General features: G+C 58.0%; 52 protein-coding genes and 1 tRNA gene (1 of these 53 running past the window's edge). 34 read left to right on the top strand and 19 right to left on the bottom strand.

Annotation, left to right across the window (positions count from 1 at the left end):
* The 3 genes from GVL50_RS15370 to GVL50_RS15360 form a co-directional block, all read right to left on the bottom strand.
* Positions 1–540 carry the beginning of an alkaline phosphatase D family protein gene (locus GVL50_RS15370; RefSeq protein WP_159813987.1) on the bottom strand. Its footprint begins 1,380 nt before the window's first position, so the window shows 540 of its 1,920 coding nt (coding positions 1–540); it begins with the start codon at positions 538–540; its stop codon lies beyond the left edge, outside the window.
* 72 nt (positions 541–612) lie between these two features.
* Positions 613–1,344, bottom strand: a complete 732-nt coding sequence (locus tag GVL50_RS15365) for a hypothetical protein (RefSeq protein ID WP_159813986.1) — start codon at positions 1,342–1,344, stop codon at positions 613–615.
* Positions 1,345–1,474: 130 nt separating this feature from the next.
* Positions 1,475–1,828, bottom strand: a complete 354-nt coding sequence (locus GVL50_RS15360; RefSeq protein ID WP_159813984.1) for a hypothetical protein — start codon at positions 1,826–1,828, stop codon at positions 1,475–1,477.
* 199 nt (positions 1,829–2,027) lie between these two features.
* On the opposite strand from GVL50_RS15360, the gene GVL50_RS15355 reads away from it, so the two are divergent.
* Positions 2,028–2,396, top strand: coding sequence for a PH domain-containing protein (locus GVL50_RS15355; protein WP_159813982.1), 369 nt, complete (start codon positions 2,028–2,030; stop codon positions 2,394–2,396).
* Here the strand turns inward: GVL50_RS15355 and GVL50_RS15350 are convergent.
* The 6 genes from GVL50_RS15350 to GVL50_RS15325 all read right to left on the bottom strand — a co-directional run bounded on the left by GVL50_RS15350 (position 2,393) and on the right by GVL50_RS15325 (position 12,111).
* Complete coding sequence (locus GVL50_RS15350; protein WP_159813980.1) at positions 2,393–2,722, bottom strand: hypothetical protein; 330 nt, start codon at positions 2,720–2,722, stop codon at positions 2,393–2,395. The two genes, GVL50_RS15355 and GVL50_RS15350, sit on opposite strands and share 4 nt — an antisense overlap.
* Before the next feature lie 881 nt (positions 2,723–3,603).
* On the bottom strand, positions 3,604–5,058 hold the full coding sequence (locus tag GVL50_RS15345; protein ID WP_159813978.1) for a hypothetical protein: 1,455 nt from the start codon (positions 5,056–5,058) through the stop codon (positions 3,604–3,606).
* Positions 5,046–9,422 (bottom strand): NACHT domain-containing protein, encoded by a 4,377-nt coding sequence (locus GVL50_RS15340; protein WP_159813976.1) that lies wholly within the window; start codon positions 9,420–9,422, stop codon positions 5,046–5,048. The genes GVL50_RS15345 and GVL50_RS15340 overlap by 13 nt, the downstream gene beginning before the upstream one ends.
* Positions 9,423–9,807: 385 nt before the next feature.
* Positions 9,808–10,542 carry a hypothetical protein gene (locus tag GVL50_RS15335; protein WP_159813974.1) on the bottom strand — a complete coding sequence of 245 codons (735 nt, stop codon included), beginning with the start codon at positions 10,540–10,542 and terminating at the stop codon, positions 9,808–9,810.
* 85 nt (positions 10,543–10,627) lie between these two features.
* Complete coding sequence (locus GVL50_RS15330; RefSeq protein WP_159813972.1) at positions 10,628–11,860, bottom strand: integrase arm-type DNA-binding domain-containing protein; 1,233 nt, start codon at positions 11,858–11,860, stop codon at positions 10,628–10,630.
* 166 nt (positions 11,861–12,026) lie between these two features.
* A tRNA-Leu gene (locus tag GVL50_RS15325) sits at positions 12,027–12,111 on the bottom strand.
* A 108-nt stretch (positions 12,112–12,219) separates the two neighbouring features.
* On the opposite strand from GVL50_RS15325, the gene queA reads away from it, so the two are divergent.
* From queA to GVL50_RS15295, 6 genes are all read left to right on the top strand, one after another.
* Entirely contained in the window at positions 12,220–13,284 is a 1,065-nt protein-coding gene (gene queA, locus GVL50_RS15320; RefSeq protein WP_053123547.1) for a tRNA preQ1(34) S-adenosylmethionine ribosyltransferase-isomerase QueA, read from the top strand.
* A 14-nt stretch (positions 13,285–13,298) separates the two neighbouring features.
* Positions 13,299–14,414, top strand: coding sequence for a tRNA guanosine(34) transglycosylase Tgt (gene tgt / locus GVL50_RS15315; protein WP_164979451.1), 1,116 nt, complete (start codon positions 13,299–13,301; stop codon positions 14,412–14,414).
* Between the two features lie 43 nt (positions 14,415–14,457).
* Positions 14,458–14,796, top strand: coding sequence for a preprotein translocase subunit YajC (yajC, locus tag GVL50_RS15310; RefSeq protein ID WP_003227923.1), 339 nt, complete (start codon positions 14,458–14,460; stop codon positions 14,794–14,796).
* A 65-nt stretch (positions 14,797–14,861) separates the two neighbouring features.
* Positions 14,862–16,730, top strand: a complete 1,869-nt coding sequence (secD, locus tag GVL50_RS15305) for a protein translocase subunit SecD (RefSeq protein ID WP_159813970.1) — start codon at positions 14,862–14,864, stop codon at positions 16,728–16,730.
* Positions 16,731–16,739: 9 nt separating this feature from the next.
* Positions 16,740–17,654 carry a protein translocase subunit SecF gene (gene secF / locus GVL50_RS15300; protein WP_053123541.1) on the top strand — a complete coding sequence of 305 codons (915 nt, stop codon included), beginning with the start codon at positions 16,740–16,742 and terminating at the stop codon, positions 17,652–17,654.
* Between the two features lie 120 nt (positions 17,655–17,774).
* Entirely contained in the window at positions 17,775–18,323 is a 549-nt protein-coding gene (locus tag GVL50_RS15295) for a glycine zipper 2TM domain-containing protein (RefSeq protein WP_053123539.1), read from the top strand.
* A 227-nt stretch (positions 18,324–18,550) separates the two neighbouring features.
* On the opposite strand, the gene suhB is transcribed toward GVL50_RS15295, so the two are convergent.
* Positions 18,551–19,369, bottom strand: coding sequence for an inositol-phosphate phosphatase (gene suhB / locus GVL50_RS15290; protein ID WP_008084666.1), 819 nt, complete (start codon positions 19,367–19,369; stop codon positions 18,551–18,553).
* A 145-nt stretch (positions 19,370–19,514) separates the two neighbouring features.
* Here suhB and trmJ point away from each other — a divergent pair, with 145 nt between their 5' ends.
* The 21 genes from trmJ to GVL50_RS15185 all read left to right on the top strand — a co-directional run bounded on the left by trmJ (position 19,515) and on the right by GVL50_RS15185 (position 38,447).
* Positions 19,515–20,285: a tRNA (cytosine(32)/uridine(32)-2'-O)-methyltransferase TrmJ gene (gene trmJ / locus GVL50_RS15285; RefSeq protein ID WP_008084663.1), complete on the top strand. Its 771-nt coding sequence runs from the start codon at positions 19,515–19,517 to the stop codon at positions 20,283–20,285.
* A 3-nt stretch (positions 20,286–20,288) separates the two neighbouring features.
* Positions 20,289–21,065: a serine O-acetyltransferase gene (gene cysE / locus GVL50_RS15280; RefSeq protein ID WP_007916901.1), complete on the top strand. Its 777-nt coding sequence runs from the start codon at positions 20,289–20,291 to the stop codon at positions 21,063–21,065.
* Positions 21,066–21,310: 245 nt separating this feature from the next.
* Complete coding sequence (gene iscR, locus GVL50_RS15275; protein WP_003227911.1) at positions 21,311–21,802, top strand: Fe-S cluster assembly transcriptional regulator IscR; 492 nt, start codon at positions 21,311–21,313, stop codon at positions 21,800–21,802.
* A gap of 47 nt (positions 21,803–21,849) precedes the next feature.
* Positions 21,850–23,064 (top strand): IscS subfamily cysteine desulfurase, encoded by a 1,215-nt coding sequence (locus tag GVL50_RS15270; RefSeq protein ID WP_008084662.1) that lies wholly within the window; start codon positions 21,850–21,852, stop codon positions 23,062–23,064.
* Between the two features lie 101 nt (positions 23,065–23,165).
* Positions 23,166–23,552 carry a Fe-S cluster assembly scaffold IscU gene (gene iscU / locus GVL50_RS15265; protein WP_007916892.1) on the top strand — a complete coding sequence of 129 codons (387 nt, stop codon included), beginning with the start codon at positions 23,166–23,168 and terminating at the stop codon, positions 23,550–23,552.
* 34 nt (positions 23,553–23,586) lie between these two features.
* On the top strand, positions 23,587–23,910 hold the full coding sequence (gene iscA, locus GVL50_RS15260) for an iron-sulfur cluster assembly protein IscA (RefSeq protein WP_003227904.1): 324 nt from the start codon (positions 23,587–23,589) through the stop codon (positions 23,908–23,910).
* Positions 23,911–23,918: 8 nt separating this feature from the next.
* Positions 23,919–24,440, top strand: a complete 522-nt coding sequence (gene hscB, locus GVL50_RS15255; RefSeq protein ID WP_053123537.1) for a co-chaperone HscB — start codon at positions 23,919–23,921, stop codon at positions 24,438–24,440.
* Between the two features lie 51 nt (positions 24,441–24,491).
* The gene (gene hscA / locus GVL50_RS15250; protein WP_053123535.1) at positions 24,492–26,357 is read left to right on the top strand and encodes a Fe-S protein assembly chaperone HscA; all 1,866 of its coding nucleotides are present in this window, start codon (positions 24,492–24,494) and stop codon (positions 26,355–26,357) included.
* The gene (gene fdx, locus GVL50_RS15245) at positions 26,357–26,698 is read left to right on the top strand and encodes an ISC system 2Fe-2S type ferredoxin (protein WP_007916885.1); all 342 of its coding nucleotides are present in this window, start codon (positions 26,357–26,359) and stop codon (positions 26,696–26,698) included. The genes hscA and fdx overlap by 1 nt, the downstream gene beginning before the upstream one ends.
* Before the next feature lie 14 nt (positions 26,699–26,712).
* Positions 26,713–26,913, top strand: coding sequence for a Fe-S cluster assembly protein IscX (gene iscX, locus GVL50_RS15240; RefSeq protein ID WP_053123533.1), 201 nt, complete (start codon positions 26,713–26,715; stop codon positions 26,911–26,913).
* An 87-nt stretch (positions 26,914–27,000) separates the two neighbouring features.
* The gene (gene ndk / locus GVL50_RS15235; protein ID WP_007916882.1) at positions 27,001–27,426 is read left to right on the top strand and encodes a nucleoside-diphosphate kinase; all 426 of its coding nucleotides are present in this window, start codon (positions 27,001–27,003) and stop codon (positions 27,424–27,426) included.
* Between the two features lie 28 nt (positions 27,427–27,454).
* Positions 27,455–28,603 carry a 23S rRNA (adenine(2503)-C(2))-methyltransferase RlmN gene (rlmN, locus tag GVL50_RS15230; protein ID WP_158835925.1) on the top strand — a complete coding sequence of 383 codons (1,149 nt, stop codon included), beginning with the start codon at positions 27,455–27,457 and terminating at the stop codon, positions 28,601–28,603.
* A 12-nt stretch (positions 28,604–28,615) separates the two neighbouring features.
* The gene (pilW, locus tag GVL50_RS15225; RefSeq protein ID WP_053123531.1) at positions 28,616–29,374 is read left to right on the top strand and encodes a type IV pilus biogenesis/stability protein PilW; all 759 of its coding nucleotides are present in this window, start codon (positions 28,616–28,618) and stop codon (positions 29,372–29,374) included.
* A complete protein-coding gene (locus tag GVL50_RS15220) occupies positions 29,374–30,408 on the top strand; it encodes a RodZ family helix-turn-helix domain-containing protein (RefSeq protein ID WP_159813968.1) in 1,035 nt (344 codons plus the stop codon). Before pilW ends, GVL50_RS15220 begins: the two co-directional genes overlap by 1 nt.
* Before the next feature lie 3 nt (positions 30,409–30,411).
* On the top strand, positions 30,412–31,521 hold the full coding sequence (gene ispG / locus GVL50_RS15215; protein WP_008084646.1) for a flavodoxin-dependent (E)-4-hydroxy-3-methylbut-2-enyl-diphosphate synthase: 1,110 nt from the start codon (positions 30,412–30,414) through the stop codon (positions 31,519–31,521).
* 37 nt (positions 31,522–31,558) lie between these two features.
* Positions 31,559–32,848, top strand: coding sequence for a histidine--tRNA ligase (gene hisS, locus GVL50_RS15210; RefSeq protein ID WP_159813966.1), 1,290 nt, complete (start codon positions 31,559–31,561; stop codon positions 32,846–32,848).
* Positions 32,849–32,889: 41 nt separating this feature from the next.
* A complete protein-coding gene (locus GVL50_RS15205; RefSeq protein ID WP_053123524.1) occupies positions 32,890–33,531 on the top strand; it encodes a tetratricopeptide repeat protein in 642 nt (213 codons plus the stop codon).
* Positions 33,524–34,675: an outer membrane protein assembly factor BamB gene (bamB, locus tag GVL50_RS15200; RefSeq protein WP_053123522.1), complete on the top strand. Its 1,152-nt coding sequence runs from the start codon at positions 33,524–33,526 to the stop codon at positions 34,673–34,675. The genes GVL50_RS15205 and bamB overlap by 8 nt, the downstream gene beginning before the upstream one ends.
* 139 nt (positions 34,676–34,814) lie before the next feature.
* Positions 34,815–36,284, top strand: a complete 1,470-nt coding sequence (gene der, locus GVL50_RS15195; RefSeq protein ID WP_053123520.1) for a ribosome biogenesis GTPase Der — start codon at positions 34,815–34,817, stop codon at positions 36,282–36,284.
* A gap of 235 nt (positions 36,285–36,519) precedes the next feature.
* Positions 36,520–37,668: a pyridoxal phosphate-dependent aminotransferase gene (locus GVL50_RS15190; RefSeq protein ID WP_159813964.1), complete on the top strand. Its 1,149-nt coding sequence runs from the start codon at positions 36,520–36,522 to the stop codon at positions 37,666–37,668.
* Positions 37,656–38,447 (top strand): amidohydrolase, encoded by a 792-nt coding sequence (locus GVL50_RS15185; protein WP_159813962.1) that lies wholly within the window; start codon positions 37,656–37,658, stop codon positions 38,445–38,447. Before GVL50_RS15190 ends, GVL50_RS15185 begins: the two co-directional genes overlap by 13 nt.
* Before the next feature lie 177 nt (positions 38,448–38,624).
* Here GVL50_RS15185 and leuA read toward each other — a convergent pair whose 3' ends face one another.
* The 4 genes from leuA to GVL50_RS15165 form a co-directional block, all read right to left on the bottom strand.
* Positions 38,625–40,304 carry a 2-isopropylmalate synthase gene (gene leuA / locus GVL50_RS15180; protein WP_053123514.1) on the bottom strand — a complete coding sequence of 560 codons (1,680 nt, stop codon included), beginning with the start codon at positions 40,302–40,304 and terminating at the stop codon, positions 38,625–38,627.
* A 462-nt stretch (positions 40,305–40,766) separates the two neighbouring features.
* Positions 40,767–41,588, bottom strand: coding sequence for a peptidoglycan DD-metalloendopeptidase family protein (locus GVL50_RS15175; RefSeq protein ID WP_053123512.1), 822 nt, complete (start codon positions 41,586–41,588; stop codon positions 40,767–40,769).
* Positions 41,589–41,591: 3 nt separating this feature from the next.
* Positions 41,592–42,971 (bottom strand): exodeoxyribonuclease VII large subunit, encoded by a 1,380-nt coding sequence (gene xseA, locus GVL50_RS15170; RefSeq protein ID WP_008082520.1) that lies wholly within the window; start codon positions 42,969–42,971, stop codon positions 41,592–41,594.
* Positions 42,972–43,101: 130 nt separating this feature from the next.
* The gene (locus tag GVL50_RS15165; RefSeq protein ID WP_159813960.1) at positions 43,102–43,989 is read right to left on the bottom strand and encodes a LysR family transcriptional regulator; all 888 of its coding nucleotides are present in this window, start codon (positions 43,987–43,989) and stop codon (positions 43,102–43,104) included.
* A gap of 100 nt (positions 43,990–44,089) precedes the next feature.
* Between GVL50_RS15165 and GVL50_RS15160 the strand changes: the two genes are divergently transcribed.
* From GVL50_RS15160 to guaA, 4 genes are all read left to right on the top strand, one after another.
* Entirely contained in the window at positions 44,090–44,857 is a 768-nt protein-coding gene (locus tag GVL50_RS15160; RefSeq protein WP_159813958.1) for a sulfite exporter TauE/SafE family protein, read from the top strand.
* Between the two features lie 158 nt (positions 44,858–45,015).
* Positions 45,016–45,564 carry a sugar ABC transporter ATPase gene (locus GVL50_RS15155; RefSeq protein ID WP_053123506.1) on the top strand — a complete coding sequence of 183 codons (549 nt, stop codon included), beginning with the start codon at positions 45,016–45,018 and terminating at the stop codon, positions 45,562–45,564.
* A gap of 207 nt (positions 45,565–45,771) precedes the next feature.
* Positions 45,772–47,241 (top strand): IMP dehydrogenase, encoded by a 1,470-nt coding sequence (guaB, locus tag GVL50_RS15150; protein WP_159813956.1) that lies wholly within the window; start codon positions 45,772–45,774, stop codon positions 47,239–47,241.
* Between the two features lie 99 nt (positions 47,242–47,340).
* Positions 47,341–48,918: a glutamine-hydrolyzing GMP synthase gene (gene guaA / locus GVL50_RS15145; RefSeq protein WP_053123501.1), complete on the top strand. Its 1,578-nt coding sequence runs from the start codon at positions 47,341–47,343 to the stop codon at positions 48,916–48,918.
* A gap of 69 nt (positions 48,919–48,987) precedes the next feature.
* Here guaA and GVL50_RS15140 read toward each other — a convergent pair whose 3' ends face one another.
* On the bottom strand, positions 48,988–51,963 hold the full coding sequence (locus tag GVL50_RS15140; RefSeq protein WP_159813954.1) for a membrane-targeted effector domain-containing toxin: 2,976 nt from the start codon (positions 51,961–51,963) through the stop codon (positions 48,988–48,990).
* A gap of 254 nt (positions 51,964–52,217) precedes the next feature.
* On the opposite strand from GVL50_RS15140, the gene GVL50_RS15135 reads away from it, so the two are divergent.
* Both GVL50_RS15135 and tadA read left to right on the top strand, forming a co-directional pair.
* On the top strand, positions 52,218–53,594 hold the full coding sequence (locus GVL50_RS15135; protein ID WP_159813952.1) for a multicopper oxidase family protein: 1,377 nt from the start codon (positions 52,218–52,220) through the stop codon (positions 53,592–53,594).
* On the top strand, positions 53,594–54,094 hold the full coding sequence (gene tadA, locus GVL50_RS15130; RefSeq protein WP_053123497.1) for a tRNA adenosine(34) deaminase TadA: 501 nt from the start codon (positions 53,594–53,596) through the stop codon (positions 54,092–54,094). The genes GVL50_RS15135 and tadA overlap by 1 nt, the downstream gene beginning before the upstream one ends.
* Positions 54,095–54,464: 370 nt before the next feature.
* On the opposite strand, the gene cmoB is transcribed toward tadA, so the two are convergent.
* The 4 genes from cmoB to GVL50_RS15110 all read right to left on the bottom strand — a co-directional run bounded on the left by cmoB (position 54,465) and on the right by GVL50_RS15110 (position 57,429).
* Positions 54,465–55,421, bottom strand: a complete 957-nt coding sequence (gene cmoB / locus GVL50_RS15125; RefSeq protein ID WP_159813950.1) for a tRNA 5-methoxyuridine(34)/uridine 5-oxyacetic acid(34) synthase CmoB — start codon at positions 55,419–55,421, stop codon at positions 54,465–54,467.
* Positions 55,418–56,161: a carboxy-S-adenosyl-L-methionine synthase CmoA gene (cmoA, locus tag GVL50_RS15120; RefSeq protein WP_007916813.1), complete on the bottom strand. Its 744-nt coding sequence runs from the start codon at positions 56,159–56,161 to the stop codon at positions 55,418–55,420. The genes cmoB and cmoA overlap by 4 nt, the downstream gene beginning before the upstream one ends.
* Before the next feature lie 234 nt (positions 56,162–56,395).
* On the bottom strand, positions 56,396–57,034 hold the full coding sequence (locus tag GVL50_RS15115) for a lysoplasmalogenase (protein WP_178124192.1): 639 nt from the start codon (positions 57,032–57,034) through the stop codon (positions 56,396–56,398).
* A gap of 2 nt (positions 57,035–57,036) precedes the next feature.
* On the bottom strand, positions 57,037–57,429 hold the full coding sequence (locus GVL50_RS15110) for a protease inhibitor I42 family protein (protein WP_159813948.1): 393 nt from the start codon (positions 57,427–57,429) through the stop codon (positions 57,037–57,039).
* Positions 57,430–57,671: the final 242 nt, after the last annotated feature.

Here is a 57,671-nt window from a genome sequence, read left to right as displayed (position 1 = left end):
ATGAATCGCGCGCAGCATCGGCCCGGCGACGTCATCGGCGTAGACCTGATCGCCGCTCATCATCAACAGCGCCGGGCGTTGTTGCGGGTCTGTCTCGCTGGCCAGAAGCTCGTCGACGCAGAGCAAACCATCCGCCGCCGGGTGATGCGGTTTGCGGCAGGAGCCATGCAGCAACTGATCGATCCGCGAACGCACAATAAGGTTCGGACTTGTTGCGTTGCCATACAACAGATGCGGCGCCCAATCGGCGATGCCATGGGTGTCGTCAATCAGCAGGTCGTAGTCGACGAGGGTGTCGCAGGGCAGGGCGCTTTCCAGGGTGACATCGATGAGATGAACAAACGCCTGGCGGCCTACGGGAATGACGGTGCATTTCGCCGCATCGAGAGGAATCTCTCCTACACCTTGCAGGCGCAAGGTCAGAGACAGTTGGCGCGTGCCGACCAGCCACAACACCAGCCGAGTCGGTTCCAGCCGTCGCAGCAGCGGGCCGGCCAACACAGGTGGCAGCGGGGTCAGGTCATCAAGGGTTGCGGACATCCGGGGACAAAGCTCAAGGCGCACAGGTCGGCGATGATAGCGCAGCCGGCGCCTTGAACCCTTAAGTGAGGCTTAAGAGTTGGTTTTCTGTAGCTTCAGCGCCAACAACTGCCATTCACCGGACGACGCCTGTTCTTGCACCGAGCAGTCGAAACGGTAGGTGACATCGTCGCCGTTCATGTTGCGCGCGGTGACGCTGTTGCTGAAGGTGTACACCTGATTCTTGAAGCGCTGGGTGGTGATCGCCTTGCTGTCGGCAAAACGCGCCGAAGCCGGGAAGCGCAACGTGCTGGTCACCAGCGGACTGCACATGACATAGGCGAGCATCGACTTGTCGCTGTCAGCGTCATGCCCGAGTTTTTTGCTCAGGGCGGTCAGGGCTTTGCGTCCTTGTTCGTCACTTTGATCCAGTACGGTTTTTTCCGAGATCGACGTCGGCGCGCGGCTGGCGTAGTTCGGCAGCAGCGCAGAATCCGGCGGCGATGGCGTGTTGTCCGGTTCGATGGCGGCGAAGTTCGGCGCGTTTTCGAGCGGAGCAGGTGCCGCCGCTGATTCGGACTCAGGCAGTAAAGAAGTCGGCTCGACGTTCTGCGCGACGGTGTTTTCGACCGGCGCCTGTTCAGCGCTGTGCCTGGATGGCAGCAGCGACAGCGTGATCGACAGCACCACCAACCCGACAATGAAACCGCCCGCTGCGCCGACGATATTGCCGTAGAACAGATTCCAGCTGCCGCGGTTCTTCACTACCCAGCGCCACATGAAACCCCAGGCGGCGATGAACGCCAGAAAACGCAGAAACTCCATTCGATCCTTTCCTTAACCTGCAAAAAGCTTGAAGCAGCGCGTGTTGAGACAGCGCGCTGTTGATGGACGGCAAGATATCAAAATCGACGTCTGGCGCCACGAACACATTCACCAACTGCTCAAACGAACGCTACGTCAGGGCGAAAAACGCCAGTGTAGTGATGCCCGCCGCAGTGCCGCAGAGGGCAGCCAAAAGCTGACGAGCGATTGGAGGTTCAACTTGCGAGCGGCGCGCGACCCACATCCATACACCGATGAGCGCACCGGCAGTCGCCATCATTTCCATCAGGGTGCCGATAACGCCAGGCACCGGTGGCCGCGCTGAACCGAACAGTCCTGCACACAGTTGCGCACTGGTCAGGCCAACGATCAGCCCACTGATAGCGCCCAACACATTGGCAAGCAACAGATTCCAAGTCCCACGAACTTTGACCACCCACACCCACATCGCTGGCCAAACCACAAAGAACACCACCACATCCATCGTCTTTCTCTCCTGAAATCAGCGCGGGTCGAAGCGCTCGATGCCCCAACCGACAGTGGACGGCAAGATAGCAAAATAGTAGCGTCGCGCCACGCTGGTCATCCTGGTAAAGGCTTTCCGGACGATATTTTTTGTACTAGAAGTGCGTCACTGATACGAAGCATTACCAGGATGTTTACTCGAACAGAAGGATGGACAGATGATCGACTTCAACAACAAAGGCTTCTTCAAGCTCAAGCAAAACGATGAGTACGCGCAACGCGTGACCGAACTATTGCTCGATGGGGAAGAGGTCATCGACTCGTACAAGTCGATGCGCGATGGCGTGGTGTTTACCAACAAACGCATCATCGCCGTCAACGTTCAAGGCATCACCGGCAGCAAGAAAGACTTCACGTCGCTGCCGTATAAAAACATCGTCGCGTATTCCGTGGAAACGTCGGGAACGTTCGATCTGGACTCGGAGCTGGAGATTTACTTTTCGTCGCTGGGGAAAGTGAAATTCGAATTCACCGGGAAGACCTCGATGGTCGAGATTTCGAAGTACATCTCCCAGTACCTGTTCTAAAGAATGTCTTTGAGATAACCCTTCAGCGCGAGGAGCGGCGGATCAAGCTGCTCCAGCGACTGCGCCTGCCTGAGATCGGCTGACAACTTGTGCAACTCGCGCCCCAACGGTTTCTCGACACCGCCCAATGCATCCAGCGCCAGGCCGAGGCACTCATTCATCTTCAATTGAATAGTCTCGACATCGCCACGTTTCACCAACAACTCGAAAATATCCCGCTGGTAGTCACCCATGACCATGTCATCGCGCAGGATCGGGCTCAGGCCTTCTTCCTCGTACGCGAGTTTCAGGGAGAACAGGGCGACTGTTTCCAGTGACGTTTCCATGGTGATGATCCTTGGGGTTTTCGTCGGTCGAGAAGCTGAAGGTCAAAAGATCGCAGCCTGCGGCAGCTCCTACGGGGGCAGGGCTTTATTGCAGGCGAAAAAAAAGGCCTTGCTAAGCAAGACCTTTCTTAATTTTGGTGCCCGAGGGAGACTGTCGGGTTCCATATATTACGTGGCTTGCAGCTCGATTATACAGTCAGGGATACACGCTGGGATACACGGTGCCCGCTGCTGCGCTCTTTCAGTGGAGTAGCAGCCGTACTGTGATTATGTCCTATCCAGCCGCGATGCGGGTAGTGTGCAGTCTGACGGACGGTCGGTCTGTCCGCAGGCACTAATTCACGTGAGCAAAAAATCCGCTTCGCAACATAGCATAACCTTCGATCCTGCCGCTTCTGTAACGCCTGACTTGTAATCAGTAGGCCAAGGGTTCGACTCCTGGTGCCGGCACCATACGAAACAACGACTTAGGCTCACCGGAAGGTGGGCCTTTTTCGTTTCTGGGTAATGCAAGGCGATTTGGTCACAGCTTCTCGTTTGGTTGAACATCCATGCCATAACCGTCCCTTTCTCCCCGCAACACCTTGAACGCCTGCCAAGCCACCGCAGACAAGCCTCACCAGTGAATAAATCAGAACACAGCATTAGCCTAACTGGCCGTTCCCCTCTACCTGTCAGATACCCCGCTTCGACAACCTGACAGGTATAAGCGGGAGATGCCCGTGCCAACGAATTGACAAGTAGCAGGCGAGCCACGTTCCGTGCTGCTGCGAAGCTCGAAAGAAGAGATTAAATTTCGAAATTATTCCCAAGCACTGTCTTACTGACGTACCGATCTCAGAGATCGTCTCGAATACACCGAATAGCCAAGTTCATGACGATTACAGAACGATGAGTTGGTTTCGCTCCATTTCTTCATATTCCCCGTACTCTTCTTCGCGATCCCAAGTCCGCAGCCTTACAAACAGTGCCAGCTGCCGATCAAGACGTATCGTCGCCTGTTCCAGGCAAGAGACATCCAACATTGTCACGAAGCCACAGCGCGTAGAACTGCTCTTGGGATGGGTGGGAACCCAGCCATCGTTCCAGACTCTGGTTGTGGATAAAATTTCTTGATCGCGCGACATCATATTGATGCCCTCGGCCGTGCAACTGATCTCCGTGTTAGTGATCACATAAGGTGCAGGGATCGCAAGCCCGAGACCAAATATATGTCCCTGCCAACCTCCAAAAGGAATAGGAAAAAGGCAACTACATACGGCAGCCTCATCACCACCTTTCGACCCGACGCTGCTCACCTCATCTAACGTGATGCTAGGTGGCGCGCCTCTTAAGTCAAAGGTGCGCTCAATGACGAACAACTGCATTTTCTCGTAAAGGTATTCGCCCTCCGGAATCTCGTAATCCGCAGTAATGAGATGAGTTGTTATCTGAAGGCGTGCGAACCTTTGCACGGAAGCTGAGATTGGTGTATCGATGGAAACAGCTACCATTCCATCCTTCTGCGACGCTTCGACGAGCTCCCGTGCAATGGCACCAAAGTCTGCGTCTGGTGCGCAAAAACGCTCCGGTATATCAGATAACCACGTTGGTCGCGCACCAGGCTCGATTTCGAACATGCCAGCAACGCCGTCGACTATGTCTAGGCAGTAGCCTTCGGCAATACGCTGCGGCAGTCCCCATTCGCTTACGGCATGTGCTAGCGTCCGCAGGTAGGCCGACACATACACTTCCCGCATACACTGCCAGAACTGCCCCATGATGCCGGAGCGCGTTTCCATGGTATCGCCGAAATAATGGGGATACTGAGTTAAGCGAGTTCCGAGATGGTCGCACAGTGTTTTCCACTCGAAAGCCCATTGCTGTAGTAGCGGTGCACCGCTTGTCCGCTCAAGTCGTCTGAGGTTTGATTTGAGGATTGGGGGCACATGGGCAGTGCAGTGCGTCTCGAAATAGGTGCCTGATTCGAAATCCCATGGAGCCTCTCCCGCATACGGATGAATCCACCCACCCATACCTTTGCCGTAGGTGCGCTCAAGTAGCATGTCACTTAGGAGAGACGGATGTTTGATTTTTTCAATTACCGCTGCCTGAGGAGGCCTAGCTACAACTGAAGTCATAAAGATGATGGACAGAAGAGCGCAGACTTCAGACTCGCATAAGCAGCCTTCTAGGCTGGCGAGTAGCTGTTCAGTTGCAGCTTGGCGAGTAACGTCAGTATTGAGCAGGTTGCGAATTTCCTTGGCGGCGCGCCAGCGCACCATAGGCACTGGCCATTTAAGACGCTTAAAGAGGAATTTGAGCGCGATTGGCGCGGAGTTCGCTAGCTGAACCATATAGCCTCCGGAAGAGGCTGCTCACGGACCTCATCGATAAGCGTTTCAATAAACGATTTCACGATGCCATCGGCTTTCTCTGTCTGACCCACCAGCATAAGAAAACGGACTAGATACTTGTAGCCGATGATAAAACTTCCGTCGCGGCGGCGATAGAAAGGGGCCGGGAGAGATGTGTCCCGTATGTATTCCTCCCAACGATCGGAGTAGTAGCGCGCGGCAGTTTGAAGGCGCTCCATGATTTGCTCTTCAGAGGTCCAGTATGTTTGCCAACCGTGTCGGTGTATGTGAGCTCGTACGAGCCAGTCGTAAGCGGCATCCTTACCTTCAACTTCAAGGCTCACCAGGAAGGTTTCGTCGAGTATCTCCTCAACATTAAAGGTTCTTTCGTTGGCCTCAATATAGCTATGTATTGAGGCCAGTGCTTTCTTACCCTGCTTTTGGTTCTTCCAGTAGTGGAGCCAAGCGAGCATGAAATATTCGCGGCGGCGATAGTGAATTTGAGTCGCTGCATCGACCACCTTCGCAAAATCCGCCGCTCCGAAAGACGTCGGCTCGACCTTTTCCGCTTCTCGCTCACTAACCGAAAGCTCTTCTTCCGAGGCTTCTAGCTTTCCGAATTCGCGCGAGTGCCTTCCGAGGAATGCATTTTGTAATGCAAGTAGCTCCTGTGCTATTGGTTCTTCCTGTGCCCTATCTTCAAGAATCTGCAGCGTTCTATCATCAACGAATGTTCGCGCTAGCGCAGCGCCTTCCGGTGTGTCCAGGTCGGCGATCTTACCGAACTGGATAAGACATTCATCTGCATATGAGTGCTCATCAGCTGAAATGTGGTGTTCATAAAGGGATGGCAGTCGGTCAGGTGCCAGCTTTGCCACAACCTGTATGAACGTAGAGCGCACATGACGGGTTTCGTCTCCGTCCGTGAACTCGCTGATTTTGTCGAGGATTGGGGCCAGTGTCTGTAAGCGGTGCTGTGTAGCCTCCAAATCGTATTCAGCTAGATCCTGCACAGACTCCAAGACCTCCATTGCGTGGAGATCTTTGTGATATCCGTAACTTACGAGGCATTCAGCCGCATGCTTTATAAATTCATGCTTGCGATCAGAGCCATACAGCCTCGCCATATCTGCAAGCATCGTCCATTGCTCTCCGCGCTCACTGAATTCGGTGACGGTCGTGAGAAGCTGCTTCGCCTTTTCATCGAGTAGTAATGCCGCGCCCTCTGTGTCGAGAATTGGCATCCGATGCTCTACGTTGCGGCTCACCCATGGATCATCAAGCCAATGGGGGGATTTTCTTGCTTTGGCAAGTTCCGCTGAAGGTATCGTTGTGAGCGTAAGGTCGGAAATGGCCAGGAAATGAAGATCAATAGCGATCGAATACAACGCGTTCCTGAAAGCTCGATACTGTGCATATTCCCGTTCGGGAGACGATCCCCATAATACTGGTGCAAGGTCGCCAGAGGCGGTAAAGACAGCTGAGAAGCTGGGCGGCAACTGACCACTTGCGATGTGAAGTGCGATATCTACTAGTGTATCGAGTCCTTCCAGCAACCAGCTCGAATTGCCGCCATCCAGCCCCGGATGAATTATGTCGTAGGCCTCATCACCAGCTATTAATCCGGTGTGCAACACCGCCCAGAATGAATCAATATAGAACTCTTCGACATCCGCATTACCGGTGAGCGAATAGCGTTCTCGAATAAGGCTGGCCGGTGCCGGTTGCGAATGCACTGCTGGCTTCGATGTACGGTCATGCCACACAAACCAGCAGGCGGCAAATGGAGATACAGCTTCGACATCTGATTGAACCAGTGCGCTTGCATCCGCTCCTAGGAAGCCGCTTATCCGTATCAGGCTATCATCGATCAAGCGACGCTGAATTGCCCATTTAATACCTCGTAGCGTCTTACGTACGAACTGGAGCCCCTCAATGTTTTGTGCGTCTGATAGTAACTTGATCAGGAGAGATACATTTGGCTCCGGCTCAGCAAAACGGCGGGCATATACAAGTGTGCGCCTGACTGTTTCCACATCCATCAGGCTAGCGACGAATAGTAGTTGATCCGAAAGCTTGGAGAATTCTTGGTCTGGGCGATGACGCAGACGAATCCAGGCATTCACTCTCCGAGCAAGCTCGTGAAAGCATACCGGGACGATCTCACTGGACGCTTCTTCGGGGCCTTTTCGCGCAAGCTCTAAAATTTCATCGTCATCAAGTGCATGGATCTCATCAAGGAGATTAAGTGTCTGCAGACGGTTGTGCGAGATCGCAAGGGCTGTTGCGCGGTAGGCTGCAAAATCGCGTGACTGAAATTTCCTAGCATTTGAGACACGTGTCTTTAGACTACGGATGGCCACTGTCCGCGGGTAGTCACCGTCCACGAAGGTTTTTCTCTCCGCTGCCTGGAGAATGTTCACGATTTGCTGGTCCGGCCAGCCCTTTCCCAGTGACTCAACGACCCAGTCACGAGTTGTTCCGGCAAGCAGATCAATATAATCACCACCGTGCGCGCGGGCGAGCCAGAGCCAGCCCCATCGCCAGTATTCGGGTGCATGATTTGCTAGCCAGTCAATGATCCTCGGAAGGAGGCCCGCATAGCTTTCTGAATGATCATGCCTTTCCCGCACCCATGCGAAGATGCTTGCATGAAATGGCACTAGGCCAACGTTTCGCGGTTCTAGAAGAAATTCAATCTCACTGTATCCGCCGAGCACCTGACGGATACCTATGCCAGGCCAAAAAAAGTCCGATCCCGCCAGCATGTGCAAAGCATTCTTTGCGCTTGCTCCGAGCCGGACCCAAAGACCCTGATAGTAGTCTCGGATGTCGCCGGCAGGGCAGTGGGGCAAAACCTCGATCTCTTCTGCTGATATCGGTGAGCCAGCATGAATGAGACTTTGATAGGCATAAATCAAATGAAGCGGATGACCCTGACTGATCCTGAAAAAAGCGCCGGCCACCTTGTCCATCATCTCAGCGCGTTGCTCGGGCTCAGAAGCGAAACGAAGAATTAAAGGACGGGCTTTATCCTGCTGCATCACCCAGCGATGGACTGCCACCTCATCCATCGGCGGAATTTCAATCCAATCGGTTTCCTTAGCCGTTATGAGGAGCCGCCGTGGTAGCTGGTCGTCAGCTACTCTTTGCGTACCGACGATTAGGCTGACATTCGGTGGTAGTGGAAGAAGCTCGTTGAATAAACGGTCGAGTTGCTGCACGTGGCCGATATCTCGCCAGACGTGATCCAGTCCATCTACAACGATATAAAGGCGCTTATTCTTTGCCTTGAGATTCTCGGCAGCCGTCGCTATGGCTGCCCGTAACTGGCCGAAGTCGTCTGTTGCGCCCACCATTGCTTCCGGGTGATGTGCATAGAGCTGCGCCATTAGTGATGTCGAAATCTCGATAAAAGACGTTCGGTTTGTGGCAGAGTCTTCTGATGCTAGAAAGTAATGATGGCGAGTTATAGCCGCACCTTCCTGCTGCAGCTCTTTTGTAAGAAAGCTGAGATAGGTACTTTTTCCACGACCCGGCGTTCCCCACAGGATGGTGACAGGTTTCTCATCATCAGCGATACGCGCTCGAAAAATTTCGTCGAACTGCCCGCTGGGCGGCGCATAACCCTCAGGTACCACGAAGTCCTGACGTATCGGCTGTGGACGCTTCTTTGTGATGATATGCAAGACGTGGTCACGATGTATTCGCCCATCAGGCTCCGGCTGGTTCTTGAACGTAGCCCATCGGCGAACACAGCTTTGTAGTACCAGCCAACCCAGCATGTCCGTGTCTGACGGAATGAGCTGATCACGAAGTGAGCTCTCAAACTCGACAAGATCTAGCGTTCCGCCGACAAAGTCGAACGTCTGAAGAAATGCTTTAGTAGCTTCCGTGCCGCCGCATTCGGCAACAACCGAATCGCGTATATCCTCTGGGATCAGATCGAAGTCGATTAGCGTTCCCTTCAGGCATTTCGAGAAGGTAGCGGAGGGTGGGCGATTGGTCTTTAGTCCCGCGCTGTGAACAGGACCCATTTCGTTAACACGGGCTAGTGACGCACTCCACTTCGCCAGGAGAGACGTGCCATTGCCGGATTTGTCTAGGAGCCATGGCCAATCGAGTTCATAGCGTTCTGAGTCCACGGTGAACTTTACTTGGATGAGCTCAAATGAGCCATCCTTGCGCGCAGCGACGACATCGTCGAGGGCACGATATGCCGACTCGTCCGCTTCTAACATTACCCAGTCATAGAGGTCGGGGTCGCGATAGTGGCGGATGAGAATCTCTATCCCTGCAAGGTCCTGATAGTCATAGCCCGCCCGTGGGATCGCTGCACGCTTTATGCTTCTTGAAAGTCTCATTCGCTATTCCTTGCTGGTCTTTCTCAAAAAGCGATCGTCAGAGATAGGCATCATTGATCTAGAGTCTTGTGAGCTTATCGGACATCGGCTCCGATGGCGCTTCATGAGATCGCATCTGCCTGTAGTGCAGCTGCTTAAGAGTGCGACGAACTAATGGTAAGCGGATCGTATCGAGCTGATTTTCTGTCGAATACTGCTGGTGCTCTGTGGACATGCGCACATACGCCGCCGCCATGGCTGCGGTTGGCGCCCTTGATTGGCAGAGTGGTGTTCATAGCTGCTTCCCTTTGTTTATGTATATTGGTCTGGCTGGGAAGCAGGATGCAGATTGATCTATAGGTGGTCATCGCAATTGCAAATCAATGTTTTGCAATTGCAAAAAAGGTCAGGAACGGCCGTGGCCGTTAGCAGTTGCGGCTTGCACGGCTTCCATCTTGGCTTGCGTTTCTTTGCGGGCGTCTTTCACCGCGCTATTTGCTTCGGCAAAGAGTTTGGTAAGGCTGCTGACACTGGCAGCGCGCCATCCGTTATCTGCGATGGCTTGGGCGGCTGTACCTTGTTGATACCGAGGGCGGTCTTTGTCCAACACTAATTCGAGTAAGCCACCGATTGCCAGATAATGGGAGGTTTTTGGTTCGGCTTCCGCTTGTTCGGCTCTCAGTTCTGCTGCCGCTCTGGCGGCACGCTCGTTCTCAAGTTGCTGGCGAAGCTGATTTAACTCGACAGTGTATGGCTGCTCCTCCGTTCCATTCATCATGGCGGCGAGCGTCTCAACGTCGGCAGTCCGCAACCTCAAGACATGATGCTCTACGGGGCTGCTCTCAAGGTCGTCCGCCTTTGTAAGAATCAACTCATCCCCGGCTGGAGATTGAAAGTAAATGACCCCGTATTCGTATCTTGAGATTTTTTGATAGCGTCCAGGCGGGAGAGAGACGTATGTGCAGAAGTCTTCAGCTAGTACCGTTGCGCAAACGGACATGTCGCACCAGACTGGAAGCGCCCCGTCCTCGACCAGTTGGTACAGTGCATCAGTGTCGATAGGGGTGTCTGTTAGGTGCGACAGGTAACTCGCGAATTGGTCGAAATCCAACCATTTGAACGCTCGAAATAGCTTTTCCAATCCTTGCCTCCAGAGGCGTTTCTATCCTAGGTAACTCAACAGTCAGGGGCGTGAGTGTTTGCCTTCTTCCGACCAGTAAAAACAGCTATGCGCGTTTAAAGTCCACTACGTTAGGGGCGGCCAGTGTGTCCAAGTGGTCGGCATACCATTGCATCATGGTCGTGCGCTGTTCCAGATACTGGGCTTTGTTGTAGATGCCGGATATTCCCTCTTCCTTGTGGGCCAACTGCGCTTCGATGTGGTCTTTCTGCCAGCCGTTTTCGCGCAGTAGGGTGCTTGCAGTGTGGCGGGTGCCATGCCCGACCAAGCGTCCTTTATACCCAATGCCCGCGAACACCTTGTTGATGGTATTTTCACTGATCGTCGGGTTTTTCGGCCCAACACCGGGGAACAGCCAGCGGCTACGGCCTGTAACCCTGCGCAGTTCGAAAAGGGCATCGATAGCCTGTTTAGGCAGGGGGGCCACATGATTCCGACGCATCTTCATCTTGGCGGCGGGTGTCGTCCAAGTGGCGGCTTCAAAGTCTATTTCCACCCATTCCGCCAGCCGCACCATTCCGGGCCGGGATGCCGTCCAGATGCAAAGCCACGCGGCGGTCTTGGCCGGGAGTCGGCTGGTGGTAGTTTTCAATGCCCGGATGAACTCTGGCAGTTCGGGCTCCAGCAAGTGCGGATGTTGCTGAGTCTTGGGGGCGGGTGCAGCAATATCGCGCAGCCTGCTGGCCGGATCGTTCTCCGTCAGCCCTAGGGCGATGGCCCGGCCAAATATCTGATTTATCCAAGCGCGACACTTCTCGGCAACATTATGAGCGTTGCGCGCTTCGAGTGATGCCTGGAGGGCGGCGCAGTCGGTGCGGGTGATTTCATCCAGCTGCATGTCACCCAGAGCAGGGAGGATGTCCTTCTCCAGATAGGTGCGGATCTTATACAGGGTTGAGTCGGCCAGCCCTGTATCGACCTTGGCCTTGAGCCAGCCCTCAGCCGCTACGCGGAATGTCCGGGTTTTGGCAGCGACAGTGGCAGCCTTAGCGGTGAGCTTTTGTTCCTGTGGGTCAATTCCGTTGCTGATTAGTTTCCTCAGCTTGTCCGCTTCCTCTCCAGCGCGCTTGGCGCTCACTTCGGGATAACTGCCTAACCCCATCCATGACCACTTGCGTGCCGCATTCTTGTAGCGGAGCTGCCACGACTTGCCGCCGTTCGGCTTCACCCGAAAATAAAGCCCACGTTCATGTAGTTCTCGATATTCCTGTGCGTCTGGCTCAAGGCTGTTCAGCACTGTGTCAGCCAGCGGGCGGCGTTTGATCTCGGAGCGTCTCATGATATGTATCCCAAAGTTATGGGTTTTCCCGAGGATACAAGGTGGGATACACGGAGGGAAGGTATAAAGCTAAATGAAGAGATACAGCCAGAAACAACAAAACCCGCACTAGGCGGGCTTTGCAGGTTGTTTCGTAGACTGTCAGAGACAGCTTAAAACATGTGTTTGGTGCCCCGAGGGAGACTCGAACTCCCACTCCTTTCGAAAACGGATTTTGAATCCGCCGCGTCTACCAATTCCGCCATCAGGGCTCAATGGCGGCGAAGTATAGAGATGAGATTACCGTTGGTCAATCACGTTTCATGGTCTATTTTCGATATTTCCGCTAAACTTTCCGGCCCTGCTAGACGAACCCCATCATGCGTGTTGCTGACTTTACTTTCGAGCTCCCTGATTCGCTGATCGCTCGCCACCCTTTGGCCGAGCGTCGCGGTAGTCGCCTGCTGACCCTTGATGGGCCGAGCGGCGCCCTCGCACACCGTCAATTCACTGATTTGCTTGAGCATTTGCGCCCGGGCGATTTGATGGTGTTCAACAATACCCGGGTGATTCCGGCGCGGCTGTTCGGGCAGAAAGCGTCCGGCGGCAAGCTGGAAATCCTCGTCGAACGCGTGCTCGATACGCACCGCGTGCTGGCCCATGTGCGCTCCAGCAAGTCGCCGAAGCCGGGTTCGAAGATCCTCATCGACGGTGGTGGCGAAGCTGAAATGATCGCGCGTCACGACGCGTTGTTCGAGCTGGCCTTCGCTGAAGAAGTGTTGCCGCTACTCGACCGCGTCGGGCACATGCCGCTGCCTCCTTATATAGACCGTCCGGACGAAGGTTCGGATCGCGAGCGTTATCAGACCGTGTACGCCGAGCGTCTGGGTGCGGTGGCGGCGCCGACGGCCGGGCTGCATTTCGATCAGTCGCTGATGGAGGCGATTGCGGCGAAAGGCGTCGAGACTACGTTCGTCACGCTGCACGTGGGCGCCGGTACCTTCCAGCCTGTTCGCGTCGAGAAGCTTGAAGATCACCACATGCACACCGAGTGGCTGGAAGTCGGCCAGGACGTGGTTGATGCAGTGGCTGCGTGCCGTGCGCGTGGTGGTCGGGTGATTGCTGTCGGCACCACCAGCGTGCGTTCGCTGGAAAGTGCTGCGCGCGATGGCGTGCTCAAGCCGTTCAGCGGCGACACCGATATCTTTATCTTCCCGGGCCGGCCCTTCCATGTGGTCGATGCCCTGGTGACCAATTTCCATTTGCCGGAATCCACGCTGTTGATGCTGGTTTCGGCATTTGCCGGTTACCCCGAAACCATGGCCGCCTACAAGGCTGCCGTCGACAACGGTTACCGCTTTTTCAGCTACGGTGATGCGATGTTCATCACGCGTAACCCCGCACCTACTGCCCCTAAAGAAACCGGCCCAGAGGAAACAGAATGAGTCGCGAATGTCGCATGTCCTTTGAGCTCCTTGCCACCGATGGCAAGGCCCGTCGTGGTCGCCTGACCTTCCCGCGTGGCACCGTCGAGACCCCGGCGTTCATGCCAGTGGGCACGTACGGCACGGTCAAGGGCATGTTGCCGCGTGACATCGTCGCCACGGGCGCAGAGATGATTCTGGGCAACACCTTCCACCTGTGGCTGCGTCCTGGCACTCAAGTGATCAAGGAGCACGGCGACCTGCACGATTTCATGCAGTGGAAAGGCCCGATCCTCACCGACTCCGGCGGTTTTCAGGTGTTCAGCCTCGGCGCGATGCGCAAGATCAAGGAGGAGGGCGTGACCTTCGCCTCTCCGGTCGACGGCGCCAAAGTGTTCATGGGCCCGGAAGAATCGATGCAGGTTCAGCGCGATCTGGGCTCGGACGTTGTGATGATTTTCGACGAATGCACCCCGTACCCGGCTGACGAAGATGTCGCGCGCGTATCGATGGAGCTTTCGTTGCGTTGGGCTCAGCGCTCGAAAAATGCCCACGGTGAAAACACCGCAGCGTTGTTCGGTATCGTGCAGGGCGGTATGCACCAGGATCTGCGCAAGCGCTCGCTCGAAGGCCTCGACAAGATCGGCTTTGATGGCCTGGCCATCGGCGGTCTGTCGGTCGGCGAGCCGAAGCACGAGATGATCAAAGTATTGGATTATCTGCCGGGCATGATGCCGGCTGACAAACCTCGTTACCTTATGGGCGTTGGCAAACCGGAAGATCTGGTTGAGGGTGTGCGCCGCGGTGTGGACATGTTCGATTGCGTGATGCCAACCCGTAATGCCCGCAATGGGCATCTGTTCATTGATACCGGCGTGCTGAAGATCCGTAACGCGTTCCATCGCCATGATGAATCGCCGCTGGATCCGACCTGCGATTGCTATACCTGCCAGAACTTCTCCCGCGCTTATCTGCATCACCTGGACAAGTGCGGCGAAATGCTGGGAAGCATGCTCAATACCATCCATAACTTGCGCCATTATCAGGTGCTGATGGCTGGTTTGCGCGAGGCTATTCAACAGGGTACATTGGCCGCCTTTGTCGATGCCTTCTACGCCAAACGCGGGCTCCCGGTTCCGCCTTTGGACTGAGTTTTCTGACCCCAAGATTCAACATTTGCAACTGGAGTGCTAAATGAGCTTTTTTATCTCTAACGCCATGGCTGACGCGGCTGCACCGGCTGCTGCCGGCCCAATGGGCGGCGGTTTCGAGTGGATTTTCCTGGTCGGTTTCCTGGTCATCTTCTACCTGATGATCTGGCGTCCACAGGCCAAGCGCGCCAAAGAGCAGAAGAACCTGCTGAGCAGCCTTGCGAAGGGCGACGAAGTTGTGACCACTGGCGGCATCGCCGGCAAGATCACCAAAGTTGCCGATGACTTCGTGGTTCTGGAAGTTTCCGACACCGTCGAAATGAAATTCCAGAAAGGCGCCATCGCCGCCACGCTGCCAAAAGGCACGCTGAAAGCGATCTAAAGGTAACAACTTCTACTCAATCGACGGGGCGCGCAAGGCGCCCCGCGTTCATAACGGGCGGCGTGATGCTGAACAAATACCCTCTGTGGAAATACATTCTGATCCTGGCGGTGCTGGCGGTCGGTCTGATTTATTCCGCTCCCAATCTTTATCCTGATGACCCGGCCATTCAGGTCAGCGGTGCAAGCACTGCGCTGCAAGTCAATCAGGCTGATCTGGATCGCGTGAGCACTGCGCTCAATGAATCCGGGATCAGCGTCAAGGCAGCCACGCTGGCAGCCAACGGCAAGGGCGGTCTGATCCGTCTGACCAAAGCTGAAGATCAGCTGCCGGCCAAAGACGTTGTGCGCAAGGCATTGGGTGATGACTACGTCGTTGCGCTGAACCTGGCACAGACCACCCCGCAATGGCTGCGCAATCTGGGCGCGCACCCGATGAAGCTGGGTCTGGACTTGTCCGGTGGTGTGCACTTCCTGCTGGAAGTGGACATGGACAAAGCCCTCGATGCACGCCTGAAAGTCTACGAAGGCGACGTCAAGAGCCTGCTGCGCAAAGAGAAACTGCGTTATCGCAGCCTGCCGCAACTCAATGGCGCCATTCAGTTGGGCTTCAGTGATGAAGACTCCCGCGAACAGGCCCGTGCGCTGATCCGCAAGAACTTCAACGATTTCGACATTGTTCCGGCCGATCTCAACGGTCAACCGGTACTGCGTCTGGCGATGACCCCGGCGAAGCTGGCGGAAATCCGTGAATACTCCATCAAGCAGAACTTGACCACGGTACGTAACCGCGTCAACGAACTGGGTGTTGCCGAACCGATCGTCCAGCGTCAGGGCGCCAACCGCATCGTGGTTGAGCTGCCAGGCGTGCAGGACACTGCCGAAGCCAAGCGTATTCTCGGCAAGACGGCCAACCTTGAGTTCCGTCTGGCTGCAGAGCCGGGTGCTTCGAAAGCCACTTCCGAGACTTTCGAGTTCCGTGAAGGCAATCGTCCCGCTGCGCAGATCGAACGTGGTCTGATCATCACCGGTGACCAGGTCACTGACGCCAAGGCCGGTTTCGGCGAGCACGGTACGCCTGAAGTGAACATCCGTCTGGATGGTCACGGTGGCGAGCTGATGAGCCGCGCAACCCGTTCGAACGTCGGTCGCAGCATGGCGGTGATCTTCATCGAGCAGCGTCCGGTGACCACCTACGTCAAGCAGATGGTCGACGGCGTCGAAAAAGACGTCGCGGTGCAAACGTTTAAAGAAGAGAAGAAGATCATCAGCCTGGCGACCATTCAGTCGCCGCTGGGTGCTCAGTTCCGCATCACTGGCCTGAACGGTCAGGGCGAGTCGTCCGAGCTGGCGCTGCTGCTGCGTGCCGGTGGTCTGGCTGCACCGATGTACTTCGCTGAAGAGCGCACAATCGGCCCGAGCCTGGGTGCCGACAACATCACCAAAGGTATCGATGCGTCGCTGTGGGGCATGCTGTTCGTGTCGCTGTTCATCATCGCCATCTACCGCTTCTTCGGCATCATCGCTACTGTCGCACTGGCAGTGAACATGGTGTTGCTCTTGGCCTTGATGTCGCTGCTGGGGGCAACACTGACCCTGCCAGGTATCGCCGGTATCGTGCTGACCATGGGTATGGCGGTCGACGCCAACGTGCTGATCTTCTCGCGGATCCGTGAAGAGATCGCCGCCGGCATGACTGTGCAGCGTGCAATCAACGAAGGCTTCGGCCGGGCATTCACCGCGATTCTCGACGCCAACCTGACTACCTTGTTGGTCGGCGGGATTCTCTTTGCCATGGGCACCGGCCCGGTCAAAGGTTTCGCAGTGACCATGTCCCTCGGGATCTTTACCTCGATGTTCACGGCCATCATGGTGACCCGCGCAATGGTCAACCTGATCTTTGGCGGACGTGACTTCAAGAAGTTGTGGATTTAAGGGGCTGCCATGTTACGTACAATCAACTTCATGGGCGTTCGCAACTTCGCGTTCGGCGTCACAGTATTCCTCACCTTGCTGGCTTTGTTCAGTGTCGCTACCAAGGGCATGAACTGGGGCCTGGACTTCACCGGCGGTACGCTCATCGAGCTGACCTACGAGCGTCCGGCCGACGTCACCAAGGTGCGTGAAGAGCTGGTAACTTCCGGTTATCACGAAGCCATCGTACAGAGCTTCGGTGCGACTACCGATTTGCTGGTGCGCATGCCGGGTGAAGACCCGCAACTGGGTCATCAGGTCGCGCAAGCGCTGCAGAAACTCGGCGGCGATAACCCGGCGACGGTCAAGCGCGTCGAGTTCGTTGGCCCGCAGGTCGGTGAAGAGCTGCGCGACCAGGGCGGCCTCGGCATGCTGCTGGCGCTCGGTGGCATCCTGATCTACCTGGCTTTCCGCTTTCAGTGGAAATTCGCGGTCGGCGCCATCGTTTCGCTGATCCACGACGTGATCGTGACCATCGGTATCCTGTCGTTCTTCCAGATCACTTTCGACCTGACGGTACTGGCGGCGGTACTGGCGATCATCGGTTACTCGTTGAACGACACCATCGTTGTATTCGACCGGGTGCGTGAGAACTTCCGAGTGCTGCGCAAGGCGACGCTGATCGAGAACATCAATATCTCGACCACGCAAACCCTGCTGCGCACCATGGCGACCTCGATCTCGACGTTGCTGGCGATTGCGGCACTGCTGTTCTTCGGTGGCGATAACCTGTTCGGTTTCTCCATAGCGCTGTTCATCGGTGTTCTGGCGGGTACTTACTCGTCGATCTACATCGCCAACGTGGTGCTGATCTGGCTGAACCTGAGCACAGAAGACCTGATTCCTCCTGCAAACACTGAGAAGGAAGTCGACGACCGTCCATAACGCGTAGCGTTTTCCCGGTTGTCAGCCAAAAAAGGCGCGAGTTGAACTCGCGCCTTTTTTTATGCTCCAAGGCTGGGAGAAGCGCGGGCGCGTCCCGCATGTGATGGTCAGGAGGTTCATGTGAACAAGTCGTTGCTGGTTGGTGCGGTATTGGGTGCTGTCGGTGTCACTGCCGGGGGTGCTGTTGCCACCTACAGCCTGGTTAAAAGCGGCCCTGAGTATGCGCAGGTTTTGGCCGTTGAGCCGGTCAAGACACAGATCAAGACACCACGTGAAGTGTGCAAGGATGTAACGGTCACTCGCCAGGCACCTGTGAAAGATCAGCACCAGATTGCCGGTACGGTAGTCGGTGCGCTGGCAGGTGGTCTGTTGGGTAACCAGATCGGCGGCGGCACCGGCAAGAAAATTGCCACGGTCGCTGGCGCAGTCGGTGGCGGTTATGCCGGTAACAAGGTGCAGGAAGGTATGCAGAATCGCGATACCTACACCACCACGCAAACCCGCTGCAACACAGTGAATGACATCAGCGACAAGGTCGTTGGTTATGACGTGCGTTATTCGCTGGACGGTAAGGAAGGCAAGGTGCGCATGGATCGTGATCCGGGCAACCAGATTCCGGTCGACAAGGAAGGTAAGTTGATCCTGTCGCAGAACGAGCCGGGCCAGTAACAGGCCGATCGTTTAGAAAGAAGCACCCTGCGGGGTGCTTTTTTTGTGCCCACAAAAAACCGATTTCCGTGTAGGAGCTGCCGAAGGCTGCGATCTTTTGATGTTGGTTTTTAAAAAACAAAGATCAAAAGATCGCAGCCTTCGGCAGCTCCTACAGGAAGGTTTTGTAAAATTCCAGGCATAAAAAAAACGCCCCGAAGGGCGCTTTTTTTCGTTTCGCGTAACGCTTAGCGCTTCAGCGAAGCCGGCAGGTGCGGCTGGATCGCCGTCAGAACTGCTTTGAAGCATTTGGTGTTGCCGGCAACGATGTGGCCTTTTTCAAGGAAGTCGTGACCGCCGGTGAAGTCGCTCACCAGGCCGCCGGCTTCTTGAATCAGCAGGGCGCCTGCAGCCATGTCCCACTCGGACAGACCCGATTCCCAGAACGCATCGAAACGACCGGCAGCCACGTAAGCCAGATCCAGGCTCGCCGAACCGGCGCGACGGATGCCGGCAGTCTGGCCAACCAGAGCGCGGAACATGCCCAGATAGTTTTCCAGGTTGTCCATTTGATCGTCACGGAACGGGAAGCCCGTGCCGAGCAGGGCGCCGTCGAGGCTGGTACGACCGCTGACGCGCAGGCGACGACCGTTCAGTTGAGCGCCGCGACCACGGCTGGCGGTGAATTCTTCCTGACGAACCGGATCCAGAACAACAGCGTGTTCCAGGCGACCGCGGTATTTGCAGGCGATGCTGACGGCGAAGTGAGGAATGCCGCGCAGGAAGTTGGTGGTGCCGTCCAGCGGATCGATGATCCACAGGTACTCTTCGCCTTCGATGCCGGTACCGGCGTGCATGCCAGTCTCTTCACCGCGGATGGAGTGGTTCGGGTAAGCCTTGCGCAGCGCGTCGATGATTTTCTGTTCAGCGGCGCGATCGACCTCGGATACGTAATCCTTGGCGTCTTTTTCGTCGACCTTGATGGTATCCAGGCGCTCGATGGAGCGGAAGATCAGTTCACTGGCGCTGCGGGCGGCGCGCAGCGCGATATTCAGCATGGGCTGCATGGATGTGTCACCTAAGGTTGTTAAAGAAAGCCGCGCATTCTATCAGAACTTTTCTTCAGGTGAAGGACGCTGTTCGCTTTCATAGCTTAACGGTAGGCTGTTCTGTAAGATTTGCACCCCTTTCCTGTGTCCGAGAGCGCCTCCCTTGCTGCAGAACATTCGTGTTGTCCTGGTCAATACCAGCCACCCCGGCAATATCGGCGGGGCCGCGCGCGCCATGAAAAACATGGGTCTGTCGCGACTGGTGCTGGTCGAACCGCGCCTGTTTCCGCACCACGAGGCCGATGCTCGCGCCTCGGGTGCCGGTGACATCCTTGAAAACGCGCAAGTCGTCGCCACCCTGGAAGACGCTTTGGTCGGCTGCAATCTGGTGCTCGGTACCAGCGCCCGTGACCGCCGAATCCCTTGGCCACTGCTGGATCCGCGCGAATGCGGCACCAAAGTGGTCGAGGAAGCCGGGCAGGGCGCAGAAATCGCTTTGGTGTTCGGTCGTGAAGATTCCGGCCTGACCAATGACGAGCTGCAGCGATGTCACTTTCACGTGCACATCCCCTCCGATCCTGAGTTCAGTTCGCTGAACCTCGGGGCGGCGGTGCAGGTGTTGAGCTATGAAGTGCGCATGGCCTGGCTGGCCGCACAAGGTCAGCCGAGCAAGATCGAGAAAGAAGAAGTGGCCTCGGTGAAAAGCGCCGAGCTGGCGACCATGGATGAGCTGGAGCGCTTTTATGAGCATCTGGAGCAGACGCTGGTCGCTATCGAATTCCTCGATCCCGAGAAACCACGGCACTTGATGGCGCGCCTGCGCCGGTTGTACGGACGCAGCTCGGTCAGCCGGGCGGAAATGAATATTTTGCGTGGCATCCTCACGGAAACCCAAAAAGCGGCCCGTGGTGAGCTTCTAAAGCGGAAGGACTAAATGATGTTTGAGCGTTTGCGTGAAGATATCCAGAGCGTGTTCCATCGAGACCCGGCGGCGCGTAACGCTTTTGAAGTTCTGACCTGCTACCCCGGCATGCATGCGATCTGGATCCATCGACTGGCCGGCATGCTGTGGCGTAACGAGCTGAAATGGCTGGCGCGGCTGGTGTCGAACTTCGGTCGCTGGCTGACCGGGATCGAAATTCATCCGGGCGCCAAAGTCGGTCGACGCTTCTTTATCGACCACGGCATGGGCATCGTCATTGGTGAAACCGCCGAGATTGGCGATGACGTGACCATTTATCAGGGTGTGACCCTCGGTGGCACCAGTTGGAACAAAGGTAAGCGCCACCCGACGCTGGGCGACGGTGTTGTTGTGGGTGCGGGCGCCAAAGTGCTTGGCCCGTTCACCGTCGGCGCCGGTGCCAAGGTCGGTTCTAATGCTGTTGTGACTAAAGAAGTGCCGCCGGGCGCCACGGTAGTGGGAATTCCGGGGCGGATCATCGTCAAATCCGACGAAGAGCAGGATGCCAAGCGCAAGGCCATGGCCGAGAAGATCGGTTTTGATGCCTATGGCGTCAGCGAAGACATGCCCGACCCGGTGGCGCGCGCCATCGGTCAGTTGCTCGATCACCTGCAAGCGGTGGACGGACGGCTGGAAGGGATGTGCGGCGCGCTGAAGGATCTGGGCAGCAATTACTGTGCGAAAGATCTGCCTGAGCTGCGCGAAGAAGACTTCGCCTGCGTCAAAGGCAAAGACGAATCCAAAGCCAGCTAGCGCCCCTGTAGGAGCTGCCGAAGGCTGCGATCTTTTGACTTTGCTTTCCATAAAATCAAAAGATCGCAGCCTGCGGCAGCTCCTACAGAGGCTTGCGCCGGCCGGTGTGCCATTACGCCGCAGACCCTGCTATCATTCGCGCGCTCTTTTGCGGGTAATCCTGACTAAAGTACTAGGTCTTAAAGTTGACTTAAATACTCGGGAATTGCATACTCGCCCCATTCTGAACTCCGTGGTAACTGTCCATGCGACTGACTACAAAAGGCCGATACGCCGTGACCGCCATGCTTGACCTGGCGTTGCACGCGCAGCACGGGCCCGTGTCCCTGGCCGATATCTCCGAGCGCCAAGGCATATCCCTGTCCTACCTCGAACAGCTGTTCGCCAAGCTGCGCCGCAGCAACCTGGTTTCCAGTGTTCGCGGCCCGGGTGGTGGCTACCAGTTGTCCCGCGACATGCAGGGCATCCAGGTCGCCCAGGTGATCGATGCGGTAAACGAATCGGTTGATGCCACCAAATGCCAGGGCCAGGGCGATTGCCATTCCGGCGATACGTGCCTGACTCACCATCTGTGGTGCGATTTGAGCCTGCAGATTCACGAATTTCTAAGTGGTATCAGCTTGGCTGATCTTGTAACTCGCCGTGAGGTGCAAGAAGTAGCCCAGCGTCAGGACCAGCGTCGTTGCAACAGCAAGGCGCCACGCCTGGACAAGATTGAAGCGTCCGCCGTCGAATGACAGCCGAAGAGCTAGCGGTACGCCAGCCCTGATTTAGGAGATAGTCCATGAAATTGCCGATTTACCTTGATTACTCTGCGACCACCCCGGTCGATCCGCGCGTTGCGCAAAAAATGAGTGAATGCCTGCTGGTTGACGGAAACTTCGGTAACCCGGCGTCCCGTTCCCACGTATTTGGCTGGAAAGCTGAAGAGTCCGTCGAAAACGCCCGTCGTCAAGTGGCCGATCTGGTCAACGCCGATCCGCGCGAAATCGTCTGGACCTCCGGTGCCACTGAGTCCGACAACCTGGCAATCAAGGGTGCGGCACATTTCTATGGTTCCAAGGGCAAACACCTGATCACCTCGAAGATTGAGCACAAGGCTGTCCTCGACACCATGCGCCAACTGGAGCGTGAAGGTTTCGAAGTGACCTACCTCGAGCCAACTGAAGACGGTCTGATCACCCCGGCGATGATTGAAGCGGCACTGCGCGAAGACACCATCCTGGTCTCCGTGATGCACGTGAACAACGAGATCGGCACCGTCAACGACATCGCCGCGATCGGCGAAATGCTCCGCGCCAAGGGCATTCTGTTCCACGTCGACGCCGCTCAGTCCACTGGCAAGGTCGAAATCGACCTGCAGAAGCTGAAAGTCGACATGATGTCGTTCTCCGCCCACAAAACCTACGGCCCTAAAGGCATCGGTGCGCTGTACGTCAGCCGCAAGCCGCGTGTGCGCATCGAAGCGACCATGCACGGTGGCGGTCACGAGCGTGGCATGCGTTCCGGCACCCTGGCGACTCACCAGATCGTCGGCATGGGCGAGGCGTTCCGTGTGGCCAAAGAAGACATGGCTGCTGAAAACGTCCGTATCAAAGCGTTGAGCGACCGCTTCTACAAGCAGGTCGAGCATCTGGAAGAGCTGTACGTCAACGGCAGCCTGACCGCCCGCGTTCCGCACAACCTGAACCTGAGCTTCAACTACGTTGAAGGCGAGTCGCTGATCATGGCGCTCAAGGATCTGGCGGTATCGTCCGGTTCGGCGTGCACCTCGGCGTCGCTGGAGCCTTCGTACGTACTGCGCGCCCTGGGCCGCAACGACGAACTGGCACACAGCTCGATCCGCTTCACCTTCGGCCGTTTCACCACCGAAGAAGAAATCGACTACGCCGCGCAGAAAGTCTGCGAGGCCGTTACCAAGCTGCGCGCTTTGTCGCCGCTGTGGGACATGTACAAAGACGGCGTCGATATCTCGAAAATCGAGTGGGCGGCACACTAAATATAGAAGCCGCCAGATACAGATCCTGTAGCGACGTGGCGGTTTACGCAGCGCAGTTGCAGGGTCTCAAGAGCGGCCCTGATGAGTGAGGATTGAGAATCATGGCTTACAGCGAAAAGGTCATCGACCACTACGAAAACCCGCGCAACGTCGGCAAGATGAACGCGGAAGATCCTGATGTCGGCACCGGCATGGTCGGCGCTCCGGCATGCGGCGACGTGATGCGTCTGCAAATCAAGGTCAACGACGCCGGCATCATCGAAGATGCCAAGTTCAAGACCTACGGCTGCGGTTCGGCTATCGCTTCCAGCTCCCTCGCCACCGAGTGGATGAAGGGCAAGACCCTGGACGAAGCAGAAACCATCAAGAACACTCAGCTGGCCGAAGAACTGGCCCTGCCGCCAGTGAAAATTCACTGCTCGGTACTGGCTGAAGACGCTATCAAAGCGGCTGTTCGCGATTACAAGCAGAAGAAAGGCTTGATCTGACTTTCTGGATTTGGCGACGAGTAAGGAGTCACCGATGGCTATCAGCATGACAGAAGCGGCTGCTCGACACGTGCGGCGCTCCCTCGACGGGCGCGGCAAAGGTGAAGGGATTCGTCTGGGTGTTCGCACCACAGGCTGTTCCGGCCTTGCCTACGTGCTGGAGTTTGTCGACGAGGTGGTTGCAGAGGATCAGGTGTTCGAAAGTCACGGCGAAAAAGTGATCATCGACCCGAAAAGCCTCGCTTACCTGGACGGCACCGAGCTCGATTTCGTCAAGGAAGGATTGAACGAAGGCTTCAAGTTCAACAACCCCAACGTACGCGGTGAATGTGGCTGCGGCGAAAGCTTCAACATCTGAGGCTTGTCGTGGGTATTCCTTGTCATTTCGCTTTATTCGAGCTGCAACCGAGTTTCCGTCTGGATCTCGAGCAGTTGGCCACGCGCTACCGTGAGTTGGCGCGCGGCGTTCATCCTGACCGCTTCGCCGACGCTTCCGAGCGTGAGCAGCGAACCGCACTCGAGCAGTCTGCACGGCTCAACGACGCCTATCAGACGCTCAAGAGTCCGGCCCAGCGCGCACGCTACCTGCTGACCATCAGCGGGCATGAAGTGCCGATGGAAGTCACTGTCCATGATCCCGAGTTTCTTCTGCAGCAGATGCAATGGCGCGAAGAGCTTGAAGACCTCCAGGACAGTGCCGACCTCGACGGTGTCGCGGTGTTCAAGCGTCGCTTGAAAGTGGCTCAGGAAGAACTCAACGAAAGCTTCGCAGCCTGTTGGGATGATGCGGCGCAACGCGAACAGGCCGAACGCCTGATGCGGCGCATGCAGTTCCTCGACAAGCTCACCTACGAAGTGCGCCAGCTAGAAGAGCGCCTCGACGATTAACCCAGTGCCGCTTCGGTCGCACGCCTGATATACAGATAAGTCCTGATCACGATGGCCCTACTGCAGATCGCCGAACCCGGCCAAAGTCCTCAACCGCACCAGCGTCGTCTGGCTGTGGGGATCGACTTGGGCACTACCAATTCGCTGGTCGCTGCGTTGCGCAGTGGTCTTTCCGAACCGTTGGCCGATGCAAACGGGCAGGTCATCCTGCCGTCCGCTGTGCGTTACCACGCCGATCACGTCGAAGTCGGCGAGTCGGCGAAGCTGGCCGCCGCGTCCGATCCTTTGAATACTGTGCTGTCGGTCAAGCGCTTGATGGGTCGTGGTCTGTCCGACGTCAAGCAATTGGGCGACCAGTTGCCGTACCGCTTTGTCGGTGGCGAATCGCACATGCCGTTCATCGACACCGTGCAAGGCCCGAAAAGCCCGGTCGAAGTCTCCGCCGATATCCTCAAGGTGCTGCGTCAGCGCGCTGAAGCGACCTTGGGTGGCGAGCTGGTTGGCGCGGTGATCACCGTTCCGGCTTACTTCGATGATGCTCAGCGTCAAGCCACCAAAGATGCGGCCAAACTCGCCGGTCTGAACGTGCTGCGTCTGCTCAACGAGCCGACTGCGGCCGCTGTGGCGTACGGTCTGGATCAGCATGCCGAAGGCCTGGTCGCTATCTATGACCTGGGCGGCGGTACTTTCGATATCTCTATTCTGCGTCTGACCGGCGGTGTTTTTGAAGTGCTGGCCACTGGCGGTGATAGCGCGCTGGGCGGCGATGACTTCGATCACGCGATTGCCGGCTGGATCATCGAGAGCGCCGGGCTGTCCGCCGATCTCGATCCGGGCGCACAACGTAATCTGCTGCAAACCGCTTGCGCGGCCAAAGAAGCCCTGACCGACTCGGCCAGTGTTGAAGTGGCCTACGGCGACTGGAAAGCACCGCTGACCCGCGAAGCCTTCGATGCGCTGATCGAGCCAATGGTCGCGCGCAGCCTGAAAGCTTGCCGCCGCGCCGTGCGCGACTCCGGCATCGAACTGGACGACGTACACGCTGTGGTTATGGTTGGCGGTTCGACTCGCGTTCCTCGCGTTCGCGAAGCCGTTGCCGAAGCCTTTGGTCGTCAGCCTCTGACCGAAATCGACCCGGATCAAGTGGTGGCCATCGGTGCTGCGATTCAGGCCGATACCCTGGCGGGCAACAAGCGCGATGGCGGCGAACTGCTGCTGCTCGACGTGATTCCACTGTCCCTGGGGCTGGAAACCATGGGCGGTTTGATGGAGAAGGTGATTCCGCGCAACACCACCATCCCCGTCGCTCGCGCACAAGATTTCACTACGTACAAAGACGGCCAGTCGGCCATGGCGATCCACGTTCTGCAGGGTGAGCGCGAGCTGATCAGTGACTGCCGCTCGCTGGCGCGCTTCGAATTGCGTGGCATTCCAGCGATGGTCGCCGGTGCAGCGAAAATTCGCGTGACCTTCCAGGTCGATGCCGACGGTCTGCTCAGCGTGTCTGCCCGTGAGTTGGGTTCGGGCGTTGAGGCGAGCATTCAGGTCAAGCCGTCTTACGGTCTGACCGACGGCGAAATCGCCAAGATGCTCAAGGATTCGTTCCAGCACGCCAATGACGACAAGGTCGCCCGCGTTCTGCGCGAGCAACAAGTCGATGCCCAGCGCCTGATCGAAGCGGTGCAGGGCGCTCTGGAGGTTGATGGCGAGCGTTTGCTCGACGCCGAAGAGCGCATGGTCATCGACCTGCAACTGCAGGAACTGGCCGAACTGATGAAAGGTACCGATGGTTACGCCATCGAGCAGCAGACCAAGCGTCTGTCGCAAGTGACCGATGCTTTTGCTGCCCGCCGCATGGATCTGACGGTGAAAGCCGCTCTGTCGGGGCGCAATCTGAATGAAATCGAGGATATCTGATGCCGCAGGTCATTTTTCTGCCCCACGAGAAGTTCTGCCCTGAAGGCATGGTGGTCGAGGCTGCGCCCGGCACATCGATTCTCGAACTGGCCCACGAACACCACATCGAGATGGAAAGCGCCTGCGGCGGCGTCTGCGCTTGCACCACCTGCCACTGCATCATCCGCGAGGGTTTCGACTCGATGGAAGAGGCTGACGAGCTGGAAGAGGACTTCCTCGATCGTGCCTGGGGTCTGGAAGCGCAATCGCGTCTGGCCTGTCAGGCTATCGTTGGTGAAGAAGACATCACCGTCGAAATTCCGAAATATTCGCTTAACCATGCGGCTGAAGCGCCGCACTGACTGGTAAGACTGTCATGAGCTACGGTTGGAATGATGTTCAACGTATTGCAGAAGAACTGGCCGAGGCCCATGCCGGCGTCGATCCATATTCTGTAGGTTTTGTCCGTTTGCAGCAGATGATCCTTGATCTGCCTGACTTCGATGGCACTTCTGGCCGTGTCGGCGAGAAGGTGCTGGAAGCGGTTCAGGAGCTCTGGGCCAAAGAATTGGACTGATCGTCTCGCAGGTTAGGCAATACCCAAGAACCCGCGTATAATTCGCGGGTTTAATTTTTCGCAAATTACCGTTTCTGGAGTTACACCATGGCTGTTCAACGCACTTTCTCCATCATCAAGCCTGACGCTGTTGCAAAAAACGTCATCGGCGAAATCACCACTCGTTTCGAAAAAGCCGGCCTGCGCGTTGTAGCTTCGAAACTGAAGCAACTGTCCAAAGCTGAAGCTGAAGGCTTCTACGCTGAGCACAGCGCTCGTGGTTTCTTCGGCGACCTGGTTGCTTTCATGATCTCCGGCCCTGTTGTTGTTCAGGTTCTGGAAGGCGAAAACGCTATCGCTCTGAACCGTGAGCTAATGGGCGCTACCAACCCTAAAGAAGCTGCTGCCGGCACCATCCGCGCTGACTTCGCTGATTCCATCGACGCCAACGCTGTTCACGGTTCGGACTCCGAAGCCGCAGCTGCTCGTGAAATCTCGTACTTCTTCGCAGCTACTGAAGTAACCACTCGCTAAGCATTGGCTTAAGAGTGAAGGTGAATCCATGACTACATCGACTGTAAAAACCAACCTGCTGGGTCTGACTCAACAGGAAATGGAAAAATTCTTCGACTCAATCGGGGAGAAGCGTTTCCGTGCCGGTCAGGTAATGAAATGGATTCACCACTTTGGTGTCGATGATTTCGACGCCATGACGAACGTCAGCAAGGCCTTGCGCGACAAGCTCAAGGTTATTGCTGAAGTCCGTGGTCCGGAAGTGGTCAGCGAGGACATCTCCACCGACGGCACCCGTAAGTGGGTGGTGCGTGTGGCGTCCGGCAGCTGCGTCGAGACCGTGTACATTCCCCAGGGCAAACGCGGCACTTTGTGCGTTTCGTCCCAGGCAGGCTGTGCCCTGGATTGCAGTTTCTGCTCCACCGGCAAGCAAGGCTTCAATAGCAACCTCACCGCCGCCGAAGTCATCGGTCAGGTGTGGATTGCCAACAAATCTTTCGGCAGTGTCCCGGCAACAGTCGACCGTGCCATCACCAACGTGGTGATGATGGGCATGGGTGAGCCGCTGCTGAACTTCGACAACGTCGTCGCCGCCATGCATCTGATGATGGATGACCTCGGCTACGGGATCTCCAAGCGCCGCGTGACCCTGTCCACCTCGGGCGTGGTGCCGATGATCGATGAGCTGGCCAAGCACATCGACGTCTCCCTTGCGTTGTCCCTGCACGCACCGAATGACGCATTGCGTAACCAATTGGTGCCGATCAACAAGAAATATCCGCTTAAGATGCTGCTCGAGTCGTGCCAGCGCTACATGTCGTCCCTGGGCGAAAAACGTGTGCTGACCATCGAGTACACCTTGCTCAAAGACATCAACGACAAGGTTGAACACGCCGTTGAGATGGTCGAGTTGCTGAAAAACATTCCGTGCAAGATCAACCTGATTCCGTTCAACCCGTTCCCGCATTCCGGGTACGAGCGTCCGAGCAACAACGCGATTCGTCGTTTCCAGGATCAGTTGCATCAGGCCGGTTTCAACGTCACTGTCCGCACCACCCGTGGTGAAGACATCGACGCCGCATGTGGTCAATTGGTAGGGCAGGTGCTGGATCGCACCCGTCGCAGCGAACGTTATATCGCCGTGCGTGAGTTGAGCGCCGACAGCGATCTGGCACAGAACGCCGCGAACACTAACTAAGAGAGGATCTCTATGTCCCTGCGCTTTGCGCTGCTGTTGCTGTTGGCCAGCCTGTGTGCTGGTTGTGTCCTGTCGGGTGATTACAACCCGATGAAGACCAGCAAGGGCCGCGATGAAGCGCGGGCTGCCTACGTGCAGTTGGGGCTGGGGTACTTGCAGCAAGGCATGACCGAGCGGGCCAAGGTGCCGTTGAAGAAGGCGCTGGAACTCGACAGTTCGGATCCAGACGCCAATGCCGCGCTCGGTTTGGTGTTTCAAGCCGAAATGGAGCCTGCACTGGCCGACGAGCATTTCCGCAAGGCCTTGTCCTCGCGTCCCGCCGATGCCCGTATCCTCAACAACTACGGCAGTTTTCTATACGAAGAACAGCGTTATAAAGAAGCCTACGAGCGTTTTGAACAGGCGGCCGCCGATACCCTGTATCCTGAGCGCTCGCGTGTGTTCGAGAACCTCGGCATGACGGCGGCGAAACTCGGTCAGCGTGATGTCGCGCAGCAGCAACTGGAAAAAGCCTTGCGGCTGAACCGTCAACAACCGCGCGCATTGCTGGAAATGGCTGAGTTGTCCTTCGAAGACAGGCATTATGTGCCCGCGCGTGACTATTACGACCGTTTCAGCCTGCTGACCGAACAAAATGCACGTAGTCTATTGCTCGGCGTTCGGCTGGCAAAAGTGTTTGAAGATCGCGACAAGGCCGCCAGTTATGGCCTGCAATTAAAACGACTCTATCCCGGTACGCCGGAATATCAGCAATACCTGTCGGAGCAATGATGAAAGCGGCGCATCCCGAAGTTGTAGCAGCGAATCGCGTTAACCCCGGTGAGACCCTGCGCCAGGCCCGCGAAAGCAATGGCTGGTCGCTGGCCGAAGTGGCCCTCAAGCTCAACCTCACCGTGACGTCTCTGGGCAATCTTGAAGCCGGTGCTTTCGACAAGCTGCCGGGGCATACCTTTGCTCGCGGTTATATTCGCGCGTATGCCAAATTGCTCGGCATGGACCAGACCGTTCTGGTTCAGCAGTTCGACCAGTCCACCGGCACCGACTCCCAAGGCAGCAACGTTCACGCCTTGGGCCGTATCGAAGAGCCTGTGCGGGTTTCCCACACTATTTTGCGTATCGTCAGCCTGTTGTTGCTGATCGCGGTCATCGGCGGTGGTTTCGTCTGGTGGCAGGATCAGACCTCGCTGCGTACCAAGGACTTCACCAGCCTGACGCCGGAACACGTTGAAGTCGAAGGCGCCGACGGCACCACGCAGATTCACCCGATCGACGAGCCGGAGGACCAGGCGGTCGCCGAAGGTCAGGCCGAGGGCGCGACGGCTTTGGCGCTGCCGCAATCGGAAACCACCGCTGAATCCACCGGTGCCGAAGCTACTGCTCCTGCAACATCGACTGCGCCAGCAACGCCGACCGCTCCAGCGGTTGCGCCGACTGCGCCGGTTCACACGCCAGCGCCAGTGGTTGCCACCCCGGCAACACCTGCTCCGGCTGTGCCTGCCACACCAGCTCCAACCACGACTGCACCGATCGCCCCAACCGTGGCTCCAGTGGCACCAGTAGCTGGCGAAGGTCAGGTGTCGATGCAGTTCGTTGCCGATTGCTGGACGCAAGTCACCGATGGCAGCGGCAAAGTGTTGTTCAGTGGTCTCAAGCGTAAGGGCGATAGCCTCGCCGTTGCCGGCAAGCCACCGTTTGCCGTCCGCCTGGGCTACGCTCGCGGCGCGCAGGTCAGCTACAACGGCCAGCCGGTCGATGTCGCTCCGTTCACCAGTGGCGAGACTGCTCGCCTGAAGTTGGGTCAATAAGTCATGCACGGCGAATCTCCAATCAAACGTCGCGTTTCGCGCAAGATCTGGGTCGGCAACGTACCGGTGGGCGGCGATGCGCCGATCGCTGTGCAGAGCATGACCAACAGCGACACCAATGACGTTGCCGCCACTGTTGCGCAAATCAATCGTCTGGAAGCCGCCGGCGTCGACATCGTCCGCGTATCGGTACCGGATATGGACGCCGCCGAGGCGTTCGGCAAGATCAAACAACTGGTCAAAGTGCCGTTGGTTGCCGACATCCACTTCGACTACAAGATCGCTCTGCGCGTAGCCGAACTGGGCGTCGACTGCCTGCGCATCAACCCGGGCAACATCGGTCGCGAAGACCGTGTTCGTGCTGTGGTCGATGCCGCGCGTGATCGCGGGATCCCGATCCGCATCGGCGTCAACGCCGGCTCGCTGGAAAAAGACCTGCAAAAGAAATACGGCGAGCCGACCCCAGCCGCGCTGGTTGAGTCTGCTTTGCGTCACGTTGAACACCTCGAACGCCTGAATTTCCAAGACTTCAAGGTCAGCGTGAAGGCCTCCGACGTATTTATGGCCGTCGAAGCCTACCGCTTGCTGGCGAAAGAAATCGTCCAGCCGCTGCACCTGGGCATCACCGAAGCCGGTGGATTGCGTTCGGGCACAGTGAAATCCGCCGTGGGCCTAGGTATGCTGCTCGCCGAAGGGATTGGCGATACTATCCGCATCTCGCTGGCGGCCGATCCGGTCGAGGAAGTGAAGGTCGGTTACGACATTCTCAAGTCTTTGCATCTGCGTTCCCGTGGCATCAACTTCATCGCCTGCCCGAGCTGCTCGCGGCAGAACTTCGATGTGGTGAAAACCATGAACGAGCTGGAAGGGCGCCTTGAAGACCTGCTGGTGCCGCTGGATGTCGCGGTAATCGGTTGTGTGGTCAACGGCCCCGGCGAAGCCAAGGAAGCCCATATCGGCTTGACCGGCGGCACGCCAAACCTGATTTACATCGACGGCAAGCCGGCGCAGAAACTGACGAATGACAATCTGGTGGACGAGCTGGAAAGGCTGATCCGCCAGAAAGCGGCCGAAAAGGTCGAAGCTGACGCTGCCGTAATTGCGCGCGGCTGACCCTGACTGAAGAGCCGAACGAATTTAAGGATTTAAAGTGAGCAAGTCATTGCAAGCCATTCGTGGCATGAACGACATCCTGCCCGAACAGACTCCCCTGTGGCGTTATTTAGAGGGCACCGTTGCGCGTCTGCTGGATAACTACGGTTACAAGCAGATCCGCATGCCGATCGTCGAGTTCACCGAGCTGTTCAAGCGCTCGATCGGTGAAGTGACCGACATCGTCGAAAAAGAGATGTACACCTTCGAAGACCGCAACGGCGACTCCCTGACCCTGCGTCCGGAAGGCACTGCGGCGTGCGTGCGTGCGGTGCTTGAGCACGGCATCACCGGCGGTGGCCAGGTGCAGAAACTCTGGTACATCGGTCCGATGTTCCGCCACGAGCGTCCGCAGAAAGGCCGTTATCGCCAGTTCCACCAGATCGGTCTGGAGGTGTTTAACCTCGACGGTCCGGACATCGATGCCGAGCTGATCATCATGACCTGGCGCCTGTGGGGCGAGCTGGGCATCCGTGATGCGGTCAAACTCGAACTCAACAGCCTCGGCACCAGCGAGTCCCGTGGGCGTTATCGTGAAGCGCTGGTCGAGTACCTCTCGGCGCACCACGACAAGCTCGACGAAGACAGTCAGCGTCGTCTGAAAACCAACCCGCTGCGCGTTCTCGACACCAAAAATGCCGACACTCAAGCGGTGCTGGTCGATGCGCCGAAAATGGCCGACTACCTCGATGACGAGTCGCGTGCACACTTCGACGGTTTGAAAGCGCGTCTGGATGCCGTCGGCATTCCGTACGTACTCAATCCGAAGCTGGTGCGTGGCCTCGATTACTACAGCAAAACCGTTTTCGAATGGGTCACCGACAAGCTCGGCGCCCAGGGCACTGTTTGCGCGGGCGGTCGTTACGACGGTCTGGTCGAGCAAATGGGCGGCAAGCCGACCACCGGCGTTGGTTTCGCCATGGGCATCGAGCGTCTGGTATTGATGCTCGAAACCCTTGAGCAGATCCCGGAAGAAATCTCCCGTCAGGTCGATGTCTACCTCTGCGCCTTCGGTGAAGAGGCCGAGCTGGCCGGTCTGGCCCTGGCTGAACGGGTTCGCGATCAACTTCCAAACCTGCGCCTGCAAGTCAATGCCGGCGCCGGCAGCTTCAAAAGCCAGTTCAAGAAAGCCGACAAGAGCGGTGCGCTGTACGCACTGATCCTCGGTGACGACGAAATGGCCCAGCAAGTGGTAGGTTTCAAACCCCTGCGTGGCCAGGGCGAACAACAAAGCATTGCCTGGGATGCGCTCGCCGCTCACCTGGCCACCTGCGTCGTGCAGGGTTGAAGCTGTCTAAACAGCCGATTTAGCGATTAAGGAGTATTGGGGTGTCGAGTACCGAAGACGAACAGTTGGCGGATTTGAAGGACTGGTGGACACGCAACGGCAAACCTCTGGTCACCGGCGGCCTGTTGGCGCTGGTCATCGTGTTCGGCTGGCAGGCTTATCACAAATATCAGGGCAACCAGTCGCAAGGCGCCTCGGTGCTCTATCAGCAATTGCTGGAAACCACGCTGACGCCTGACGGCAAGCCTGATGCTGCCCGCGTTGCGGATCTGGCCGGCAAGCTCAACAGCGAATTCGGCGGTACTGCCTACGCGCAGTACGGCAGCCTGTTCGTCGCCAAAGTGGCGGTCGACAGCGGCAAGCTGGACGACGCCGCGACCGAGCTGAAAGCCATCGTCGACAAACCGGCCAACCCGGCGCTGGGCGAAATCGCCCGTCAGCGTCTGGCACAGGTATTGGGTGCGCTGAACAAAGCTGAAGACGGTCTGAAACTGCTCGACGGCGACGCCGACAAAGCGTTCCTGGCTACTCGCGAAGAACTCAAGGGCGACCTGCTGGTGCAGCTGGGCCGTACCGATGACGCGAACAAGGCGTATCAAAAAGCCAAGGCGGCACTGTCGGATGAAGCGGCGGTCGGTGGCCTTCAAATCAAGCTCGACGACCTGGCCAAAGGGGATGCGTGACGTGATCCGTTGGAAGCATGCAGCATTGCTGGCTCTGGCCCTTCTGGCCGCGGGTTGCAGCAGCAACAGCAAAAAAGAATTGCCACCGGCTGAACTGACCGACTTCAAAGAAGAAGTGGTTCTGCAAAAGCAGTGGAGTCGTTCGATCGGTGACGGTCAGGGCGAAACCTACAACATGCTGGTGCCGGCGATCGACGGTGACACCATCTACGCCGCCGATGTGACCGGCGTAGTGATGGGCATGGATCGCAGCAACGGCGACGTGAAGTGGAAGCAAGACCTTGAACTGCCTGTCTCCGGCGCCGTTGGCGTGGGTTACGGTCTGGTTCTGATTGGTACGCTGCGTGGCGAAGTCGTCGCTCTGGACGCCAGCAATGGTGAAGAGAAGTGGCGCGCTCGCGTCAACAGCGAAGTACTCGCGCCGCCGGCCAACAACGGCGACGTCGTGGTGGTGCAGACTCAGGACGACCGTCTGATCGGTCTGGATGCCTCCACCGGTACTCAGCGCTGGGTGTATGACAGCACCCCGGCCGTTCTGACCCTGCGTGGCACCAGTGCACCGCTGGTCACCAATCGCCTCGCGGTGGCTGGCCTGTCGACCGGTAAAGTGGTCGCTCTGGACATTTCCAACGGCGTGCCGGTCTGGGAACAACGCATTGCGATTCCGCAAGGTCGTTCGGAACTGGAGCGCGTGGTCGACATCGACGGCGGTCTGCTGTTGTCCGGCGGCACCCTGTACGTTGCCAGCTATCAGGGTCGCGTTGCGGCACTGGATCTGGAAAGCGGTCGTCAACTCTGGCAGCGCGATGCGTCGAGCTACGCCGGTATTGCTCAGGGTTTCGGCAGCGTTTACGTGAGCCTGTCTTCGGGCACTGTTGAAGGCGTCGACGAGCGTTCCACCACAGCATTGTGGAGCAACGATTCGCTGGCTCGCCGTCAACTGTCGGCTCCGGAAGTGTTCTCCAGCTATGTAGCAGTGGGTGACCTGGAAGGTTATCTGCACCTGTTGAGTCAGGTTGACGGCCGTTTCGTCGGCCGTGAGCGCATCGACAGCGACGGCCTGCGTGCCCGTCCGCTGGTGGTGGGTGACACGATTTATGTGTATGGCAACAGCGGCAAACTGGAAGCCCTGACCATCAAGTAACAACTATGCTTGGGGATAACACCCCAGGCAGCTTCACTAGTGGAAGTGAACCTGTTCACTCCCACAGTGTTGCCCCGAGCACCAGCCGCTGCCTCGCAGCGGCTTTTGTATTTTCTGAAATAACGAAGTGGAGAGCCGCATGGTTCCCGTAATCGCCCTGGTGGGCCGACCGAACGTCGGCAAGTCCACCTTGTTCAACCGCCTGACCAGGACTCGCGACGCCATCGTCGGCGACTTGTCCGGTCTGACCCGTGATCGCCAGTACGGTGAGGCCAAGTGGCAAGGGCGTTCCTACATTCTGGTCGACACCGGTGGTATCTCCGGTGACGAGCACGGTATGGACGAAAAAATGGCCGAGCAGTCGCTGCTGGCCATTGAAGAAGCAGATGTTGTGCTGTTCCTGGTAGATGCCAAGGCCGGTTTCACCGCCGCCGACCAGATGATCGCCGAACACCTGCGCAAACGTAACAAGCGTTCCTACGTGGTTGCCAACAAGGTCGACAACATCGACCCGGAAATGGCCCGCGCTGAATTCGCACCACTGGGCATGGGCCACGCGATTCCGATCGCTGGTGCTCACGGCCGTGGCATCACGCAGATGCTGGAAATCGCCCTGGGTGATTTCCCGCGTGATGAAGAAGAGCCGGAAGACGGCGAAGAAGAAATCGTTGCCGAAGGTGAGGAAGCCAAGCGCATTCCTGGCCCGAGTGAAAAAGACGGGATCAAGATCGCTATCATCGGTCGTCCGAACGTCGGCAAATCGACCCTGGTCAACCGTATGCTCGGTGAAGACCGGGTAATCGTTTATGACCAGCCCGGCACCACCCGCGACAGTATCTACATCCCGTTCGAGCGGAATGAAGAGAAGTACACGCTGATCGACACCGCCGGTGTGCGCAAGCGCGGCAAGATCCACGAAGAAGTCGAAAAATTCTCCGTGGTCAAAACCCTGCAAGCGATCAAAGACGCCAACGTGGTGATCTTTGTGATGGACGCCCGTGAAGGTGTGGTCGATCACGACCTCAACCTGCTCGGCTTCGCCATCGAGTCGGGTCGTGCGCTGGTGATCGCGATCAACAAGTGGGACGGCATGACGCCGAGCGAGCGCGACTTCGTCAAGGTCGAGCTGCAGCGTCGTCTGTTCTTCGTTGACTACGCTGACATCCACTTCATCTCGGCACTGCACGGCACTGGCGTGGGCAACCTCTACGCGTCCGTACAGAACTCGTTCAAGTCCGCGGTTACCCGCTGGCCGACCAACCGTCTGACCCAGATTCTGGAAGACGCGGTGGGCGAGCACGCACCACCGATGGTCAACAACCGCCGGATCAAGCTGCGTTACGCTCACTTGGGTGGTGCTAACCCGCCGATCATCGTGATCCACGGTAACCAGATCGAGAAAGTGCCGAAGTCGTATGTGCGCTATCTGGAGAATACTTACCGTCGTGTGCTCAAGCTGGTCGGTACGCCGATCCGCATCGAGTTCAAGGGCGGCGAGAACCCGTACGAAGGCAACAAAAACACCCTGACCGACCGCCAGGTCAACAGGAAGCGTCGGATGATGTCGCACAGCAAGAAAGCCGACAAGAAGCGCCGCGACAAGAAGTAAGGTCGCGGGTCATTGATCGTTCCCATGCTCCGCGCGGGAATGTATCCCGTGACGCTCTGCGTCACAAAAGCGGCGGGCGCAGAGCGTCCAAGGCTGCATTCCCACGCAGAGCGTGGGAACGATCAACTTGAGAGAAGGGTGCCATCCGGCGCCCTTTTTTTATGGGCGCCGGATGGGCTATCCTCGGGCTCTCCCGCGCCGTCGTCAGAGCCGGGTGTTGAGCAGGGAACCCCCGATGATCACCAGTAAGCTGCCGAATGTCGGCATCACTATTTTCACGCAGATGTCTCAGCTCGCGGCGCAGACCGGCGCGATCAACCTGTCCCAGGGTTTTCCTGATTTCGACGGCCCGCAGTCGCTGCGCGATGCGGTCGGTCGGCACATTGCCAGTGGCCACAACCAGTATTCGCCGATGACCGGTTTGCCGGCGCTGCGCGAACAGATTGCGCTGAAAATCGCGCGCAGCTACGGCGTGCAGGTCAGCGCCGACAGCGAAGTGACCGTCACTCCCGGTGCGACTCAAGCCATCTTCTGTGCGATTCAGGCGGTTATCCACAGCGGCGACGAAGTCATCGTGTTCGATCCATGCTACGACAGCTATGCACCGGCAACGGAATTGGCGGGCGGTCGTTGCGTGCATGTGCAGCTGAACCCGGTCGACTTCTCCATCGATTTCGAGCAACTCGCGGCGGCCCTGAGCCCGCGCACGAAAATGATCGTCATCAACACCCCGCACAACCCGAGCGGTGCCCTGATCACCCGCGCGGAACTGGATCAACTGGCAGCGCTGATCCGCGACCGCGACATCTATCTGATCAGCGATGAAGTCTACGAACACCTGGTCTTCGACGGCGTGCCCCACGTCAGCGTGCTCGCGCACGAAGAGCTCTATCAGCGCGCCTTCGTGGTCAGCTCGTTCGGCAAGACCTATCACGTCACGGGCTGGAAAACCGGCTATGTCGTTGCGCCGCCGGCACTGACCGCCGAACTGCGTAAAGTCCATCAGTACGTCAGCTTCTGCGGCGTGACACCGCTGCAATACGCGTTGGCCGATTACATGGCCGAGCACCCGGAGCACGTCGAAGAGTTGCCGGGTTTTTATCAGGCCAAACGCGACCTGTTCTGCGACCTGCTGGCCCCGTCGCGCTTCACCTTCAGCCGTGTCGCGGGCACCTATTTCCAACTGGTCGATTACTCGCAGATCCGTCCCGATTTGAACGACGTCGAGATGGCCATGTGGATGACCCGCGAACACGGCGTGGCAAGTATTCCGGTGTCGGTGTTCTACCAGAATCCACCGCAAGGCCAGCGCCTGGTGCGTCTGTGCTTTGCCAAACGCGAGGAGACGCTGCGTGAAGCGGCGGCGAAACTATGCGTGATCTGAGTGCATTACCCGATCTAAATCTGGCGCTGATCCAGACCACCCTGGCCTGGCACGACCGTCAGGCCAACTTCGAGCATTTCGAGCAGTTGCTGGAGCAGGCACAGGGCGCTGATCTGATCATCCTGCCGGAAATGTTCACCACCGGTTTCTCCATGGAATCAGAAACGCTCGCCGAAGCCGAGAATGGCCCGACCAGCAAATGGCTGCGGGTTCAGGCGGCGAAACTCGATGCGGTGATTACCGGCAGCGTGATTATTCAGGCGGCAGACGGCAGCCATCGTAATCGTCTGTTGTGGGCGCGGCCGGACGGCGAAGTGCTGCATTACGACAAGCGTCACCTGTTCCGCATGGCCGGTGAGCATAATCACTACACGCCCGGTGAGCGGCAGGTGCAGTTCGAACTGAAGGGTTGGCGTGTGCGTCCGCTGATTTGCTACGACCTGCGCTTCCCGGTGTGGAGCCGTGATTCGCAGGATACGGATTTGCTGCTGTACACCGCGAACTGGCCTGGTGCGCGGCGTTTGCACTGGAACCGTTTGCTGCCGGCGCGGGCGATCGAAAACCTTTGCTATGTGGCGGCGGTAAATCGCGTTGGCACTGATGGCAAGGGCTTCGCTTATACCGGTGACAGTCAGGTGCTGGATTTCCAGGGCGAGAGCTTGCTGGCGGCGGGGGAGGCGGACGGTGTGTTCAAGGTGGTGCTCGAAGCGGCACCATTGGCGACGTATCGCGAGCGCTTTCCAGCGAATCTGGATGCCGATACCTTCGAGTTCACCTGATTCCTGCAGCGCCTGACAGGACGCCTTCGCGAGCAAGCCCGCTCCCACAGGGGGAATGCATTCCAAATGTGGGAGCGGGCTTGCTCGCGAAAGGGCCGGCACAGGCAACCCAAAACCAGCAGACAAAAAAAGGCCCTGAAGCTTTAGCTTCGGGGCCTTTTGCATTTCAGCAGTCGTTTACGCCGCTTTCGCCTCAGGCTGGCTCAGCGAGCGGTTCAGCGCGCTGAACAGGGCCTTAAAGCTGGCCGTGGTGATGTTTTCATCGATACCCACGCCGTGCACCGCACGTTCGCCGTTCACACGCAGTTCGATATAGGCCGCCGCTTTGGCGTTGGTGCCAGCGCCGATTGCGTGTTCGTTGTAGTCCATGATCTCCACCGGAATCGGCAGGCCGGCGACCAGTGCTTCCAGCGCACCGTTGCCCTTGCCGCGCCAGTGCAGGTTGGTTTCGCCCTGACCTTTGCTCGCCACTTCCACTTCAACATTGCTGTTGCCGTTTTCTTCCTGCAGGCGATGGCTGACCAGCGCGTACGGGGTGTTGGCTTGCAGGTATTCGCTGATCAACAGCGAGTGAATCTGCTTGGCGGTCATCTCCAGACCGAGACGATCGGTTTCACGCTGCACAACCTGGCTGAATTCAATCTGCATGCGACGCGGCAGGCTGATGCCGTATTCCTGCTCCAGCAAGTAGGCGATGCCGCCCTTGCCCGACTGGCTGTTGACGCGAATCACCGCCTCGTAGCTGCGGCCGATGTCGGCCGGGTCGATCGGCAAGTACGGCACTTCCCACAGTGCGTCCGGTTTCTGCTGGGAGAAACCTTTGCGGATCGCATCCTGGTGCGAGCCGGAGAACGCGGTGTGCACCAGATCGCCAACGTACGGGTGACGCGGGTGAACCTGAATCTGGTTGCACTCTTCAACGACTTTGCGCACGCCGTCGATGTCGGAGAAGTCCAACTGCGGGTCGAGACCCTGGGTGTACATGTTCAATGCGACGGTGACGAGGTCGACGTTACCGGTACGCTCGCCATTGCCGAACAGGCAGCCTTCGACGCGATCAGCGCCCGCCATCAGGCCCAGCTCGGTGGCGGCGACGCCGGTGCCACGGTCGTTGTGGGTGTGCAGGCTGATGATCACGCTGTCACGACGATTGATGTTGCGGCCGAACCACTCGATCTGATCGGCGTAGATGTTCGGCGTCGCGCACTCAACGGTGGCGGGCAGGTTGAGGATCATCTTGTGCTCAGGCGTCGGGTTCCACACCTCGATCACCGCGTCACAGACTTCCTTGGCGAATTCCAGCTCGGTAGCGCTGAAGGTTTCCGGCGAGTATTCGAACGTCCACTCGGTGTCCGGCTGCATCGCGGCGTATTTGACGAACAGCTTGGCGGCGTTCACGGCGATGGCCTTGATGCCGTCCTTGTCCTGGTTGAAGACGATGCGACGGAAAGACGGCGAGGTGGCGTTGTACAAGTGAACGATGGCTTTCTTCGCGCCGCGCAGGGATTCGAAGGTGCGCTCGATCAAGTCTTCACGACCCTGGGTCAGCACCTGAATGGTGGTGTCGTCCGGGATGTGGCCTTCTTCGATGAGGGTGCGCACGAAGTCGAAGTCGGTTTGCGAAGCGGCCGGGAACGAGGCTTCGATTTCCTTCACGCCGACTTGCACCAGGGTTTTCCAGAAGCGCAGCTTTTTCACCGCGTCCATCGGCTCGATCAGCGACTGGTTGCCGTCACGCAGGTCGGAGCTGCACCAGATCGGCGCGGTGTCGATGGTCTTCGACGGCCAGGTGCGATCCGGCAGGTTGATGACAGGAAACGCGCGGTATTTCGAAGACGGGTCTTTGAGCATGCTCATCGGGAAATTCCTTATTGTCTGGGCCGAAAAAAGGCGGCCTGCCGGTGTTACGAATATGTTGGAAAAGCTCTGGGCGAGGCGCAGCGATTCAGCCTGGCAGTCGTGCGCTGACGAGGCACAGGCTGCGGTGCTGGCGAAGCTGAATGAGGGTGTGAGAGGTTTTCATGCCTTCAACCCTAACCGCGAGGGGAGAGGATGGCAAGCAGTCGAAAAAAATTGAGAGGAATACTCGGAAAGCGGGGTTTTGCGCGATTTTATTGTGCTTAAGTCTGTGAAGGTTGCGGATGTTTGCGTTAGGTTAGATTGGGGCGCAATTGAGGTTGGATGGGTGTCAGGGGGATTTGTGGGTTGGTTAAGCCGCCTTCGCGAGCAAGCCCGCTCCCACAGTGGATCGTGTTCACAACACGAATCCAATGTGGGAGCGGGCTTGCTCGCGAAGAGGCCGGTCGCCTCAATACATATTTAAGGCTGAAATGCACCAATGAAAATCGCCGGATCCACCCGCGCATCATTCAGGCTGACATTCCAGTGCATATGCGGCCCGGTCGCGCGGCCGGTCATGCCCACCTTGCCCACCACCGCGCCACGCGCCAGTTGCTGGCCGTCCTTCACGTCAATCTTCGACATATGGCAGAACATGCTGATAAAGCCCTGCCCATGGTCGACGAACACCGTGTTGCCATTAAAGAAGTAGTTGCCGATCAGAATTACCTTACCCGCCGCCGGGGTCTTGATCGGCGTGCCTGCCGGCACCGCAAAGTCGAGGCCCGCGTGCGGATTGCGTTCTTCACCATTAAAGAAGCGACGTACACCAAACTTGCTCGACAGCGGCCCGTTCACCGGTTTGTCCAACAGCAGATTGCTCGGCGTATTCGGGCTGAAACTGCGATAGGCCTTGATCTGCACGGCCAGCTCACCCTCGATGCGCTTGAGGTTCGACTGATCCGGATTGACCTGCTGCTTGTTCTTCAGGGTGATGTGCTGTTCCGGGTATTTCTTGCTGCCGACAGTAAACGGCAGATTACGGCCGCCACTGCTGATCTGCTGCGCACCCGGTTTGACCGTCAACGGCACGCCGACGATTGCCAGCCAGTTGTCCTGTTCCTTGACCACCAGCACCGGTTTGCCTTGATAGGTGGCGGTCGGCGCCTGCGCAGCAGTGCCCAGATCAACCACGGCGACGCCACCCGGCACCGGTTTGTTGAGCATGCGGGTAATGTAGCTGTCGGCATGGGCGTTGAAGGTCAGGCAGAGCAAAAACAGTGGAGCCAGAAAACGCGGCATGGATCAGTCCAGTAAAGAAAGGGTGACAGGCGTCAGGTGATTGTCCTCGACGCGCACTTGCAGTTCGCCTTCGCCGAGTTTGGCTTTCAAGCGCTGGCCGGTGTGGGTCTGCGCGGCGTTACGAATCGCATGGCCGCGCTCATCGAGCAGAATGCTGTAACCACGACCGAGGGTCGCCAACGGGCTGACCACGTGCAGCGTCTGCATCTGACTGTGCAATTGCAGACGACGGTTTTTCAGGCCTTCACGCATGGCACGCGGCAGACGCTCGGCGAGGCTGTCTAGACGCTGGCGCAACATCGCCAACTGGCGGCCTGGGTGTTGCCCGGCGAGGCGGGTTTCCAGACGGATCAGCCGTTCGCGACGGGTATTGAGACTGCGCTCGAAGGCCCGGCGCATGCGCATGTCCAAATCATCCAGACGTTGCGCTTGCTGGCGCAGACGTTCGCCGGGATGACGCAGGCGACGCGCCATGCCTTCGAGGCGCAGACGATCACGCATCAAACGGTCACGCATGCGCATGACCAAGCGGCGATGCAGGCTTTCGACCTGGCGGATCAGATGGCTCGAATCAGGCGCGAGCAATTCGGCAGCCGCAGATGGCGTCGGTGCGCGAACGTCAGCAACAAAGTCACTGATCGACACATCGGTTTCATGGCCAACCGCGCTGACAATCGGCGTCACGCAAGCATCGACGGCGCGGGCCACGGCTTCTTCGTTGAAACACCAGAGGTCTTCCAGCGAGCCGCCGCCACGGGCGAGGATCAGCGCATCGAAGCCACGGGCATCGGCCATTTTCAGCGCGCGAACGATTTGTGCGGTGGCTTCACGGCCCTGTACGGCGGTCGGAATCAGCGTCAACTGAACCTGCGGCGCACGACGGCGGAACACACTGATGATGTCGCGAATCACCGCACCCGTCGGCGAACTGATAATGCCGATGCGCTGCGGATGCGCGGGCAGCGGCACTTTGCGCTCGGCACTGAACAGCCCTTCGGCGCTGAGCTTTTCTTTCAGCGCATCGAAGGCCAGACGCAGCGCGCCATCACCTGCAGGTTCGACGGTGTCGAGAATCAGCTGATAGTCGCCACGGCCTTCGAACAGCGAGACCTTGCCGCGCACCTTCACCGCCAAACCATCTTTCAGCGCCTGGCGCACGCGCGCGGCGTTCTGCCGGAACAGCGCGCAACGCACCTGCGCGCCACTGTCCTTGAGCGTGAAGTAGATGTGGCCGGACGCCGGTCGGGCGAGGTTGGAGATTTCGCCTTCGACCCAGATGTTGCTGAACACGTCTTCCAGCAGCACCCGCGCACGGCCGTTGAGCTGGCTGACGGTCAGGACTTCACGGTCCAGGCCAAGTCTTGCAAAGGGATCTTTAATCATGGGGCGCAGTTTAAAGGCATTCTCGCCGTCATTGCACGATCCCTGTAGGAGCTGTCGAGTGAAACGAGGCTGCGATCTTTTGATCTGGTTTTTGAGATCAAGGTCAAAAGATCGCAGCCTTCGGCAGCTCCTACAGGGGAGTGGTGAAGGTCTGGAGGAAGTGGTGGATAAGGGGACTGGGGTTCTGGTGGTAGGCGAGGGCGACGGTGCTTTGGCAGTCGGGATCGCTCAGCGGCAGAAATCGTACGCCGCTCGGTGCAATGTCTTGCATTGATTCCGGCAGCAGGGCAATGCCGAATCCGCCCTGAATCAATTGTAATTGCGTGGTTTTACGCGACATCACCCGCGCCGCTTTCGGGAAGAAACCCTGGCGCATGCAAAGATCTGCGCACAAATAGCTCAGGCCGCCGCGCTGTGGATGGGGAATGGAGATGAAGGCTTCGTCCTTGAGCTGTGCCAGTTCCACCTTATCCAAGGTGGCCAGTCGATGATTCGCCGGTACGGCCAACAACAGGCGTTCACTAAACAGCGGCACGATCTGAATGCCTTCGCGCTGGCGCAAAACCGGCAACCGCAACAAGCCGACATCAAGGCGACCTTCGGCCAGCTCTTCCAGTTGCGCCTCGGAAGACAGCTTGCCGATATCCAGCGACACACCCGGTTGTTGCTGTAGATAAGCGCCGATATCGCTGAGCAAACGCCCACTGATCGGCACGGTGCTGGAATGGCTCAAACGCAGGGTGCCGAGTTGCCCGTTACCGACTTCGGTGGCCATGACGCTGGCCTTGTTCAGTTCGATCAGCAGATTACGCGCTCGCGGCAAAAACGCTTCGCCCGCCGCCGTGAGTCGCGGCTGGCGTGCAGTACGCTCGAACAGCGGCGTTTGCAGGTGCGTCTCCATGGCCTTGATCTGCCGGCTTAGCGCCGATTGGGCAATGAACAAACGCTCCGCCGCCGCACTGAAACTGCCGCATTCAGCGATCTCAACGAAGTAACGCAATTGACGGGTGGACAGCATCAGGTATGCCTTTTGGAGATGACTTGGCGACTTTGAAGATATTAGTCGCAAGCGTTGGCGCTGGCTAAAGTCATCTCAGGCTTATTAAGGAAGCGCATCGATGAGCGTGGCGGGTTTGTTGAGTGAGTGGCAGTGGGGCGTGCAAGGCTGGGTGATTATCGTCTTGGGCATCGTGCTGGCTTACATCGTCTTCGGTATCGCCGGGTTCGGTACGGCATTGGTGGCGGGGCCGATTCTGATTCTGTTCATGCCGTTGTCGAAGATCGTGCCGCTGCTGGTATTGCTGGATTTCGTCGCGGCGTTCGGCAATCTGCTGCCGTCGCGGCGCGATGTCGCTAAGCCGGAGCTGTTGCGGTTGCTGCCGTGCATGGCGGTCGGTTGTACGTTGGGGGTGATTTTCCTGCTCAACCTCAAGTCCGACCTGCTGTTGCTGTTGATGGGGCTGTTTATCAGCGCTTACGCGATTTACAGCCTGTGGGTGAAAGCGCGGCCGACGCAATTGTCAGCCGGTTGGGCAGTGCCGATGGGCACGGTGGGTGGGTTATTTGGTGCGCTGTTTGGCAGCGGCGGCTTTTTATATGCGATTTATTTGAACAGCCGATTGCCGAAGGAAGCGGCGCGGGCCACGCAAAGTGCGCTGATCAGTTGCAGCACGGTGGTGCGTTTGAGCTTGTTCGCCATCGCCGGAGTGTATGCCGAGCTACCCTTGTTGATGTTGGCGCTGTGTCTGTTGCCGGCCATGGCGTTGGGGTTGTGGGTCGGGCGGCGGTTGACCATGAGGTTGTCGCGCGAGGCGTTTGTGCGATTGGTGACGTGGCTGGTGCTGGCGAGCGGGCTGGCGTTGATCGGGCGCTATCTCAGCACTTGACCGGATTTTGTCAGGGATTAAGCTGCCGGCCGCACTGACGCCATCGCGGGCAAGCCTTGCTCCTACAAGGTTCACATGAGCTTGTAGGAGCAAGGCTTGCCCGCGATGGCGGCGGAGCGAGCACCGCAAAAATTCCATTTGACGTCGCAGGCTGCACCATGAATTCGCAAAGCATCATCGTCCCGAAAATCTCCACCCTGCCGGTGCACGAACCCCGGGCCCGGGCGATCGTGCGCTGGCTGGTGCGCAAAAACATCGTCAAGGAAGAGCTGAGCACCTGCGGCCGCACTGGCAATCGCATGGCTTACGCGATTGCCGATGGCGCGCGTGCCGTGGTGTTGCACCCGCAGGCGTTGCCGTTCGGTGAGCCCATCAACGGTCTGGAAATCGTCACCAAACGCTGCATCTATACCCCGGCCAAAGGGTTTCTCGGAGAGGCCGGGTGCGCCGAATGCCGTCGCGAGATCGGCGAGGCACTGTTCGAAAGCCTGGAAGACTGGATGCCTGGGCGCACCGACAACTTCACTTGCCCGGAATGCGGGCACGAAGACGACATCAACGGCTTCCTGTACCTGCAAGAGTGCGGGTTCTCCAACCTCGGCTTCATCTTCAACAATTGGCTGGAGGCGGGTTTCAAACAAAGCTTTCTCGACGAATTCGCCGACTGGCTCGATCTCCCCGTCAGTTGGGTAAAAGTCGAACTCTGACCCTCAAACATTCCCTGTAGGAGCTGCCGAAGGCTGCGATCTTTTGATCTGGTTATTAACAGACAACGTCAAAAGATCGCAGCCTCCGACAGCTCCTACAAAAAACAGGGTTTTCCGTATATCAATTAGACTGAGTTTTACGTTGATCCGAAGGGGGTGTCTGACTATAATGGCGCGCTTCCATTTTCCCGCTCGGGAGCCCCCGCGATGCTGCGTATCAGCCAAGAAGCTCTGACATTCGACGACATTCTCCTAGTGCCCGGTTATTCCGAGGTGCTTCCTAACGAAGTCAGTCTCAAGACCCGCCTAACCCGTGGCATCGAGCTGAATATTCCTCTGGTTTCTGCCGCAATGGACACCGTCACTGAAGCCCGTCTGGCAATTGCCATGGCTCAGGAAGGTGGCATCGGCATTATCCACAAGAACATGACCATCGAGCAGCAAGCTGCCGAAGTTCGCAAGGTCAAGCGTTACGAAGCCGGTGTAGTCAAGGATCCGATCACCATCGAGGCTGATGCCACGGTGCGTGAACTGTTCGAACTGACCCGTCTGCACAACATTTCTGGAGTTCCGGTACTGCACGATGGCGACCTGGTCGGCATCGTCACTTCCCGTGACGTGCGTTTCGAAAACCGTCTGGAAGCCACCGTCCGTGAAGTGATGACGCCTAAAGAGCGTCTGGTCACGGTCAAGGAAGGCGCCGACAAGAACGACGTTCGCGAGTTGCTGCACAAAAACCGCATCGAACGCGTTCTGATCGTTGACGACAAATTTGCCCTCAAAGGCATGATGACCGTCAACGACATCGAAAAAGCCAAAGCCTACCCGCTGGCCAGCAAGGACGATCAAGGTCGTCTGCGCGTTGGCGCTGCTGTCGGTACCGGTAAAGACACCGGTGACCGCGTCGCCGCTCTGGTCAATGCCGGTGTGGACGTGGTGGTAGTCGATACCGCTCACGGTCACTCCAAAGGCGTGATCGACCGCGTTCGCTGGGTTAAACAGAATTTCCCTGACGTGCAGGTGATCGGCGGCAACATCGCCACCGGCGCCGCTGCCAAGGCTCTGGCCGAAGCAGGCGCTGACGCAGTCAAGGTCGGTATCGGCCCTGGCTCGATCTGCACCACCCGCATCGTCGCCGGTGTCGGCGTCCCGCAAATCAGTGCCATCGCCAACGTCGCCGCTGCCCTTGAAGGCACTGGCGTTCCGTTGATCGCCGACGGCGGCATCCGTTTCTCCGGTGACCTGTCCAAGGCCATCGTTGCCGGTGCTTCCTGCGTGATGATGGGCTCGATGTTCGCCGGTACTGAAGAAGCGCCGGGCGAAATCGAACTGTTCCAGGGCCGTTCGTACAAGGCGTATCGCGGCATGGGTTCGCTGGGCGCCATGTCCCAGGCTCAAGGTTCTTCCGACCGTTACTTCCAGGATTCCTCGGCAGGCGCCGAGAAACTCGTTCCGGAAGGCATCGAAGGCCGTGTGCCGTACAAAGGCACCCTGAGCGCGATCATTCACCAACTGATGGGCGGTCTGCGTTCCTCGATGGGTTACACCGGCAGCGCCGACATCGAAGAAATGCGCACCAAGCCTGAATTCGTGCGGATCACCGGCGCCGGCATGGCCGAATCCCATGTTCACGACGTGCAGATCACCAAAGAAGCGCCAAACTACCGCGTAGGTTGATGCTTCAAGCAAATCGTTAGACAACCGGGGCTGTTTTATTCAGCCCCGAGTTGTTTCTGTATCACGACTGTTTCTGAATGACTTAGACGAGACTGAATCATGGCCCTCGATATTCACGCTCACCGCATCCTGATCCTCGACTTCGGTTCGCAATACACCCAACTGATCGCCCGCCGAGTGCGCGAGATCGGTGTGTACTGCGAACTGCACCCGTTCGACATGGACGAAGATGCGATCCGCGAATTCGCTCCTAAAGGCGTCATCCTCGCCGGCGGCCCCGAGTCCGTACACGTCGCCGACAGCCCGCGCTGCCCACAGGCAGTGTTCGATCTGGGCGTACCGGTTTTCGGTATCTGCTACGGCATGCAGACCATGGCCGAGCAACTGGGCGGCAAGGTTGAAGGTTCCGAGCTGCGTGAGTTCGGTTACGCCCGTGTTGACGTAGTCGGCAAGAGCCGCCTGCTCGACGGCATCGAAGACCACATCGATGCTGACGGCCTGTTCGGCCTCGACGTCTGGATGAGCCACGGTGACAAGGTCACCAAGATGCCGGAAGACTTCCACGTCCTCGCCAGCACCCCGAGCTGCCCGATCGCCGGTATGTTCAACGACGCTCGCGGCTACTACGGCGTGCAGTTCCACCCGGAAGTGACCCACACCAAACAGGGCGGTCGCATCCTGTCGCGCTTCGTTCTCGACATCTGCGGCTGTGAAGCCCTGTGGACGCCGTCGAAGATCGCTGAAGACGCCATCGCCAACATCCGCGCTCAGGTCGGCACCGACAACGTGCTGCTGGGTCTGTCCGGCGGCGTTGACTCCTCGGTGGTTGCCGCGCTGCTGCACAAAGCCATCGGCGACCAACTGACCTGCGTCTTCGTCGACAACGGCCTGCTGCGTCTGCACGAAGGCGAGCAAGTGATGGCCATGTTCGCCGAGAACATGGGCGTCAAGGTAATCCGCGCCAACGCTGAAGAGCAGTTCCTGAACAACCTGGCCGGCGAAGCCGATCCAGAGAAGAAGCGCAAAATCATCGGTCGCACCTTCATCGACGTATTCGATGCCCAGTCGAACAAACTGGACAACATCAAGTACCTCGCTCAGGGCACCATCTACCCGGACGTGATCGAGTCGGCTGGCGCGAAAAGCGGCAAGGCCCACGTGATCAAGTCGCACCACAACGTGGGCGGCCTGCCGGAAGAGATGAACCTGAAACTGGTCGAGCCACTGCGCGAGCTGTTCAAGGACGAAGTCCGTCGTCTGGGCCTGGAACTCGGCCTGCCGTACGACATGGTCTACCGTCACCCATTCCCGGGCCCGGGCCTGGGCGTACGTATCCTCGGTGAAGTGAAAAAGGAATACGCCGACCTGCTGCGTCGTGCCGACCACATCTTCATCGAAGAACTGCGCAAAGCCGACTGGTACCACAAAGTCAGCCAAGCCTTTGTCGTGTTCCAGCCAGTGAAATCGGTTGGTGTTGTTGGTGATGGCCGTCGTTACGCCTGGGTGGTTGCCCTGCGTGCCGTAGAAACCATCGACTTCATGACCGCGCGTTGGGCTCACCTGCCTTACGAACTGCTGGAAACCGTCTCCGGCCGCATCATCAATGAAATCGAAGGCATTTCGCGCGTTACTTATGACGTGTCGAGCAAACCGCCAGCGACGATTGAGTGGGAATAATCCCGGTCTGATTGATCGGTGTTAACCCCGAAAAGCCCCGTGAACGCGAGTTCACGGGGCTTTTTTACGTCAGCTGATTTTGATCGGTTTGAACCCCATGATCCGCAACGCAGCCGAGAGCTCGGCAAGGTTGGGGTAACGTCGGCAGCTGATGGGCCAGTTCGGCCGTTCAACGTAATAGAACCCGCCCTTGTTGAGGATCGGCGTGCGAACGATGTTGCCATCGCTGCTGCGATGAATCAGCGTGGCGACGTCGTCGATGTTCATCACCGTGCAATCGCCGGGATTGATCAGTGTTTTTTCCAGTGAGTCGGCCAAGGCAACGCTGGCGGGGGTGTCGATTTGCAGGCGCAGGTCGCTTTTGACGGGCGATAACGGGCGGGCAAACTCGTCGGTCGGAATGCGCCCGGGATCCGGCTCTATGCCTCGGGCAGTTCCGGCCGGGGTACTTTCTATACGCAGGCCGATGCCGCCTTCCAGTTCGCTTAAGCCCGGTACGCCTTCCCAGGTATTGGCATGGCTGTCGCCTACCAGCGCGACCCAGCGATGGGCGCCACGAGCGTTCTGATCCGCCGTGATCACCTCATGCGAAAAGTAATTCATCATCTTCTGGCGGAACGTGCTTTTGTCGACACCGCTCATGCCGGTGCTTCTATAGCTGGCCAGGCAATCGATCGACTGGATACGGATATGGTTTTTTTGCGCCGCTTTGGCCAGTTCGAGGAAAGTGTACTGGCCGCTGGTGTCGGTTTTGAATCCCCCGTCCATGGTCTTCAGGTAGGTTTCCAGCGTCTCTGACATCTTCCCGGTGCGATTGAAAACATCCAGATCGGCTTGATGGAAGTCTGTCAGCACATGCTCCAGATACAGGGTTTTGACCTTCTGTTTACTGAGTGCCGCCATGTTGTCGATCAGAAACTGTTTGCTGCCGACACTGGAGTGATTCTCGCCAATGACCAGCCCGGACGCCGATTTATACAGCTTCTTGATGATCTCTTTCGGCGCGAGTTTCGCCGGCAATTCAGGGATTTCCGGGCGCGGTGGCAGCGTGTGGGACTCCAGAAAGGCATTGGCATCGCGGTATAGCGTCTGGCGTAACGCCTTGAATTCAGCGTGCGGATTGCTGGCGTCGGTTTTTGGCAGGGTGGCCATGTAATCTTTTAGCTCGTATTTGGTACCCCGGCCTTGAGCGAGTTCGTTCAGCGCATCGCGTGAAGCGGGTGGAATGTCGTAGGCGGTCGGCGGACTGTCCACGTCCGGAAGCGGTGTTCGAGCGCGACCCCATGGCCACAGCCCGATGCACTTGCCGCCGCCCATCAGGCCCGGACGATTGATCGGTTGCCATTCCCCAGCCTCATCCAGACGAATCGGCAAACTGCGATAGAACGAGTGAGGATTTGCCGGATCAATGATCGCCCAGCCCTTGAGCTCTTTGATGAAGCGAACCAGGTAATAACTGTCGTTGATCAGTACGTAGTGCCCACCACCCAGTGGTTGAAAGATCCCTTGATACTGGCCTTCTTGCGAGACAGGCGATAATCCGTCCAGCACTTCATTGGTCTCGAAAGACTCCAGTAAGTCTGTGCCTTGTTGCGCATAAGCGGGGCCCGGGGCATAACGCGCAATTGGCGGGACATCTGCAATATCTGCGGTCGATTCGTCGATGAGTGGTTCGGTAAACTCGTCCTGAACGTTAAACATTTCGCTCGCTTCGCCAACTTCCGCGACTTCTGCTGCTCCACGCAGGTACGACAGGTTGAACAGCACATCGATGCCGCTGGCGATCGCTCCGATGACTCCGGCCTTGCGATCTGCCTTGCTGGTGCCATTGATGGCTTGATCGATGTTCATGCCCATGTCGGCCAGTCCCGCACCGACCACTGCCAGCGCAACGGGCCAGCCCACGGCGGCCATGGAGCCGAACACCCGGAGAAAGGCGTTCAGGTAGCCGATCCACATCTTCTTGCGCAGCTCACCATTGGAATGCAGCGAAAGGTCAGCATCGCTGTGCATGCGCGCCTTGACCGAGTCGCGTAGCCAACTGAACGCGTCACCTGTGATTGCGGTGGTGTTTTGGTTGATCAAGTGGTGATCGCTGGCGCCCCACGTCGAGTACAGCAAGTCGATCATGGCATTCAGACCGATATTGCCATCGTCCTGTTGCTGGGCAGCCACGGGGAAATGCGCCATGAAGCGTGCGCGATTCTCCGAATGATTGTTTTGCATCAACAACCACCAATGCAGATCGGACTCAGTGGCGAACACATGGAAGCAGTCGAGCTCACCGGGGGTGTAGAGAATCTGCACGCCATTGCTGTCAGCGATGCACAAAATATCCGTGGCGCTGTAGCCGCCGATGTTCAGGGCGCTCACTCGCAGTCCGTCAGCAATAGGCGTTTCGCGTTGCAGAAATGCCAGCGAGACCGGCCAGGCGATATCGCTCGCCACAGCCTTGATCAATGTTTTGAGGTTTTCATTGTTCAGCCGTTCGCCGTCGTGTTCGTCGAGGGCCTTGGCGAGGAAATTCAGTTTGGCCAACGTGCGGAAATCGTCGGCGTGCAGCGTCCAGAACTGCTGCATTTTCGTTCGATAGAGTTCGCTGAAGTTGATCGCCCAAAGGTCTTTCAGCACTTCGCTGGGGCGCAGGCGAACCTCGTTGGTCTCGTTGAAGACCGATGCGTCTGCGCCTTCGCTGTAAAAGCCGCCGTAGCCGTCGAGGAGGTCGGCATTGTCCTGATCGGGAGCGTGAAAGCGTTTGACCACTAGCTCCGCCAGCGTCAGTGACTCCGAAGGTGACGGGTAATGCTCCCAGCCCAGAAAGGCTTTGTCGCTGCTGACGGAGGTGTTGTTGAAGCGGTGCCACCAGACATTTTCGGGATCAATGTCTTTGATACCGTATTTGTCGAGAATGCCTTGGGCCGCTTCGTGGGCCATGTCGTGCAGGTCGGGGCAGGCCTCGGTAAACGGCAGCACCAGCGTGTGCAGTGACTGTTCATCGGCAGGGTTTGGAAGCAGAGTTGGGGGCAGGGTTACAGAAATATTCACTTCTCGCTCCTTGAGAAATGGGGGGTGAAAAACTGATCAACACTATGGCTTTTTCAGCGGCGCGAATCTGTAGGGCTGAGGCCATCTGAGCGTGAAGGAAGCAGGGACGCGATCTGTACGAAAGTGTCCCGCAGACATGGCGAACCTGTGTCGCATTGCCACGCCGGCCTTACTGTTTCGCAGTTGCGGGTGTATCGTATTCGCCTTTTAACGGGCCCCCGGGCCTGTCGCTGATACGTGAGGTAGTTGAGTTCATGTCCTTTACCCGTCGCCAAATCCTCGGTGGCCTGGCCGGTCTAGTTGTCGTTGGCGTCGGCGCAGGGGGCGCGTCGCGTTACTGGCTGGGCAAGATTGCCGACGCTGAGGCGGGTCACGATTACGAGCTGATCGCCGCGCCACTGGACGTTGAACTGGTACCTGGGCACAAGACCGAGGCGTGGGCGTTCGGCCCGTCGGCGCCGGGTACCGAATTGCGTGTGCGTCAGGGTGAATGGCTGCGGGTGCGCTTCATCAACCATTTGCCGGTGGCGACCACCATTCACTGGCACGGCATCCGCCTGCCGCTGGAAATGGATGGCGTACCGTACGTCTCGCAACTGCCGGTGTTGCCCGGCGAATACTTTGATTACAAATTCCGCGTGCCGGACGCCGGCAGCTATTGGTATCACCCACACGTCAGCAGCAGCGAAGAACTCGGTCGCGGGTTGGTCGGGCCGCTGATCATTGAAGAGCGCGAGCCGACCGGTTTCATCTACGAAAAGACCCTGAGCCTGAAGAATTGGCACATTGATGACGTAGGCAATTTCGTCGAGTTCAGCATTCCACGCGAAGCGGCGCGGGGCGGTACGGCGGGGCGTTTGTCGACGATCAATGGTGTGCCGACCCCGGTGATTGAATTGCTGGCGGGGCAGATCACCCGGGTGCGGCTGCTCAATCTGGATAACACCCTCACGTATCGCATCAATATTCCCGGCGTCGAAGCGAAGATTTATGCGCTGGACGGCAACCCGGTCGAGCCACGGCCATTGGGCAAGGAATATTGGCTGGGCCCGGGCATGCGCATTTGTCTGGCGATCAAGGCACCGGCGGCGGGCGAAGAGCTGTCGTTGCGTAATGGCCCGGTGCGTCTGGGCACGCTGCGTTCGGTGGCCAATAGCGACGCGCCGACCGACTGGCCGAAAACCTTGCCGGCCAACCCGGTGGCCGAGCCGGATCTGGCGAATGCCGAGAAACTCAACTTCAATTTCGAATGGGTCGGTTCGGTGTCGGTCGATGTCGACAACGGGCGGCCGCCGAGCCTGTGGCAGATCAACGGCAAAGCTTGGGACATCACCGACAAGACTTGCGCTGATCGGCCGATTGCCAGTTTGAAGCTGGGGCAGAGCTATATTTTCGAACTGAAAAACATGACCCAGTACCAGCACCCGATTCACCTGCACGGCATGAGCTTTAAAGTGTTGTCGTCGAACCGGCACAAGGTCATTCCGTATTTCACCGACACCTATCTGCTGGGCAAGAACGAGCGCGCGCAAGTGGCGCTGGTGGCCGATAATCCGGGGGTGTGGATGTTCCACTGCCACGTGATCGACCACATGGAAACCGGCCTGATGGCCGCCATCGAGGTGAAGTGATGCGCCAGATTCGCCCCGCGGCGATCATCGACCGCAGCCGTGATCGCGATTTCATGCGTGAAGCCTTGGCGCTCGCGGCGCAAGGTGCAGCGCTGGGCGAAGTGCCGGTGGGTGCGGTGCTGGTGCAGGATGGCGAGATCATCGGGCGTGGGTTTAATTGCCCGATCAGTGCCAGCGACCCGAGTGCGCATGCCGAAATGGTCGCGATTCGTGCGGCCGCGCAGGCAGTGGATAACTATCGGCTGCCGGGCAGCACGCTGTATGTGACGCTCGAGCCGTGCAGCATGTGCGCGGGGTTGATCGTGCATTCGCGGGTGGCGCGTGTGGTGTATGGGGCGCTGGAGCCGAAGGCCGGGATTGTGCAGAGTCAGGGGCAGTTTTTTACCCAGGGCTTTTTGAATCACCGGGTGTTGTATGAAGGCGGGGTGTTGGCGGAGGAATGTGGCGCGGTGCTGACGGAGTTCTTCCGCGCCCGCAGAGCAAAAAGCCCCTCACCCTAACCCTCTCCCGGAGGGAGAGGGGACTGACCGGGTTGGATGGGCGAGATCCGCCGACTTGAGTTATCGAGTCGAACTCAAGTTTCGAAAAGCCCAAGGATCGGCTCCCTCTCTTGGAGTGAGAGGGACTGACCGGGTTGGATGGTCGAGATCCGCCGACCTGAGTTATCGAGTCGAACTCAAGTTTCGAAAAGCCCAAGGATCGGCTCCCTCTCCTGGAGTGAGAGGGACTGACCGGGTTGGATGGGCGAGATCCGCCGACTTGAGTTATCGAGTCGAACTCAAGTTTCGAAAAGCCCAAGGATCGGCTCCCTCTCCTTGGGGAGAGGGCAGGGGTGAGGGGTGAATTCACCGCGGTGTTTGAGAGGTTGGGTTACTTCTTGGCGACGATCACCGCACGCATCGGCGCCGGCAACCCTTCGATGGTTTTGCTGTGGTCTTCCGGATCAAGGAAGTCGCTCAGCGACTGATACTTCATCCATTCGGTACCGCGCTGCTCTTCAACAGTCGTGGTGCTCACATCCACACAACGAATGTCGGTAAACCCCGCACGACGCAACCACAACTCCAACGCCGGCACCGACGGCAGGAACCACACGTTACGCATCTGCGCATAGCGATCTTCCGGCACCAGCACCTGATGCTTGTCGCCTTCAACCACCAACGTTTCCAGCACCAGTTCGCCGCCCTTGACCAGGCAATCCTTCAGCGCCAGCAAGTGCTCGATCGGCGAGCGACGGTGATAAAACACGCCCATCGAAAACACCGTGTCGAAGCCTTCCAGATTCGCCGGAAGGTCTTCGAACGGGAACGGCAGGTGCCAGGCATTCGGCTCGGACAGATAACGTTGCACCGCTTGGAACTGGCAGAAGAACAACCAGTTCGGATCAACGCCAATCACGCTGTTGGCGCCGGCGCCGAGCATGCGCCACATGTAGTAGCCGTTGCCGCAACCGACATCGAGGATGCGTTTGCCTTTCAGATCCAGATGCGGGGCGACACGCGACCACTTCCAGTCCGAACGCCATTCGGTGTCGACGTGCACGCCGAACAGATCGAACGGCCCTTTGCGCCACGGCGACAGTCCCATCAACGCAGTACGCATCTGCGCGCGGGTTTCGTCGTCGCAATCGGTGTCGAGCTTCAAGCCGTTGAGCAGATCGATTTCGCTTGGCTGGATCTTCGGCAAGGCGTCCAGCGCACTTTGCCAGCGCTCCAGGTCGCCGTGGCCTTTCTCCATTTTCTTGTCGAGTTGAGCTTGCAGGGTGTTGGCCCATTCGGCCAGCGGCGTGCCGGCCAGACGGCGGGCGAGGGGGGACAGATCAATCATGGCAAGGCAATCAACGAGGCAAAGTTAAGACACTGGAACCACGGCACGACTTTCGAGAACCCGGCCGCCAACAGGCGCTCGCGGTGTTCTTCGAGGCTGTCGGGCTTCATGACGTTTTCGATGGCGCTGCGCTTCTGGGCGATTTCCAGTTCGCTGTAACCGTTGGCGCGTTTGAAGGCGACGTGCAGATCGGTGAGCAGCGCGTGCTCTTCGGCATCGTTGAAGCGCAGCTTCTCCGAGAGAATCAGCGCGCCGCCCGGCAGCAACGATTGGCGGATGCGCGAGAGCAACGCGGTGCGCTGATCGGGGGCGATGAATTGCAGGGTGAAGTTCAGCGCCACCACCGAGGCGGGCTGGAAGTCGAGGGCGAGAATGTCGCCTTCGATGACCTCCACCGGCAGCAACTCCTGAAACATCGAGTCCTGACCGTTGAGGTATTCGCGGCAGCGTTCGACCATCGCGGCAGAGTTATCCACCGCGATCACCCGGCAACCGTCGGTACGCACGTGACGGCGCAGGGCTTGAGTGACCGCACCCAGCGATGAGCCGAGGTCGTAGAGCACGCTGTTCGGCTGAGCGAATTGCGCCGCGAGTACGCCAAGGTTTTCGACGATGGTCGGGTAACCCGGCACCGAGCGCTTGATCATGTCCGGGAACACCCGCACCACGTCTTCGTTGAAGGCGAAGTCGGGTACCTGGGCCAGAGGCTTGGCGAAAATGCGATCGGGTTCTTTGCTCACGGCGGTTCCGGCGGTGTAAATGGAAAGGCCGGCATTTTAGCCAAAAGGGCGCGGGGATGCTTGGGTTGTCTGATAAAGCGGTAAATCAAAAGATCGCAGCCTGCGGCAGCTCCTACAGAGATCGGCTGATCGTTCCCACGCTCGGCGTGGGAATGCCGCCCCGGACGCTCTGCGTCCCTGCGCAAGTGACGCAGAGCGTCACAGGATGCATTCCCACGCGGAGCGTGGGAACGATCAGATCCGTTTGGTTTGGGAGAACGCCGAGGCGGCGATGCCCCACTGGCCGAGCCAGTAGCTGAGGATGATGACGTATGGCGCAGCGTGGAATGGCGATACGAAACGATCGATGCCAATCACGCTGTCGGAGAATACAAACGCCAGCGCACCGCCGGCCGCGAGCAACGCCGAACGTTTCGGCACATCGGTGCCGAGCCGCGCAAGGGCGCGCCAAAGCATCGCGCTGATTGCTGTGCCATAGACGATCACCGGCACCAGCAACGGCCCGAGCCCGCTGGAAATCAGCATCCCCAACAGCACCGCGCCAACAGCGAGGGCAAGCACCAGCGGCACAATCGCCAGACGTTTGCAGTCACTCAGATAAGCCTTCAGATACGCCAGATGCGCGACCAGAAACGCGCCAAGGCCAAACACGAACAAATCCCCCGGCCACGCCAGCAGCACATCACCGAGCAACGAGAAAATCAGCCCCAGACTGATCCAGCGCCGATAGTCGCTGGGCGGCGCATCATGCAGCCAGCCGAGCAGCGCCAGCACCGGCAATGGTTTGACCAACAAACACAGGAGCGCCGCGTGGGTGCTCAAACCATAAAGAAACGTCACCGCGCCCATCAGCGCCAGAATCAACCAACCCACGATCAGTTCACCGAAATCGCGCAATCAAAGGTTTCTACCGGCAGCACTTCCGGCGCCCACGGCTGTTGCGAGGTCAGACGCAGACGTCCGGTACCGGGCGCAAACGCCTGGAAGCGCCAGGTTGAAATTCCGGCGGCACCGACCACGCCGGCATCTTCCGGATTGCTGTAAACCTCAGGGCTGAGTGCACGCAGCACGCCGCCAGCGGAATCCTGAATGGCCCAGCGGTAGCCGGTGGTTGGATTACTTGGCAGGGTGATGATCAGGTTTTGCCCGTTAGTGAGTTTCACCGGGCATTCGCTTTGTTTTTCCACGGTCACGTTCTGTTTCGGTTGGCTGGCGCAAGCGGCCAGCAACGAGAGGGCGAGGGGGACAAACAGGCGAGTGGGGGACATAAGGTCAGCGGCTCCGAGCGTTCACGACGAACGGCGAGCATAACTGAAGATGAGACAAAGTGTGACAGTCAGCAAGACCAGTGTTGTCAGCACTGATGCCATCGCCGGCAAGCTAGCTTGTATGGTAGGACTCGAAGGGGTGGGTGGGACCAAAAGCCAGCTTCTGACTGTTAGCCCAGTACAGACTGTGGGAGACATCGGCCCCACCCCTTCCACCAAAGCGCCGATAAAGAATGCTTCGT

The organism is Pseudomonas sp. 18058 (assembly GCF_902706155.1).
GTDB classification, from domain to species: domain Bacteria; phylum Pseudomonadota; class Gammaproteobacteria; order Pseudomonadales; family Pseudomonadaceae; genus Aquipseudomonas; species Aquipseudomonas rustica.
The sequence above is the reverse complement of the archived record's forward strand: the minus strand, read 5'-3'. Positions and strand labels throughout refer to the sequence as shown.

Coding starts and splice junctions, on each gene's coding strand:
- cmoB (WP_159813950.1), bottom strand. CDS start 55,421: ATGATTGATCTGTCCCCCCTCGCCCGCCGTCTGGCCGGCACGCCGCTG.
- hscA (WP_053123535.1), top strand. CDS start 24,492: ATGGCCCTACTGCAGATCGCCGAACCCGGCCAAAGTCCTCAACCGCAC.
- yajC (WP_003227923.1), top strand. CDS start 14,458: ATGAGCTTTTTTATCTCTAACGCCATGGCTGACGCGGCTGCACCGGCT.
- GVL50_RS15365 (WP_159813986.1), bottom strand. CDS start 1,344: ATGGAGTTTCTGCGTTTTCTGGCGTTCATCGCCGCCTGGGGTTTCATG.
- GVL50_RS15340 (WP_159813976.1), bottom strand. CDS start 9,422: ATGAGACTTTCAAGAAGCATAAAGCGTGCAGCGATCCCACGGGCGGGC.
- cysE (WP_007916901.1), top strand. CDS start 20,289: ATGTTTGAGCGTTTGCGTGAAGATATCCAGAGCGTGTTCCATCGAGAC.
- GVL50_RS15155 (WP_053123506.1), top strand. CDS start 45,016: ATGAATTCGCAAAGCATCATCGTCCCGAAAATCTCCACCCTGCCGGTG.
- GVL50_RS15185 (WP_159813962.1), top strand. CDS start 37,656: ATGCGTGATCTGAGTGCATTACCCGATCTAAATCTGGCGCTGATCCAG.
- GVL50_RS15220 (WP_159813968.1), top strand. CDS start 29,374: ATGAAAGCGGCGCATCCCGAAGTTGTAGCAGCGAATCGCGTTAACCCC.
- rlmN (WP_158835925.1), top strand. CDS start 27,455: ATGACTACATCGACTGTAAAAACCAACCTGCTGGGTCTGACTCAACAG.
- der (WP_053123520.1), top strand. CDS start 34,815: ATGGTTCCCGTAATCGCCCTGGTGGGCCGACCGAACGTCGGCAAGTCC.
- GVL50_RS15355 (WP_159813982.1), top strand. CDS start 2,028: ATGATCGACTTCAACAACAAAGGCTTCTTCAAGCTCAAGCAAAACGAT.
- iscU (WP_007916892.1), top strand. CDS start 23,166: ATGGCTTACAGCGAAAAGGTCATCGACCACTACGAAAACCCGCGCAAC.
- iscR (WP_003227911.1), top strand. CDS start 21,311: ATGCGACTGACTACAAAAGGCCGATACGCCGTGACCGCCATGCTTGAC.
- GVL50_RS15330 (WP_159813972.1), bottom strand. CDS start 11,860: ATGAGACGCTCCGAGATCAAACGCCGCCCGCTGGCTGACACAGTGCTG.
- fdx (WP_007916885.1), top strand. CDS start 26,357: ATGCCGCAGGTCATTTTTCTGCCCCACGAGAAGTTCTGCCCTGAAGGC.
- suhB (WP_008084666.1), bottom strand. CDS start 19,369: ATGCAGCCCATGCTGAATATCGCGCTGCGCGCCGCCCGCAGCGCCAGT.
- GVL50_RS15110 (WP_159813948.1), bottom strand. CDS start 57,429: ATGTCCCCCACTCGCCTGTTTGTCCCCCTCGCCCTCTCGTTGCTGGCC.
- iscA (WP_003227904.1), top strand. CDS start 23,587: ATGGCTATCAGCATGACAGAAGCGGCTGCTCGACACGTGCGGCGCTCC.
- pilW (WP_053123531.1), top strand. CDS start 28,616: ATGTCCCTGCGCTTTGCGCTGCTGTTGCTGTTGGCCAGCCTGTGTGCT.
- GVL50_RS15165 (WP_159813960.1), bottom strand. CDS start 43,989: ATGCTGTCCACCCGTCAATTGCGTTACTTCGTTGAGATCGCTGAATGC.
- xseA (WP_008082520.1), bottom strand. CDS start 42,971: ATGATTAAAGATCCCTTTGCAAGACTTGGCCTGGACCGTGAAGTCCTG.
- GVL50_RS15135 (WP_159813952.1), top strand. CDS start 52,218: ATGTCCTTTACCCGTCGCCAAATCCTCGGTGGCCTGGCCGGTCTAGTT.
- GVL50_RS15350 (WP_159813980.1), bottom strand. CDS start 2,722: ATGGAAACGTCACTGGAAACAGTCGCCCTGTTCTCCCTGAAACTCGCG.
- tgt (WP_164979451.1), top strand. CDS start 13,299: ATGTCCTTTGAGCTCCTTGCCACCGATGGCAAGGCCCGTCGTGGTCGC.
- bamB (WP_053123522.1), top strand. CDS start 33,524: ATGCGTGACGTGATCCGTTGGAAGCATGCAGCATTGCTGGCTCTGGCC.
- ispG (WP_008084646.1), top strand. CDS start 30,412: ATGCACGGCGAATCTCCAATCAAACGTCGCGTTTCGCGCAAGATCTGG.
- leuA (WP_053123514.1), bottom strand. CDS start 40,304: ATGAGCATGCTCAAAGACCCGTCTTCGAAATACCGCGCGTTTCCTGTC.
- GVL50_RS15160 (WP_159813958.1), top strand. CDS start 44,090: ATGAGCGTGGCGGGTTTGTTGAGTGAGTGGCAGTGGGGCGTGCAAGGC.
- iscX (WP_053123533.1), top strand. CDS start 26,713: ATGAGCTACGGTTGGAATGATGTTCAACGTATTGCAGAAGAACTGGCC.
- GVL50_RS15345 (WP_159813978.1), bottom strand. CDS start 5,058: ATGGTTCAGCTAGCGAACTCCGCGCCAATCGCGCTCAAATTCCTCTTT.
- secD (WP_159813970.1), top strand. CDS start 14,862: ATGCTGAACAAATACCCTCTGTGGAAATACATTCTGATCCTGGCGGTG.
- guaA (WP_053123501.1), top strand. CDS start 47,341: ATGGCCCTCGATATTCACGCTCACCGCATCCTGATCCTCGACTTCGGT.
- GVL50_RS15175 (WP_053123512.1), bottom strand. CDS start 41,588: ATGCCGCGTTTTCTGGCTCCACTGTTTTTGCTCTGCCTGACCTTCAAC.
- GVL50_RS15360 (WP_159813984.1), bottom strand. CDS start 1,828: ATGGATGTGGTGGTGTTCTTTGTGGTTTGGCCAGCGATGTGGGTGTGG.
- ndk (WP_007916882.1), top strand. CDS start 27,001: ATGGCTGTTCAACGCACTTTCTCCATCATCAAGCCTGACGCTGTTGCA.
- secF (WP_053123541.1), top strand. CDS start 16,740: ATGTTACGTACAATCAACTTCATGGGCGTTCGCAACTTCGCGTTCGGC.
- queA (WP_053123547.1), top strand. CDS start 12,220: ATGCGTGTTGCTGACTTTACTTTCGAGCTCCCTGATTCGCTGATCGCT.
- tadA (WP_053123497.1), top strand. CDS start 53,594: ATGCGCCAGATTCGCCCCGCGGCGATCATCGACCGCAGCCGTGATCGC.
- GVL50_RS15270 (WP_008084662.1), top strand. CDS start 21,850: ATGAAATTGCCGATTTACCTTGATTACTCTGCGACCACCCCGGTCGAT.
- GVL50_RS15190 (WP_159813964.1), top strand. CDS start 36,520: ATGATCACCAGTAAGCTGCCGAATGTCGGCATCACTATTTTCACGCAG.
- guaB (WP_159813956.1), top strand. CDS start 45,772: ATGCTGCGTATCAGCCAAGAAGCTCTGACATTCGACGACATTCTCCTA.